This window comes from Paenibacillus sp. J22FR5, assembly GCF_059691975.1.
Genome location: NZ_JCAUAN010000021.1, coordinates 1 through 57,671, shown reverse-complemented (window position 1 = coordinate 57,671; position 57,671 = coordinate 1). Strand labels below are relative to the sequence as shown.

At 46.3% G+C, this 57,671-nt stretch carries 50 protein-coding genes and 2 pseudogenes (1 of these 52 running past the window's edge); 3 read left to right on the top strand and 49 right to left on the bottom strand.

The features are described 5' to 3' along the window. The 18 genes and pseudogenes from AC58P7_RS22950 to AC58P7_RS22865 all read right to left on the bottom strand — a co-directional run. Positions 1-95 (bottom strand): annotated as a pseudogene (locus tag AC58P7_RS22950) (IS6 family transposase) (it extends 628 nt beyond the left edge of the window). A gap of 290 nt (positions 96-385) precedes the next feature. Beyond that, the gene (locus AC58P7_RS22945) at positions 386-1,057 is read right to left on the bottom strand and encodes an ABC transporter ATP-binding protein (RefSeq protein WP_497346998.1); all 672 of its coding nucleotides are present in this window, start codon (positions 1,055-1,057) and stop codon (positions 386-388) included. Between the two features lie 64 nt (positions 1,058-1,121). Further along, positions 1,122-1,655, bottom strand: coding sequence for an RNA polymerase sporulation sigma factor SigK (sigK, locus tag AC58P7_RS22940; RefSeq protein ID WP_497347099.1), 534 nt, complete (start codon positions 1,653-1,655; stop codon positions 1,122-1,124). Positions 1,656-2,050: 395 nt separating this feature from the next. Then, positions 2,051-3,313: a glycoside hydrolase family 1 protein gene (locus AC58P7_RS22935; RefSeq protein WP_497346996.1), complete on the bottom strand. Its 1,263-nt coding sequence runs from the start codon at positions 3,311-3,313 to the stop codon at positions 2,051-2,053. A gap of 58 nt (positions 3,314-3,371) precedes the next feature. Beyond that, the gene (locus AC58P7_RS22930) at positions 3,372-6,200 is read right to left on the bottom strand and encodes an alpha-L-rhamnosidase (protein WP_497346994.1); all 2,829 of its coding nucleotides are present in this window, start codon (positions 6,198-6,200) and stop codon (positions 3,372-3,374) included. 21 nt (positions 6,201-6,221) lie between these two features. Further along, the gene (locus tag AC58P7_RS22925) at positions 6,222-7,478 is read right to left on the bottom strand and encodes a glycoside hydrolase family 1 protein (protein ID WP_497346992.1); all 1,257 of its coding nucleotides are present in this window, start codon (positions 7,476-7,478) and stop codon (positions 6,222-6,224) included. A 24-nt stretch (positions 7,479-7,502) separates the two neighbouring features. Further along, on the bottom strand, positions 7,503-8,387 hold the full coding sequence (locus tag AC58P7_RS22920) for a carbohydrate ABC transporter permease (RefSeq protein WP_497346990.1): 885 nt from the start codon (positions 8,385-8,387) through the stop codon (positions 7,503-7,505). 15 nt (positions 8,388-8,402) lie between these two features. Further along, a complete protein-coding gene (locus AC58P7_RS22915) occupies positions 8,403-9,272 on the bottom strand; it encodes an ABC transporter permease (RefSeq protein WP_497347097.1) in 870 nt (289 codons plus the stop codon). Between the two features lie 293 nt (positions 9,273-9,565). Further along, positions 9,566-11,095, bottom strand: a complete 1,530-nt coding sequence (locus tag AC58P7_RS22910; protein ID WP_497346988.1) for an ABC transporter substrate-binding protein — start codon at positions 11,093-11,095, stop codon at positions 9,566-9,568. A gap of 105 nt (positions 11,096-11,200) precedes the next feature. Next, positions 11,201-12,790 carry a response regulator transcription factor gene (locus AC58P7_RS22905; protein ID WP_497346986.1) on the bottom strand — a complete coding sequence of 530 codons (1,590 nt, stop codon included), beginning with the start codon at positions 12,788-12,790 and terminating at the stop codon, positions 11,201-11,203. Between the two features lie 19 nt (positions 12,791-12,809). Then, complete coding sequence (locus tag AC58P7_RS22900; RefSeq protein WP_497346984.1) at positions 12,810-14,552, bottom strand: sensor histidine kinase; 1,743 nt, start codon at positions 14,550-14,552, stop codon at positions 12,810-12,812. A gap of 172 nt (positions 14,553-14,724) precedes the next feature. Next, positions 14,725-16,305: a glycoside hydrolase family 43 protein gene (locus AC58P7_RS22895; protein WP_497346982.1), complete on the bottom strand. Its 1,581-nt coding sequence runs from the start codon at positions 16,303-16,305 to the stop codon at positions 14,725-14,727. Positions 16,306-16,534: 229 nt separating this feature from the next. Then, a complete protein-coding gene (locus AC58P7_RS22890; protein WP_497346980.1) occupies positions 16,535-16,813 on the bottom strand; it encodes an alpha-L-rhamnosidase C-terminal domain-containing protein in 279 nt (92 codons plus the stop codon). After that, a complete protein-coding gene (locus AC58P7_RS22885) occupies positions 16,813-18,258 on the bottom strand; it encodes a family 78 glycoside hydrolase catalytic domain (RefSeq protein ID WP_497346978.1) in 1,446 nt (481 codons plus the stop codon). The genes AC58P7_RS22890 and AC58P7_RS22885 overlap by 1 nt, the downstream gene beginning before the upstream one ends. A gap of 43 nt (positions 18,259-18,301) precedes the next feature. After that, a complete protein-coding gene (locus AC58P7_RS22880) occupies positions 18,302-19,150 on the bottom strand; it encodes an ABC transporter permease (RefSeq protein ID WP_497346976.1) in 849 nt (282 codons plus the stop codon). 193 nt (positions 19,151-19,343) lie between these two features. Beyond that, complete coding sequence (locus AC58P7_RS22875; RefSeq protein WP_497346974.1) at positions 19,344-19,508, bottom strand: DUF5597 domain-containing protein; 165 nt, start codon at positions 19,506-19,508, stop codon at positions 19,344-19,346. 169 nt (positions 19,509-19,677) lie between these two features. Continuing rightward, positions 19,678-21,180, bottom strand: coding sequence for a glycoside hydrolase family 140 protein (locus AC58P7_RS22870; protein WP_497346972.1), 1,503 nt, complete (start codon positions 21,178-21,180; stop codon positions 19,678-19,680). 154 nt (positions 21,181-21,334) lie between these two features. After that, positions 21,335-21,544 (bottom strand): annotated as a pseudogene (locus tag AC58P7_RS22865) (family 43 glycosylhydrolase); the annotation flags it as partial. A 258-nt stretch (positions 21,545-21,802) separates the two neighbouring features. Here AC58P7_RS22865 and AC58P7_RS22860 point away from each other — a divergent pair. Next, entirely contained in the window at positions 21,803-22,702 is a 900-nt protein-coding gene (locus tag AC58P7_RS22860; protein ID WP_497346970.1) for a LysR family transcriptional regulator, read from the top strand. Positions 22,703-22,739: 37 nt separating this feature from the next. Here AC58P7_RS22860 and AC58P7_RS22855 read toward each other — a convergent pair whose 3' ends face one another. The 11 genes from AC58P7_RS22855 to AC58P7_RS22805 form a co-directional block, all read right to left on the bottom strand. Then, positions 22,740-23,186: a pyridoxamine 5'-phosphate oxidase family protein gene (locus AC58P7_RS22855; RefSeq protein WP_497346968.1), complete on the bottom strand. Its 447-nt coding sequence runs from the start codon at positions 23,184-23,186 to the stop codon at positions 22,740-22,742. A gap of 26 nt (positions 23,187-23,212) precedes the next feature. Further along, positions 23,213-24,400, bottom strand: coding sequence for an acyl-CoA dehydrogenase family protein (locus AC58P7_RS22850; RefSeq protein WP_497346966.1), 1,188 nt, complete (start codon positions 24,398-24,400; stop codon positions 23,213-23,215). 21 nt (positions 24,401-24,421) lie between these two features. Then, positions 24,422-25,381, bottom strand: coding sequence for a VOC family protein (locus tag AC58P7_RS22845; protein WP_497346964.1), 960 nt, complete (start codon positions 25,379-25,381; stop codon positions 24,422-24,424). Further along, positions 25,378-26,319: a fumarylacetoacetate hydrolase family protein gene (locus AC58P7_RS22840; RefSeq protein WP_497346962.1), complete on the bottom strand. Its 942-nt coding sequence runs from the start codon at positions 26,317-26,319 to the stop codon at positions 25,378-25,380. Before AC58P7_RS22840 ends, AC58P7_RS22845 begins: the two co-directional genes overlap by 4 nt. A 148-nt stretch (positions 26,320-26,467) precedes the next feature. After that, positions 26,468-27,457 (bottom strand): ABC transporter substrate-binding protein, encoded by a 990-nt coding sequence (locus tag AC58P7_RS22835; protein WP_497346960.1) that lies wholly within the window; start codon positions 27,455-27,457, stop codon positions 26,468-26,470. Between the two features lie 191 nt (positions 27,458-27,648). After that, complete coding sequence (locus tag AC58P7_RS22830) at positions 27,649-28,611, bottom strand: alpha/beta hydrolase fold domain-containing protein (protein ID WP_497346958.1); 963 nt, start codon at positions 28,609-28,611, stop codon at positions 27,649-27,651. Continuing rightward, positions 28,604-29,647 carry a quercetin 2,3-dioxygenase gene (locus AC58P7_RS22825; protein ID WP_497346956.1) on the bottom strand — a complete coding sequence of 348 codons (1,044 nt, stop codon included), beginning with the start codon at positions 29,645-29,647 and terminating at the stop codon, positions 28,604-28,606. The genes AC58P7_RS22830 and AC58P7_RS22825 overlap by 8 nt, the downstream gene beginning before the upstream one ends. 233 nt (positions 29,648-29,880) lie before the next feature. Next, the gene (locus AC58P7_RS22820) at positions 29,881-31,341 is read right to left on the bottom strand and encodes an aldehyde dehydrogenase family protein (RefSeq protein ID WP_497347095.1); all 1,461 of its coding nucleotides are present in this window, start codon (positions 31,339-31,341) and stop codon (positions 29,881-29,883) included. A 71-nt stretch (positions 31,342-31,412) separates the two neighbouring features. Then, entirely contained in the window at positions 31,413-32,249 is an 837-nt protein-coding gene (locus tag AC58P7_RS22815) for a carbohydrate ABC transporter permease (RefSeq protein ID WP_497346955.1), read from the bottom strand. After that, positions 32,246-33,118 carry a carbohydrate ABC transporter permease gene (locus tag AC58P7_RS22810; RefSeq protein WP_497346953.1) on the bottom strand — a complete coding sequence of 291 codons (873 nt, stop codon included), beginning with the start codon at positions 33,116-33,118 and terminating at the stop codon, positions 32,246-32,248. Before AC58P7_RS22810 ends, AC58P7_RS22815 begins: the two co-directional genes overlap by 4 nt. Before the next feature lie 89 nt (positions 33,119-33,207). Next, positions 33,208-34,470, bottom strand: a complete 1,263-nt coding sequence (locus AC58P7_RS22805) for an ABC transporter substrate-binding protein (protein ID WP_497346951.1) — start codon at positions 34,468-34,470, stop codon at positions 33,208-33,210. Positions 34,471-34,657: 187 nt separating this feature from the next. Between AC58P7_RS22805 and AC58P7_RS22800 the strand changes: the two genes are divergently transcribed. Next, a complete protein-coding gene (locus AC58P7_RS22800; RefSeq protein WP_497346949.1) occupies positions 34,658-35,605 on the top strand; it encodes a LysR family transcriptional regulator in 948 nt (315 codons plus the stop codon). Positions 35,606-35,671: 66 nt separating this feature from the next. Here the strand turns inward: AC58P7_RS22800 and AC58P7_RS22795 are convergent, their stop codons facing one another. The 15 genes from AC58P7_RS22795 to AC58P7_RS22725 form a co-directional block, all read right to left on the bottom strand. Further along, entirely contained in the window at positions 35,672-37,393 is a 1,722-nt protein-coding gene (locus AC58P7_RS22795) for a thiamine pyrophosphate-binding protein (protein WP_497346947.1), read from the bottom strand. Between the two features lie 52 nt (positions 37,394-37,445). Then, the gene (locus AC58P7_RS22790) at positions 37,446-38,117 is read right to left on the bottom strand and encodes an MBL fold metallo-hydrolase (protein ID WP_497346945.1); all 672 of its coding nucleotides are present in this window, start codon (positions 38,115-38,117) and stop codon (positions 37,446-37,448) included. Between the two features lie 227 nt (positions 38,118-38,344). Next, complete coding sequence (gene pckA / locus AC58P7_RS22785; RefSeq protein WP_497346943.1) at positions 38,345-39,892, bottom strand: phosphoenolpyruvate carboxykinase (ATP); 1,548 nt, start codon at positions 39,890-39,892, stop codon at positions 38,345-38,347. 359 nt (positions 39,893-40,251) lie between these two features. After that, the gene (gene pheA, locus AC58P7_RS22780) at positions 40,252-41,073 is read right to left on the bottom strand and encodes a prephenate dehydratase (RefSeq protein ID WP_497346941.1); all 822 of its coding nucleotides are present in this window, start codon (positions 41,071-41,073) and stop codon (positions 40,252-40,254) included. 149 nt (positions 41,074-41,222) lie between these two features. Then, a complete protein-coding gene (locus tag AC58P7_RS22775) occupies positions 41,223-42,548 on the bottom strand; it encodes an MFS transporter (protein WP_497346939.1) in 1,326 nt (441 codons plus the stop codon). Between the two features lie 57 nt (positions 42,549-42,605). Further along, the gene (locus AC58P7_RS22770; RefSeq protein WP_497346937.1) at positions 42,606-42,818 is read right to left on the bottom strand and encodes a hypothetical protein; all 213 of its coding nucleotides are present in this window, start codon (positions 42,816-42,818) and stop codon (positions 42,606-42,608) included. 4 nt (positions 42,819-42,822) lie between these two features. Then, entirely contained in the window at positions 42,823-44,046 is a 1,224-nt protein-coding gene (pobA, locus tag AC58P7_RS22765; protein WP_497346935.1) for a 4-hydroxybenzoate 3-monooxygenase, read from the bottom strand. A gap of 18 nt (positions 44,047-44,064) precedes the next feature. Beyond that, positions 44,065-45,015: an amidohydrolase family protein gene (locus tag AC58P7_RS22760; protein ID WP_497346933.1), complete on the bottom strand. Its 951-nt coding sequence runs from the start codon at positions 45,013-45,015 to the stop codon at positions 44,065-44,067. A 23-nt stretch (positions 45,016-45,038) separates the two neighbouring features. After that, positions 45,039-45,254 (bottom strand): 4-oxalocrotonate tautomerase, encoded by a 216-nt coding sequence (locus AC58P7_RS22755; RefSeq protein ID WP_497347093.1) that lies wholly within the window; start codon positions 45,252-45,254, stop codon positions 45,039-45,041. 19 nt (positions 45,255-45,273) lie between these two features. Next, entirely contained in the window at positions 45,274-46,059 is a 786-nt protein-coding gene (locus AC58P7_RS22750; protein WP_497346932.1) for a 2-keto-4-pentenoate hydratase, read from the bottom strand. Positions 46,060-46,073: 14 nt separating this feature from the next. Beyond that, on the bottom strand, positions 46,074-47,090 hold the full coding sequence (gene dmpG / locus AC58P7_RS22745) for a 4-hydroxy-2-oxovalerate aldolase (protein ID WP_497346930.1): 1,017 nt from the start codon (positions 47,088-47,090) through the stop codon (positions 46,074-46,076). Further along, positions 47,087-47,989: an acetaldehyde dehydrogenase (acetylating) gene (locus tag AC58P7_RS22740; RefSeq protein WP_497346928.1), complete on the bottom strand. Its 903-nt coding sequence runs from the start codon at positions 47,987-47,989 to the stop codon at positions 47,087-47,089. Before AC58P7_RS22740 ends, dmpG begins: the two co-directional genes overlap by 4 nt. A 17-nt stretch (positions 47,990-48,006) precedes the next feature. Beyond that, entirely contained in the window at positions 48,007-48,789 is a 783-nt protein-coding gene (locus tag AC58P7_RS22735) for a 2-keto-4-pentenoate hydratase (protein WP_497346926.1), read from the bottom strand. 25 nt (positions 48,790-48,814) lie between these two features. Beyond that, positions 48,815-50,275: an aldehyde dehydrogenase gene (locus AC58P7_RS22730; RefSeq protein ID WP_497346924.1), complete on the bottom strand. Its 1,461-nt coding sequence runs from the start codon at positions 50,273-50,275 to the stop codon at positions 48,815-48,817. Between the two features lie 29 nt (positions 50,276-50,304). Then, positions 50,305-51,102 carry a DODA-type extradiol aromatic ring-opening family dioxygenase gene (locus tag AC58P7_RS22725; RefSeq protein WP_497346922.1) on the bottom strand — a complete coding sequence of 266 codons (798 nt, stop codon included), beginning with the start codon at positions 51,100-51,102 and terminating at the stop codon, positions 50,305-50,307. Positions 51,103-51,306: 204 nt separating this feature from the next. Between AC58P7_RS22725 and AC58P7_RS22720 the strand changes: the two genes are divergently transcribed. Beyond that, the gene (locus AC58P7_RS22720) at positions 51,307-52,086 is read left to right on the top strand and encodes an IclR family transcriptional regulator (protein WP_497346920.1); all 780 of its coding nucleotides are present in this window, start codon (positions 51,307-51,309) and stop codon (positions 52,084-52,086) included. 109 nt (positions 52,087-52,195) lie between these two features. Here AC58P7_RS22720 and AC58P7_RS22715 read toward each other — a convergent pair whose 3' ends face one another. From AC58P7_RS22715 to AC58P7_RS22695, 5 genes are all read right to left on the bottom strand, one after another. After that, positions 52,196-53,890, bottom strand: coding sequence for a family 78 glycoside hydrolase catalytic domain (locus tag AC58P7_RS22715; RefSeq protein ID WP_497347091.1), 1,695 nt, complete (start codon positions 53,888-53,890; stop codon positions 52,196-52,198). 69 nt (positions 53,891-53,959) lie between these two features. Beyond that, positions 53,960-54,916 (bottom strand): alpha-L-rhamnosidase N-terminal domain-containing protein, encoded by a 957-nt coding sequence (locus AC58P7_RS22710; protein WP_497346918.1) that lies wholly within the window; start codon positions 54,914-54,916, stop codon positions 53,960-53,962. Between the two features lie 12 nt (positions 54,917-54,928). Further along, positions 54,929-55,756 (bottom strand): carbohydrate ABC transporter permease, encoded by an 828-nt coding sequence (locus tag AC58P7_RS22705; RefSeq protein WP_497346916.1) that lies wholly within the window; start codon positions 55,754-55,756, stop codon positions 54,929-54,931. A gap of 1 nt (position 55,757) precedes the next feature. Then, positions 55,758-56,630: a carbohydrate ABC transporter permease gene (locus AC58P7_RS22700; RefSeq protein ID WP_497346914.1), complete on the bottom strand. Its 873-nt coding sequence runs from the start codon at positions 56,628-56,630 to the stop codon at positions 55,758-55,760. A gap of 100 nt (positions 56,631-56,730) precedes the next feature. Beyond that, positions 56,731-57,558 (bottom strand): reverse transcriptase domain-containing protein, encoded by an 828-nt coding sequence (locus tag AC58P7_RS22695; protein ID WP_497346912.1) that lies wholly within the window; start codon positions 57,556-57,558, stop codon positions 56,731-56,733. Positions 57,559-57,671 lie beyond the last annotated feature (113 nt).

The window sequence follows — 57,671 nt, the reverse complement described above, 5'->3', positions numbered from 1 at the left end:
TTCAAATACCATCTCACCGTTAGTAAAATGATTGCAGATTCATATTGCTTCCATATAAATATATCCAATTTCGTTTCCAAAGCAAGTTGCTCCATCCCATGACTTCAACATCAATTACGTTATCATGAATTAGAGCTTTGCACCACAACCAAGCTTCTCGTCTCCTTTACGATGAGGCTTAACATCACCACGGTAGTACATCTCAGCTAAGTGCCATGCGTCAGCAGCATCTGTTTTTAGTTCTGCGTTTAGGTTCCTGTAGATTGATTTTTCTGGATTATGTATTATCCCGAATAAATAGCTTTATCTCGCATCATTTCACATCAAAAAGCCCTACGAATTATCGTAAGGCTAACATTCAGTTTACTATACACTCCATCACAATTTATTGCACTAATTTCCCATCCCGAAACCTTACAATCCGCTTCGCCTGCTCCGCAACCTGTCGGTCATGCGTAATCACAATAATCGTCCTGCCCTGCTCATTCAACCGTCTGAATATATCCATGATCTCCACACCGGTCTTCGAGTCCAGTGCCCCCGTTGGTTCATCCGCCAAAATAATTGGAGGATCACCCGCTAATGTTCGCGCAATCGCAACACGTTGCTGTTGTCCTCCAGACAGTTCCGAAGGAAAGTGCTTCCTTCGATCTAACAAATCCACCGCTTCCAACGCTTGCAAAACAAGCGGTTCTCTCTGCTTCCTCGTCATTCCACGATAGATCAGCGGAAGCTCCACGTTCTCATATGCACTTAATCTCGGCAACAAGTTAAAGCTCTGAAAAACAAATCCGATCTTCCGATTCCGAATCTCGGCCAGCTGTGAATCCTTGAGGGAGTGTATCTGCTTCCCATCTAGGACATACAAGCCTTCGTCCGATACATCTAAACAACCGATGATGTTCATCAACGTGGACTTGCCAGAACCCGATGGTCCCATAATTGCGACAAATTCGCCCTGCGCGATATCCAGCGAAATGTCATCCAACGCCCGAATGGTTTCTCCACCCATATAGTAAAATTTACTAACATTCTCAATTTGGATTAAGGCTGTCATTTTCTTCGCCCCCCACTATTCGATGCCAAATAAATGAAGTCTGCGATTCATCAACTCGTCGACCTTACCGCTTCGCCTTATAAAACTCATGATAGAGCTTCATGAGCGCCCGCTTCTCAATCCGCGACACATACGAACGCGAAATCCCCAGCTCCTTCGCGATCTCCCGCTGCGTCCGCTCTTCGCCACCAAGCTCCAATCCGAATCGGCCAACAACAACTTCCTTCTCTCGATCGTCCAGAATTTCCAGATTTCTGTAAATTTTCGACTTCTCGATCTTCAGCTGCACCGCATCCACCACATCATCCGCCTCGCTGCCGAGAATGTCGATGAGCGTAATTTCGTTTCCCTCTTTGTCCGTTCCAATGGGATCATGCAAGGACACATCTTTCCGCGTTTTCTTTAAGGAGCGCAGATGCATCAGAATCTCATTCTCGATACAACGTGCAGCAAAAGTCGCCAGCTTTGTCCCTTTGTTTGGGGAGAAGGATTCGATAGCTTTGATCAGGCCGATCGTCCCTATCGAAATTAAATCTTCTAGATCTTCTCCTGTATTGTCGAATTTTTTGAGGTTGTGAACACGAAGCAACGTAATTATTTAATAAAAAATGAATTAATTCCGGATCTTTCTTCTCGGAATTACCGATTTATTAAGCAATTAGTAATTTCTTCTGTCTCATGAAGATGTTTCACGTTAAGTTCCATAGTGAACACTTGAGACTTTTGTATAATTATCTGTCATTTACGTTAAACACAGAGTAAAAATTAAGGGGATCGCCGAACTAACTAGCTTCGGCGCCCCTTTTTTACCACTCATTTATTCTTTAATAAATCCTACTTTAATCAATAACCGTTTAATCATCCACTAGTTAGATGGAGTCATTCCATGTCACCTTGACTTGAAGGTTAATTAGATATAGTTCCCCATAGGTTAACGTACTAGTATGCACGGCACACACACTTCTATAATCCATACCTAGTATATTATTATTTTTAAATCAGCGAATTCGTTTGAGCAATACGTCCCAGATATTGTGCGCTTTCTTTCACTTTCCGTTCCTGCGTATTCCTATCTACTGCGATCAGTCCGAATTTCATGGCGTAACCGGAGTTCCATTCGAAGTTGTCAAAGGTCGACCAGTGCAAATACCCTCTCACATCGATCCCTTCTTCGATACAGGAATGTAACCCTTGTAAACCCTTGCGTATAAACTCGACGCGCCTGTCGTCGTCATCCGTCGCCACCCCGTGCTCTGTTACAAAGATAGGGAGCGACAGCGTTCGTGCAACTTTGCGTACAACCTGCCCCAATGCTTCCGGGTAATATTCGTATTTCATCTGTGTCAACTCGGCGCTTTCGGCAGGTCTGACTTGACCCTCAGGTCCGTAGACCTCTCTCGTATAATTCTGAAGGCCGAAGAAATCGTCTTCTTCCACCATGGACACGAATTGACCGAAATAGAGCTGCCATTTCGCTTCGGCGATGCCTTCTCCGCCAGGAATTGACTGCACATCGGACAAGGCCATCGATAGGCCTACCTTGGTATTAGGCGAAAGACGCTTAATCGTTTCCCTTGCCATGCGGTGTGTTTCCTTAAGTAGTCCGATCGTCACCTCGTCCGAAATCATATGGAAAGTCACGTATTGATTAGGCTCCGCTCCGCACAACATGGCAGCTGACTCTCTCCATTTAGGCGCTGTCCAGGCCGCAGCATCAATCCCGACCGGTGGTACGATTCCAATCTTGGAGAAAATTTCGCGCAGCATGGTGGGCAAATTGATTTCATTAAACGTTAACGCATACGGAATCAACGATCCCAATTCCCGGAACACAAACTCGCAATACTGGGAGAACAATTGTGGGATTTCTGGGCTAGCCCATCCACCCAATCTCATTATCCATTGAGGCGATGAGAAGTGATGCATAGCCACCACAGGGATCATATCATACTCGTAACAAGTTTTAAGCACGTCTCGATAATGCGCGATCGCTGAATTGGAGTATTGTCCCGGAGCAGGCTCTACTCTTGCCCATTCGATGGAGAACCGGTAAGCCTTGAGTCCCAAGCTTGCCATTAAAGCGATGTCTTCTCTATAAAGACGATAATGATCGATGGCATCCCCTGATTTATCTGCATACGGAGACCCTTCTGCCTGTTCCTCAGCCCAGAAATCACTGTTTACGTTATTACCCTCAACCTGATAGGCTGCTGTGGCCGATCCAAAAATAAAGTCTTTCGGAAACACGAATTCCATTGACAACACTCCTATTGACATCGATTTTCCTGATGAAAAATATGATTAGCTTTCTTTATTAGACACTTAACTTAATCTGCTGCAGCTGCGGCTCCATTGCTTCGATCGCCTCGGCTGTCAATTTAAGGAAGGGCATGTGAATCAGCTCTGGCATAGACTTTATTCCTAAACCAGGTGAAATATCGGCAAGGTGAGGATACACGTTCGTAACAACTGCACGAGCCTCATCTTGCTTCAGCAAATCATTTAAGGGCATATTAATACTGCATCGCTTAATATAATCTACACTCGGCGTGTACTCGAATTCATAGGCACCGCTTGTAAGTCGTACATGTACCTCCGTCCCCTCCTGCTCTGAGTGTAGGGGCGAATCCTTCAAAGACTTGCCGTTTGCAGCTACATTTTCTATTAACGCATCCGGTAATTCAACCGTTGCCGTCGCATCGAAAGGAATCGTAAAGCGAAACCAAAGTCCTCCGTCTTCCTTCAGCCTCCACTCGCTTTCATACCGTCCCGCGGCCGAGTTCAAGCTCGCTTTGACGAACTCCAAGCGACAATCGGGCTGCGGTGCCAACCGAACATGCTTAAAGCCCGGCTTTTCCTCTATCGGGTTAATTCCCACCATATGCCGGTACATCCACTCCAAAATAGAACCATATGCGTAGTGGTTCAACGAATTCATATGTGAGCCGCTAATCTGCCCGTCCTGCAGGACGGAATTCCACCGTTCCCAGATGGTCGTGGCGCCGAGTTCAACCGCATACAGCCAGCTTGGATAATCCTTGTTTAGAAGCAATGTGTAGGCCAGGTCATGATTGCCAGAATCGGACAGCACTCTGCACAGATACGGGGTGCCGACAAAGCCGGTCTTGAGATGGTTATTGTCCTTCTTCAGCCGATCCCTCAGATCCTTCGATACCCGGATCTTGTCACACTCTGGTGTCAGGTCCATGAAGAGCGCAAGGACGAGCGCAGTCTGGTTACTCAGTGCAAGCCTTCCGGTCGGTGTGAAATACTCCATCCGAATGGCTTCCCTCACTTGATTAGACAGCGCATCGTACTCCTTCGCCAATTCATCGTTACCGAGTGCCCTAGCAGCCTTGGCAACAAGCCCGGAAGAATAACAGTAATAAGCGGAGGCGATAAACGCGGTATCCGTACCGCCAGATGGCATGTTCGGATCTTCTCCGTCCAAAGCCAACCAATCGCCAAAATGGAAGCCCACCGTCCACAGACGTCTGGATCCAGACTCGTCGTCTGCTCTCTTGATATAATCCACCCATGCCTTCATGCTGTCGAACTGCTGCTCAAGGATCGCCTTATCTCCATAGTGCAGGTAAACCGTCCATGGAATAATGGTTGCGGCGTCTCCCCAAGCGCTGGAGCCACCACCTTTCAGATTGAAGGCGGGCACCACCATTGGTACCTGTCCATCAGCTGCTCCCTGTTCTTGCCAAAGATCATAGCCGTATTTACTAAAGAACGCATACGTATCCATATTGAAAGAGGCTGTGCCTGCAAATACTTGGGCGTCCCCTGTCCAGCCCATCCGCTCGTCTCGCTGCGGACAGTCAGTTGGTACGTCAAGGAAGTTCCCTTTCTGTCCCCACATCGCATTCTGAAACAATCGGTTCACTAAGGGATTACTGGTTTCGATATTACCGGTAACCTCCATGTCGGAATAAAGTACGCAGCCTGTGAAATCCTCTGTATTCAGCTCTCCGCACCAGCCAGAAACTTTAACGTAACGGAAGCCATAATACGTAAAGTGCGGTCTCACCATTCTTACGGCTCCGTCCGAAATATAACGGTATTCAGCCAACGCGGTACCCAAGTTGTCCCGGTAGAAATTCCCCTCTTGCAGCAGCTCCCCATATTGCAGCACAATCTCCGTACCTTTAGGTGCGCGATTCATGAATTCAATCCAGCCGACCATATTTTGACCGAGATCCAATACCGTTTCGCCTGTCGGTGTTTCAATCACTTCCACTGGCTTTAATCGCTCTTGGATGACCACTGGCAGACTTAGCCGAGACTTCAACTTGTCATATCCAATATCCGCCACGGTTACCCCATTCCGGGACGTGTCCTCGAACGTTGCATCGAAAACTTCTCCGTCATACAAACTGCTGGCCATAATGGAACTCTGACGGGATTGCCAAGTTTCGTCAGTTCGAATAGAAGTAATTGTTCCATCCAAATGGGTGATCACGATCTCACATAGCGCCGCGTAACGATCGCCATAGAAATTGCTCTCTCCTCCATCAAAGCCAAACCGTCCCTTATACAAACCGTTGCCCAAGGTTAACTCCACCAGATTGGGGCCTTGTTGGATCAAATCCGTAAGATCATAGGTTTGAACCTGAAGCCACTTATCATAGGCATTGAAATTTGGGGTCAAGTACTCATTTCCAGCCTTCCGACCGTTAAGTTGCATCTCATACAAACCCAAACCGCATACATAAGCCCGGGCGCTCTTCACCTCACTGGAAAGGGAGAAAGTCTTGGACAGGATGGGATGAATGTCTCGCTCCAACTCCGGCGTGATCCATGTCGCTTCCCATTTCTCCTCCAACTTCCCTGTTTCAAACCATACCATTTCGCTGGTCGCCGCTTCGCCATTATCCGCCCATACCGTTACGCGCCAATAATAGCGAGTTCTCGGCCTCAGCAGGATGGGCAACTCAAAGGCGAGGCTGTCGATCTGTTCGCTTCGGCCCGTGTCGAATGCGAGCTGTTCGCCGTTTTCATCCAAAAACACTTGTATTTGAGCAGCAGCTTGCTTGGTCGCCGTTGTATCGGTTACCGTATAAGACAATCTCGGTTTCCCTAGATCAAACCCCAACGGATTCTCTATTCTGTTCGTTTTCATCTGTGTAATTTTCATCGTTCAGGTCTCCTTTTTCGATCATAAACCGTTCGCTTGTGCGATTTCACCCATTAATTTGCCGCTCATTTTTACATTCCGTTCCATGGTTGTTCGATCTACGCCGATGATGCCAAAGCGGCTGGAATAACCGAAGATCCATTCAAAGTTATCAAAGGTCGACCAGTACAAGTAACCCTCTACCGAGATGCCGTCCGAAATAGCGGCATGAAGACCTTCCAATCCCCTTCGGATATAGCGGCTCCTCTGCATATCATCCTCCGTGGCGATCCCATGCTCCGTAATGATGATCGGTCGTTTCCAATCGATTGCTGCCTTACGGACGGCGCCTTCCAGTCCCTCCGGATAATATTCCGAACCCATGGAGGTCAGCTCGGCCCCCTCCGGCGGCTTCATCTGCCCATCCGGTCCATAGCGCTCCCGAGTATAATTCTGAATCCCCAAATAATCATCTTCCTGAAGAATCGGGAGAAACTGGCGGAAGTAAGAATGCCAGACCTTCTCCGCCTTCTCCTCTCCTCCCACAACCGCCTGCACATCTGGCAGCGCCAGTGACAATCCGACTTTGGTCGAACGGCTGCACCGCCGTATGGCCTCACGCGCCTTCACATGTGAATCCTTCACATGCTGCAGTGACTCTTCATCGGAGGCCATGTGGAACGTAAAGTAGTGCTTGATATCAGTGCCGCATGTTCGCGCCGCCGATTCCCGCCAGCCGGGAGCTGTCCATGACTTGGCGTCGATACCGATCGGAGGCATGAAATCGAAGTTAATGAACATCTCTCGAAGCATAATGGGAAGGTTAACTTCATTCATAGTAAGGGCGTAAGGGATGAGATCTCCCAACTCCTGAAACACATACTCGCAATAACGTGCGAACAGGTCCGACACCTCCGGATTGGACCAGCCTCCGTCCCGCATTAGCCAGCGGGGCGAGGTGAAGTGATGCATAGTGACCATGGGAGTAATACCGTATTCGTAGCAAGCATTCAGCACATCCCGGTAATGCTCCAGTTCGGATCGGGAGAAGAAGCCCTTCTCCGGTTCTATCCGCGCCCATTCGATACTAAACCGGTACGCCTTCAATCCTAACTTGGCCATCAAGGCAATATCCGTGCGATATTGGCGGTAATGATCCACGCCATCACCCGATTTGTCCGCGTAAGGAGAGCCTTCCGCATATTCTTCCGACCACACATCAGAATTGATATTGTTGCCCTCCACCTGATGCGCCGATGTGGCCGAACCCCACAGGAATCGTTCCGGAAACTTCAACATATATTTCCTCCTTAGCTCTTATAATTAACCTTTCACGGCTCCAACAGCGATTCCCTTAACGAAGTAGCGCTGGAAGAACGGATACGCAACCAGAATCGGAATAATGCCGATAACAGCGATTGCCATACGTACCGTTTCACCAGGAAGATCCAAAATTCTGGCAGATCCGTAAGCAGTGTTGGAATTTTTAAGCGCATCGATGTTTTGCATAATCTGGTTTAACAGGTTCTGAATGCTGTATAACTTCGGATTTGTGATGTAAATTAAGCCGTTGTTCCAGTCGTTCCAGTAGAAAATTCCTACAGTTAAGCCGATTGTCGCCATTATAGGTAAGGAGAGCGGCAGTACGATCTGGAAAAAGGTTCGGTATTCCCCCGCCCCGTCTATCTTCGCAGACTCCAGAACAGGAGACGGAACCGTCATGATGAAGTAGGAACGGGCGAGCAAGACATTGAATCCGTTCATGAGCAGACCGGGTACGATTAATGCCCAAATTGTATTTTTGATCATGAAGACCTGGGTGTAAATCAGGTAGGTCGGCACTAATCCCCCGTTGAAAAGCAAGGTAAAAAAGACGATGAAGGAGAAAACCTTATGACCAGGCATGTCTTTCTTAGACAACGCATACCCGAGCATAGCTGTCATGAACAAGCTTACAGTTGTTCCGATTACCGTGACAAAGACTGTGATGCCGTATGCCCGGCCGATCAAAGCCAGATTGCCTGACAGATAACGATACGCGTCAAGACTAAAGTATCTTGGAAAGAAGGAATAGCCTGCCTTCAGAATGGTGTCCTCAGATGTAAAGGACGCCATGATCAGGAGGAGAAAGGGAATGAGACACAAGATGCAGAAAAGTGTCAGAGCGATATGGGAAATCCACTGCCCTAATTTTTTATCATTATTCACGGGATTCACCTCGTCTTAGAATAGGGCGTTGTCTTTGCTGAATTTACGGACTGCATAGTTGGCCAGAACTACCAAGATAAGTCCGACCACCGATTGATAGAATCCAGCTGCGGATGACATGGCAATATCGTTGCTCTGCAGCAATCCTCTGAATACATAAGTGTCGATGACGTTCGTGGTGTCATAAAGCATTCCCGAATTCATGGGCACCTGGTAGAACAAACCGAAATCGGAATAGAAAATCCTTCCTACCGCCATTAGCGTCATGATGATAATTATGGGTGTGAGTAACGGTAGAGTGATGGTTCGGATCTGCTGCCATTTGTTAGCCCCATCTAAGGTTGCCGCTTCATAATATTCCGGGTCGATTCCTATGATAGTTGCCAAATAAATGATACAGCTGTAGCCTACGGTCTTCCATATGTTCACGAGAGTTAGGATAAGAGGCCAATATTTCGGGTCCTGATAGAAGGAGATCGTATCCAATCCAAGCATCGGTAGCAGCGTCTTGTTAATGTAGCCTTGCGTATCGCCCAAGAAAGCGAACACTAGATAACTTACAATGACCATGGATATCAGAAATGGCAGCAGTACAATACTCTGATATAGTCTGGACATGAACCGGTTCTTAACTTCATTTAACAGAATGGCGAGGCATACAGAGAAGATCATGCCAAGAATGATAAAGACACCGTTATACAGCAGGGTGTTACGTGTAATGATGTAAGCGTCTGACGTTTGGAACAGGAACTTAAAGTTGGTCAGTCCATTCCAGTCACTGCCCAGAATACCTTTGGAGTAGTCGATATTTTTGAAAGCAATCATTAGGCCGAACATGGGCAAATAGTTATTGATCAGCAGATAAATCATGCCTGGCATCATCATGGCCAGAATCGGGAGATAAGGCCTTATGCTTCTGCGTGTTCTACGCGTTCTGCGCGCTGCATGCGGCTCGTCGCCCACAGGCGATGTGAGAGATTTGGTCGTCATAATGGAACTCCTTTCGGGATGTACGTAGTCTGTAGTCTGTAGTCTGATCGCTTGATCTATCCCTATCATAAAATTTAACGGCGTCCCTCACTACCGCGTGTTCGACTTGGTAACAACATATTTTCGACTCGTTCTGGTTGGATGAACGAAAAAAGAACTGACTCCATGGAGTCAGTTCACTTTTTGGATTATTTCGGGTTCGCAGCTACCCATGCGTCGAGTTGCTTCTGCTTCTCGGCAATGATTTTATCCAGTCCGGCTGCTTTTAGCTTCTGGTTGAATTGCGGAAGCGTATTGTCCGGATCTACACTTCCGGTTTCTAGCGCCACTTTATATTGCGTAATTACGTTTTTAACTGCAGAAACCTCCGACTTGAGGGATTCCATGTTCGGGATGAAGCCCAGGGCCTTAGATTTTACCATTCCTGCCCCAAAAGCCTTCTCATCATCCCTGCCTTTCGTACTTTCGCCTTCCAGCAGATAGGTCAGATGCGGATCACCGAACATGAAGCTTTGGCGCACCACGTATCCGTTATCACCAGACACAGGCGCGATGACATTGTCGCTTTTCTTCGTGTAATGCTTGCCTTCAACGCCGTAGTTGATCAAATTAATAATATCTTTATCCGAATAGGTCAGGTTCAGGAACTCCATTGCTTTCTTCGGATTTTTGGAATTGTTCGCCGGAATGGCCCACATTAAGCCCAGCACATTCTGAGTTGTGAACATAGGCTTCTGAAGGGAGACCTTGACCATTGGTGTTCCCGAATTTGTCGTTTCCTTGTCCTCCGCAGTTGGACCATCCCCCGTAATGGAGGAAAATGCCTTTCCCGATCTCAGCATATCGTTCGGTAACGTTTTAGTCGTTGCGGCGTCCTTCGGCAAATAACCAGCATTATACCATTCGCGTATTTTTTTGAGTGCGTCCTTATATGGCGTCGTTTCATAAAGATTGACAACTTTCATCGTGCTGTCACCAGTCATCAGAACCCCCAAACCATCGGTTAGTGAGTCATATTCCAGCGAATCGATCAGCGCTGTCATCGGCATGCCATCTGGATTGTTGGAAGAGGCCAATGGAACGATGTCTGGAGCTTTCTCTTTCACAGTTTGGAAGACTCGATCCAAATCATTGGTCGTTTTGACCTTACTAAGGTCGATTCCTAACTTATCCACCATATCTTTGCGCATTACAACCGCTGTACCACCTTCGGTAAATCCGTTAGCCGGCGTTGCGTAAACCTTTCCGTTAATTTTAGCAGCATTCAGCTTATCACCTAGGGATGCTTTGATTCCGCCTCCGTATTGATCTAAAAGATCATTCATATCCAGAAATTGCTTCTTGGCCACAGAAGCGCTGTAGCTTGCGAAGTCTGTCAACATCAAATCAAGCTTTTCGTTGCTGGCCAGTGTCAAGTTGGCTTGCTGACTCCACTGACCGAACGGGATAGCCATGAGCTTCACGGTCACGTTTATTTTCGGTACGGTGATCTTGTTAATAGCCGCCTCTACTTCTCCGATGTCTTTAGGTACATTACCCAGCATCGGAAAACCCATCACAACTTCATATGCTTTTTCGGAAGCTGCTTGTGTTGCAGGCGAATTGGACGCCGTAGTGCCGGAGTTCTTGTCGTCAGCAGCATTGTTGGAGCCGCAAGCGGATACCATTAGGGTAGTCGCAGCAAGAACAATCCCCGCCAATTTTCTTCGTTTACTCATTTACCATACCCCCATAAACAATTAGTATTGTATCTGATCTCATCATACAGCGCTTACATCCGGTAGACCGCTCGAACTTCGACTAATGGACAACACTTTTTCGACTTACCTATCTTCGTTGTCCTTTCTCATCTTGCGGTATTCATTTGGATTCATGCCCATATGGTTACGGAATATTTTGGCAAAGTGGGATAGATTCGTATATCCGATGTTGGCTGCAACCGTGGTCACGGGTAGCTCCGTTTTCACCAGCAGCTCCGTGGCTAGAAACATCCTTTCTTTAAGCAGAAACTCCGTCATGGATAGACCAGTCTCTTTCTTGAAAATACGGTTAATATAGTCAGGATGGAGGAAGAATTGGCTCGCGATACTTTCCCGATTCAGCTCCTGTTCCAAATTTTTCGAAATGTATGCTTTGACTTTGTTGACTATGGAACCTCCGTCTTCTAGCTCCGCTACATAGCCTAGTGCTTTACCAATCAGATGATGGGTCCATTCCTTCAGATCAGTCACACTATCGATAGCGCGTTCCGACAATTCAATGGAGGTAGCATCCTGGAACAGTTCATGAGCCTGAATGCCCTTATCATGGAGGATGGAATAGACAATCTGTAGAAAATTCTGTACGAACCGATGCAATGCCCGAGCCGACAACCCGGACGTAGACTTTAATCTCTCCAGATATTCATCAACCTCGCGAAGAAGCTTTTTCTGAAGGCCTTCCTGAATCATGAACTGCCAGACTTTCATATCAGGAAGTTGCAGTTCTCTCTGGGCAGAAGCGTTATCCTGCAGAAGTAAGACCTGGTTATCGGATGCAATATTATCCTTCACTAATTCGGACAGACGCTTTTTGATCTCTGGAAGTTCATGTAAAGGAGCAGAAATTCCAATATAACAGGTCATGTCGCAATAGAAGAATTTACGGCATGCCGCGATATACGACTCCATAGCTTTTTTGATGGACGCATTGTCCGCCTTCACCTCCGAAAGAATGGCAATCAATTGCCCCTGCTCTACAGGAACGGTTCCCACATTATTGCCGCAGCCTCCAACCGTCTCTCTGAATGCATTCATTAGTGCGAATTCCATGATTTTCTCGTCACGGTGACTGAGTGGCTTATGCCAACGACGTACTTGGATTAGTACCGGAAGCACTTGCATATCCTCCGGTATGTAGATATTTCTCTCCACTGCCGCAGATTTGATTGCAGAAGAAGTGGAAGGGATGGTTCGCGTAAGAATGTCAGACCAGAATCTTTCAATAAACAGTGGGTGATGCTTTACCCACGATTGACTCTGCTGCTGGAGTTCATGCACCTCCGTTATTTGCTGAACAGCCTTACGTATAGATGCCTCCAATTCTTCAGGTGGAATCGGCTTGAGGAGATAATCTAGGCTCCCCAGCTGAATCGCTTTCTTTGCAAAAGAGAAATCGGCATGGCAGGTCAGGAAGATCGACTCGGTAGTCGGCGAATGCTCCCGAACCCATGACAGCAGTTCGATGCCGTTCTCGTGCGGCATCTCAATGTCGCAGAGCATGACATCAATGACGTGCTCTACATAAATATCCTTCGCTTGATTCGCACTATTTGCGGTGAACACCTTGGTGATACCGATGCTCTTCCAATCGATGGAATTGACAACGCTTCGAATGGCCAGTGGTTCATCGTCCACGATCAAAAGTTGTTTCAATAGGATTACCTCCCTCTAATCAATTGTTCGTATGCAGAGGAATCTTCAGACGTACTAAGGCTCCATGTGGTACTTCGTTCGAGAATACAATGGACGCCGCGTTACCGTACAAAAGACGCAGACGATGCCAGCAATTCCAGATCCCGATATGCTCACCTTGTTCGTCCACGATCCGTTCACCAACGTTAAGGAGTTCAAGCACATCATCTTTGAAACCAATCCCTTCATCCTTAACGGTAATTAACATATAAGAAATGGCTTCGGATTCATCAACACTTACCTCAACCTCAAGGACAGGAGCTGTTTCTGAGACGGCATAAGCATGCTTAAGGGTGTTCGCCACGAAGGATTGAATCAAGAGCGGTGGGACAGGGACCTGCATAAGCTGGTCAGGCGCTTCAATTCGGCAGACCAGTTTCTGTTGATATCTCAGTTCATGAATTCCGATATAGTTACGGACGTGCTCGAGCTCGTCCTTCAGCGGCACAAAGGTTAAATTGCTACGGAACATATAGCGGAAATAACGAACCAGACGAAGGGTCATTTCCTTGATCAATTCATAATCTTTGTCTAAAGCTAGGCTATAAATTAAGTTCAACGTATTCATAAAGAAATGCGGGTTGATCTGCAATTGGAGATGCTGGAGTTCCGCCTTCTGCTTTTTCAACTGCTCTTCGTACACATGGATCTTCAATTCCTCCATCTGTTCCATCATCCGGTTGAAGGTGGAGTGGACGATCATGAATTCAAGCGAGGTCCGATACGGTTCGATCCGTGAATGCACATTGCCGTCTCCAATCCGTTTCATGGCAGACAGAATCCGATTGAGCGGCTTCAGCACAACCTTCCGAAGGAACAGAAAAAACGCGGGCAGCAACAGAATGCTAATTATAGTAATGATAATGACAATACGGTTCAGATACGGAAGATTCTGCAGGACCGTTGTGACTGGAATCATCGCAGCCAGACTGAAATTCCCTTTGGAGGAATGCTGCAAAACCACCAAGTATTTCTCATCCGTTCCAGCCAGTTCGGTCTCCTGCTGCTGCGGGTTCATCTCAATTCCGTGTGACACGAGATAATTCACATCCGATAGTGGTCGATTGCTGTCGTCCAAGAACATGGAGGTCCCTTCGACTCCGAGATGAACGAGAGTTAAAGGTGTCTTCAACGTAACAAGATTTACCCAAGCGCCGACCCAGGCATTCTCGGCACGATAGATTCGAAACAGATAATGGTTCCCTTCAATATCTCTGACAAACCATCCCTTGCTTAATTCTTTTTCGGTCGAGCCAGCAAACAACTCATCCCGAATATACCGGGATACCCTTGTATACTCCTGATCGCTTACCCCCACAATTGCATCGGTTATCTCCTTGCGGGAGAGGGAATAAACAAACATGGAATTGGCTACAGTTTTATACATAAGCAAATCTGTGTTTAATTTATTGCTCAGCCAAATCTGTGTCAGACGATATTCATCATCCGAAGCCGAGTCTCCTAGGATCCGCACGTCATCATTGGAAGTTGCCAAACTAAGCAGGTATTGATCGACGGTGTCCAGTCCCTTGTCAATCTGATTCATATACAAGGAGATCATGTTATGGTTGGAGATGGACACCTGATTTTGCACCAAACGAACAGTATAATAATTATAATAATGAAGGAGTGCGATGAGCGGGCCGGCGAGTAATAGGACACCAAACGCCAGTTTGATTTGTATGGAGTTTCTTCCAGTCCAAGGGTAAATGAGCCATTTCATCACTGGGCATGTCCTCCTTTACTTGAAAAAACCGCCTACAGAGAAGGCGGTTCTTCAATCTAGTCATAAGCAGAAGAACTAAATTCACATTACCGGGGGCTTAAAACCGATCCCTGCAGCATCAAGCTCTAAGACCTGTATATCTTTTTATAATAGGTCCAACTGACCCGTTCTACAATGTAATTTCCTGTAAACGTGGAGACTCCGGATTGTATCGAAACCAGTCAAAGAGGGCAGGAGCGGAGCACTTCTTTCCATTTCCCGTTGCATACAGCCCAAAATAGACACCGGTAAACCCGCCAGCCACTTCAGTCGATAACAAACTGCACTCCCCGCTGCCGTAGGCCATTTCTGCCCTACCAGGTCTTGTAAAGGAGAAAATATATCTGGAAGGATCCGCGTCAATGCTTAGAATGATCTCGTCAGGTCCGTCGTACTCCTCTTCCCGTTCCAGCTTCCATAATAAACCTACACGCCTTCGAAAAATGACTTTACGCTTCCCATCCCGGTAGCTCAGAGCGATCTCGTAATGAAACTTCTCGTTCATATAAACCGTCAATCCAGCCTCTTCTCCCTCTAACGTAGGATTAAAGGAGAGAGAAGTTGAAACCGCGCAACGGAAATGCTGCTGTCGCCGACCGATGAAAGAAACAGAATCCGCATCATCCAAAGTTACCGCCGAGCCCCTCAGCATGAGTTGCCCCGGATTCTCCGTCAGTGACCAGCTAGCTTCCTCAGGGTTTCGCAAGAAGTTCCAACTGAAATCTAATTGATTCGAATTAAATTCGTCCTCGAACAAATAAGAAATAGGTTCAGTAGTGATGGGAAGAGATCCGGCATCCATCATCTCCGATACTCTCCCTCGTTCACCGATAACAGGCCAGCCATCAGTTGACCATGTGACTGGTGCCAGGAACGTTTCTCTGCCTAAGTGATGATGTAATCCTCCAAATTGAACAGGTGCAGGACGTATGCCAAGAAAAACCGCCCACCAGCTCCCGTCTCCCAGTTCTACCAAATCTGCATGTCCAGTAGCTTGAATGGGACTATCGATACTTCGATGAGTTAGGATCGGATTGATCGGATGACTCTCATACGGTCCATAGGGATGATCGCTTCGGGCTATTGTAACCATGTGCCCATATTCCGTCCCACCTTCTGCAATTAACAAGTAGTATTTCCCATGTATCTTGTAAAGATGCGGACCTTCTGGCGCCTTAGCCCCCGTTCCCGCCCAAATGAATCGTCGTTCGGATAATAGACTTCCAGTTTCAAGATTAATCTCCGCCTGATAAATACCTAATGCCTCGTCACCGAGAAAGCCCCCATTTCCCGTAATATACACCCGACCGTCTTCACCGAAGAACAATGATGGGTCGATCCCAGGCCAATCCAGCCATACCGGCTCGGACCACGGCCCCTCGGGCTGCCTAGCACACACATAGAAATTTCGAAAGCTGTTCGTATTGGTTGTAATCATATAAAAGAGACCCTTGTGGAACCGTAACGTCGGGGCAAAGATGCCGAGTGAGCTTTTGCATCTATCCAGGTTCAATTGGCTCTTACGCGTTAAACAATGCCCGATCTGTCGCCAATGAACAAGATCCCGGCTGTGGAAGATAGGTACACCTGGAAAATAATGAAATGAGCTCGTCACCAGGTAAAAATCGGCTCCAACTCGGCAAACGCTCGGGTCTGGATAGAAGCCGGGCAAAATTGGATTTGAATAATTAGATGAAAGTGATTTTAACATTTTCATTCCTCCTTATACTCTCAGCTGCAACAATCTTTTACTAAGTACATATATCCTAAAGCCATTGTAGGGAACAGGATTACCCTCCACCACCTCATCCTCGACCTTACGATAACACTATTTCGACTGTTTTCTTTTCTATATCCTCAATTTATCCCATATATTTTGTAATCTTACTTCCTGCTTACACGATGCACCTGAAAATGAAGACGAAATTCGATTTACTTTCCTAGGATGTCTGATTGCCGCAATAAACGTATCGGAATTGGTAGCTGCCGCTTCCCACGTGGACATTCACTCCATCACTTTCCGACGTTATAAATAGACCTGCCCCGATCTCCAGCGGAACTCCTGTCTCCCAAACAATGTCCCGAGAAGCTCTCGGCAGATGAATAGTAGCTGTTGTGTTAGATGGTATGGTTACATTTAATGTCATTTCTTGTTCATCCCGCTGCCACTCTGAAATAATCGTTCCATGAACAGATTCATAAGTCGCTTTGGCCCACATTAGACCACATTCCGGATGAGGTGAATTCGCAAGCGCTTATATCCGGGTTCCTCCGCCTTGATACCTGCAATATGTTGATACAACCAACTGCCTACGCAGCCGAATGCATAATGATTCTGTGAAACCGGAAGAACGGTCCCGTTCGGCATGATGGTATTCCAAGCTTCCCAGATCGTGGTTGCCCCATTTTCGATTTCGTAAAACCAGGACGGACATTCCGTTTGGTTCAATAGTTTATATGCGATATCTGTTTTACCATGATTACAAAGTACGTCCATTAGGAAAGGAATGGACATGAATCCTGTGTCTAACCGATATCCATTCTCTTCGATGAGTCTGACAAGGTGACCGAGAATAACGTCTCGCTTATTGTCAGGTATCATCTGGTGCTGCAGGGCAAGCACATAAATACCTTGAAGATGAGCTTTAAATGTTCCATCCTCCAACAAATATTCATCCGTAAAAGCCTGCCGAATCTTTTGATTCAGTTCACCATAACGCTTTGCGTCCTCTATATATTCTAATTCTCCAGCTACCATTGCGATAAGACCGGTAGAATATGCATAAAAACAAGTTGCCACCAATTCACTCGTAAGAAAGGCGCTTTTCATCATATCCACTCGTTCGCCATCCAGGCTCATGCTTAAACTAGGTGTGAGCCAGTCCCCAAAATGGAAGCCGGTATTCCATAAATATTTCTGTCTTTCTTTTCGCTCGGCATCATCACTATTCTCCAATTCCTCAGGCATGCTATTCGACGCTTTGTTTGTAACGTAGTCTACCCACTTCACCATGGACGAGTAGCTGTCCTCAAGTAGCCTTTTATCACCGTAAGCTTGATACATGGTCCAAGGCACAATAACCGCCGCATCTCCCCAGCCAGCAGACGAAACATTCAAGCTCTCGTCATGTTCCCGTTCGCTCTTATTCCAAGGCACCGTATTCGGCACTTGACCGTCTTCCCGTTGTTCAATCCGCAGATTTCTAAGCCAGCGAGTAATGAAGGCATTCATATCCATATTTATAACGGAGGTTGGAGCAAAAACCTGGAAATCTCCCGTATATCCCAATCTTTCCCGCTGCGGGCAATCCGTTGGAATCGAGAGCATATTCCCTCTTTGGCTCCACACGATATTCTGCTGCAATCGATTGATTCGCTGATCGGAGCATGCGAAGTGTCCAGTTTGTCTTAAATCCGATGAAAGAACTACAGCTGTAAACTTATCAGCCTTAGCGCTACCAGGATAGCCCGTGATCTTCACATAACGAAAACCATGGAACGTAAATTGGGGCTCGAAGATTTCTTCTTCACGACCGCAAAGCACATAGATATCCTTTTGGTGCTTATGGCGTCCGTTAATGTTGAACAAGAAATTGCCTTCATGATCCAACGTTTCACTGTGCTCCAGGATCACTTCCGTTCCTCTCTGCCCTTGCACACGCATTCTGACTCGTCCAGCGATAACCTGCCCAAAGTCAACTATAGTTTCACCCTTGGGCGGAGGACATGCCGATGTCTCCCAGCTGCAGCAGACCGCGGAACACATACGTATCGATAACGTTCGTCGTATCGCTCACAGCGCCCGAATTCATCGGAATCTGGTAGAACAAGCCGAAATCGGAGTAGAAGATCCGCCCGATCGCCAGCAGGACGAGCATCGTAATGACTGGACTGATCAGCGGTATGGTGATCGTGCGGATTTGCTGCCACTTCGAAGCGCCGTCCAGCGTCGCAGCTTCATAGTATTCCTGATCGATGCCGATGATTGAGGCCAGGTAGACGACGCACAGGAAGCCGATATTTTTCCAAAGCTGGACGATGGTTAGAATGTAGGGCCAGTACTTGTTTTCGGTATACCACGAGATTTCCGAAAGACCGAAGATCTGCAGCACCACCTTGTTCATCAACCCCGTATCGATGCTTAGAGCGGCATAGGCCAGATAGCTGACGATGACCATCGAGATAAGATACGGCAGCAGAACGACACTTTGGTAAAATCGCGCCATGAACTTGTTCTTGATTTCATTCAGCATGATGGCCACCGCTATGGCCGCAAAGGTATTGATCGCAATAAAGAAGGCGTTATATAGAATCGTGTTGCGGGTGATAACAAAAGCGTCTCTCGTCTTGAATAAATATTCGAAGTTTTTGAAGCCGATCCAGTCGCTGCCCAGGATGCCCTTGGCGAAGTCGACGTTCTTGAAGGCGATAACGAGTCCGACCATCGGCAAGTAGTTGTTCACAATCAGATACAGCACCCCCGGGAGAGCTAACAGGGAAAGGGGGATGATTTTCTTCCATTTGTACCGCCGGTAGGCCTGATGGGTCCGGTTCATTGTGCTCACTTCCATTTATTTAGTATTTTCCCCGGGGGCTTGTTTCCTTGTTGTCCGGTTCTTCTTCATCATAGCGTTACACAAAGGCGGCCTCTACCCGAAAAGAGACATGCCGCTATCGATTTTTCGACCTGCACAAGAAGAAAGGCAGCTTGACCGCAAGGGCCAGACTGCCTTTTACCCTTTAATACTCCTACACCTGAATTTTGTATGCGGCGGGCATATCCTTCAGCTGAAGCATCATTTTCTCGTCGCCGTTTAAGACGCGTCCCGGCTTCCATGCTCCGCTTATAAACTCGCCTTCCTCGAATCGAAGCAACTCTACTTTATAGCGTCTTTCCGATTCATTTGCGTTCAATCTTTAGGAAGCCGGGAGGAACGTCGATGTTCTATGCGTGCTTAAAACATGCAAGCAAGGTGTTCAGGCGGCACCCCCCGCTATTTTTCTGTTAGAAAAGGCTAATGCTTTGCGATGGGGGATAAATATGAAAAAATAAAGGCAGTCGCAAGCGGCTTACATCGTCTATCTATTCACCTGCCTTAGGGAAGAAAACCACATTTTTCGCTTCGTATTCATCCGTTTGCTGGTAATGTGTACCAGCTTCATTCCCCTTCCCCGGCATCGCATATCCGCTTTCCGCATTGTCCAGAACGAGCACCCAATCTTGTTCCTTCCCTTCCGTCGGGGTACGGAAAGCGGTCAGCTTCTTGTTGCTGAAGACCGCGAATGGAGCATTGCTGACGTCCCCGGTGGCATCGCAGCATTTGCCGTCGCGCGGATTAAACCACCAGGCGTTGATTTGTTCGCCTTGAAGCAGCGCCAGGTCAATATCCTCAGTGCCGCCACTGGTAAAGTAAATCCAGACGAAGCTGCCATCACTATCGAGGCAAGCCTGCCTGTGATCGTCTACGCATCCGTTACCGCACTGCTGCTGGTGGCTGATCATTTCTTGGCATGGTACCGTCCTTTGAAAAGGACGGGAATCGATTAAATCGCGCAAGATCTTCATCTGCCTTGCCCCCGGCCGTTCCAGCGCTTCTTGCCACGTATAGGGGGTAAACGCATCCTTATGCTTTGCGAAGCGCCATACGCTGGAGTGGCCGTAGGTATGCCCGAAGGAGCCCGCGAAGAGCGACCAATAGGCTCGTCTTCTTACATTCCATGCTCCGCTTGTTTGCAGAGGCAGCGTTAGAGGAAACGCCGTCGGCATCTCTTCGTAATTTGGTTCCCCGTCAAATACAGGCTTTCCAGGTACCCGGTTATAGTCCTTCTCTACTTGCAGGTAACTTCGCATGGCAGGATTATGGCCAGATTGCAGCATAGTAAAGCTGATCCAAGCATCTTCTTCCGTCCAGTAGTCGGTGGTCGAGTACAAAGGTGGATCTCCGTAGCAGCTGGTGTGATACGTAATGAGCAGATCCTTCCATGCCGGATCCGGTTCGTTCCATTTCAAGTCGTTCCCGAGAACGCCCTTGGCAAGCCCCTCCGCCATGCGCCTCCATACCGCACGGTAATCGATCCCGCTATGGACCGGATGACGGTCGCCGCCCAAAGCCCAAACGATGTTGGTCCGGGAGCGGTACCTGGCGCCTAGCCATTCGGCATAGGGATAAGCATTGCCTTCATGGATGATTTTGTCAAATACCTCCCCGCCCCAGCTCTCGCCGACAACTAATTGCCCCCAGGCGGGCAGCAGCAGGACGTACAGTCCCAGCTCCTCCGCCATTTGAATGATCTTATCGAGATATTCGAAAAAGCGTTCATTCGGCGTTAACGGGTTGTCATCGATCAGAGCTTTCTCGCCGCACGGATTTCGCATATGCAGATCACCCTCCGGATCCAAGGCGACAATCTGAATGACCGAGAAGCCTTTCTGTTTACGATCCTCCAAATAATGCATAGCGTCCTTCCAATGTAATTGTGTCGCAATCGTCCAAGCGGTGTCCGCCAGCCAGAAGAACGGCTTCCCGCTTTCCGTTTTCAGCCCTCTTCCATCCGCTGAGATCCTTAATCGCTCCAAAGGTTGCACGTCTGAACCCCTCACTTTTGTTTCGAATTTGGGAAAGACCACTCAAATACGAGTGGCCCGTCGTTTGATCCCTATTTACATTGTAAGGAATGAAGGCGCTTCATTGCCACCAATATTCCGACCTGTGAATATCGTTATTTAGACTTTTGCATCTATCTAGGTTCAATTGGCTCTTACGCGTTAAACAATGCCCGATCTGTCGCCAATGAACAAGATCCCGGCTGTGGAAGATAGGTACACCAGGAAAATAATGAAATGAGCTCGTCACCAGGTAAAAATCGGCTCCAACTCGGCAAACACTTGGGTCTGGATAGAAGCCGGGCAGAATTGGATTTGAATAATTAGATGAAAGTGGTTCGAACATTTTCATTCCTCCTTATACTCGCAGCTGCAATAATCTTTTACTAAGTACATATATCCTAAAGCCATTGTAGGGAACAGGATTAACCTCAACCACCTCATCCTCGACCTTACGACAACATTATTTCGACTGTTTGCTTTCTACAATGCCCTTAGGTACGGGGATTATAAATATAATTGCATTAGCTGTTGTTTTAGGAGAGTCTGGAGATCTTAATTATGTTACAATGATCCCAACTAACTGTTCACACGGGGGCTTCAAATGGATCTGGATATCCGACAATTACGTTACTTTATTATGGTCGCGGAATACCTAAGCTTTACAGAAGCGGCAAACCAGTTATACGTCGCCCAGTCGGCCATCAGTCAACAAATTGCCGATCTGGAAGACAAAATTGGCATTAAATTGTTTACACGCAGTAAGAGGTCCGTCCAACTCACTCCTGGAGGAGCAGTGTTTCTCAAAGAAGCCGTTGAGATTGTGGGAAAAGTGGTCGACGCTGTCGATAGAGCTCGTCAAACGGAAGCTGGGATCATCGGGAGCTTATCCATTGGATTTCTTGCCGTACACGTTAAGAGCTTTTTGCCAGCTGTAATAAAACAATTCCGAGAGCAATATCCAAAGGTGGAGTTGAACCTCAATCACTACCCGACTCAAATGCTCAAAGAAGCCTTAGAGCAGGATTCGTTGGACTTGGGATTCACATCACCATCAGGCCTACAGCGTATCGAAGGACTTCAAATTCAGAGTGTACACAAAGATCCGTACTGTATTGTCATGCATCGAAACCATCCGTTAGCTAACAGAACAAGTCTAAATCTCTCAGAGTTAGCGGAAGAATTATTTATTATTCATAACCGTCATGATTCCCCGGTCGGTGCCTATGATTACATTGTGCAATTATGCCAAAAGAGCGGCTTCATGCCGAAGATCGTCAGCCAGCCTCGGTTTGTCGACGCAGTTCTCGTATTGGTTGAAGCTGAGATTGGCATTGCCATATTGCCGAGCAACTTCAAGCCGTTTTCCAATCCTTTTTTGCATTTTAGCCATATTGATGGGATGGAAGATAAACACTTCGAATTGGCGGTCGCCTGGAAACAGACAAACATTAACCCTACAATCCCTGTTTTCTTAAATGTTTTGCAAGAGTTAAACACTTAAAAAGGGCTGCCAGATGATCGGCAGCCCTTCAAGTTCATTAATCTCTTAATAACTCATACACTTCCGTATCCAATTTCTTGGCAAGTTCCGGATTGTACGTTTTCTCATAAGCAGGCTCAACGGTAACTTTTCCTCCGTAGAAGATGACATCCTCCACCTCATGAACATGTATAGTGACCACACATAGTTTCATGGTTTTCTCAATCACTTCAGATACCTCTGCAGCACCACTCACTGCGTAACAGCTTCCAGCTCCTATGAAGCTAAGAACCACATTGGGGTTGTTACGGATATTACCAATACTAGACGCTTTATGACCCAGCGCAATCTTTACCTTAGTTCCATCTTGCGAAGTAAGCACCCAGGACACAACGCTAATTTGAGGCAAGCCTGAATTCGCGTCGATCGTAACCATCGTTACGATCTTTTCTCCTTGCAGTGATGCGACTAATTCAGAACTCAGTTGATTCGGCATGATCGCCATGCTTTTTCCTCCTCCTCTTCATGTTATTAATACTCTACGCCTACCTGTAAACCGAGCTCCAACTTGCCGAAAATCTCTCCTACCCAATCAAAGTTGAACGCTGTATGCTGCGCCCCCGCATGAATGTCTCGCCAAAACAATTGCAAAAGATTACTCTCGGATGAAGCCGCAGCACCGCTTGTGGTAAAGATACTTTCTATCACTTCGGTGCATAGTTCCACACAGTACGCATAATTACAACGCAAGCGCACACGTTCCTGGTAGTCAAGTACCAAGCCCGATTCAACTACATCGAGGGATTGCTGTAACAGGGCATGCGCAGCCTCCAACTTCGTCGCGATTTTGGCAAGTCGAATCTGCTGGTGGGACTGCTCTGCTACACGCAAGCCGCCTCTGGATTTCCCCTTAGCTATGACGGTATCCCTCCATAATTGATAAGCGCCCATAGTCGAACCAAGAATAACGGATAATAGAGTGGCCGGCATTACTGCGGACAGCTGGATGCGGTACAGAGGCGCAGTATTGACTTGCATCCCAGGTGAAACTCCAAGTAAATTCCAAGGATCAAGTTCCATCATTCGGTGCTGCGGCACAAACACGTCTGTCAACTCAAACAGATTGCTGCCCGTCCCTTTCATTCCAATGACACGCCAAGTATCGTGAACCTTCATATCGCTTTTCGGTATGAGAAAATAATGCACTTTCTTCTTCTCTTGACCGTTTTCAGATTGCAGTACCGGGACAATAATCATTGCCCAATCGCTATGCTCTATTCCAGAGGAAAACCCCCATTTGCCGCTTAAACGGTATCCACCCTCTACCTTGCTTATTTGCATATCCGGGCTTGGATTCAAGGATGAGGCGATACACGCATCGGGATTGTCGCTCCATATGTCAGCCTGAGCTTGGTCGGGCAAAAATGCGGCCATCCAACTATGAAGCAACAATAAAGAATAACACCAGCCTGCGGACGGATCAGCCTTTGCTACTTCGATGGCTGTAGCGGTAAGCGTCTTCCAACTTAATTCATGACCACCGTACCGCTTAGGAACAAGTGTCCTCACAAGGCCCGATTTAATAATTTCACTTACCGTTTCAGGAGGCTGATGTCTTAACTCCTCTGACTGATTTGAACGAGAACGAATATTGGAAAATAAACTTCTAGCCCGTTCTACTGCCTCATCATGAGACAAGCTCTTCACTACATTTTGCATGATATCCAACCTCCTGGTGAATTATTGACTTACGTCTGGCGTGCCGTATGTGTGGAACGTAGCCGGCAGCGGATTTCCCCAAGCAAGGCCCTTTTTTCTCTCTTCCGGAGTCCAAGTAACCGTCTCCCAATCCGGCGATAGAATTAAAAAGCCTCCCGAGCAAACTTCAATGCGATTACCGCCCGGTTCATATACATAAACAAACATCGTTTGACCGGCTACATGCTTACTTGGTGCAGCTTCGATATATACGCCATTATCCAAAAAAATGTCAGCTGCACGCAGCACCAACTCGAAGCTATCGACCTTGAAAGCCGCGTGATGAAAGCGCCCCCTCTGTCCCGTTTTATCCAATGAAATGGCCAGATCATACGATTTATTCGTCACATGCAGCCATGCAGTTGCTTGCTTTCCTTCGTCCGTTACCGCTTGTTCACTTAACCGGAAACCAAGGTATTCCCTCCAAAAGGAACTGTCTGCGTCGACATTTGAACTGAATAAGTTAATGTGGTCAAGCGATGTAACGGAAGCTCCTCTGGCAGCGTATTTTTGCGGCAGATTTTTAAGCGACGGCTTCAAGCTTTGCGGTGCCTTGTACTTTTCAGCTTCGTAATACACTTCCAATGCGTGCCCGTCCGCGTCTGTGAAGCGGAAAGACCGTCCATGCCCATAATCGCCTTCCGTCCATCCGATTCCAAATCCACTTCGCTCAATTTCCGCTGCTCGTCGCTCCAGCGCCGCTTCTGAACAGGAGCGCAATCCAACATGGCCTAATCCTGCCTGTTTAGCTTCCGTCAGCTTTACACTATATAAAGATTCGTCGCCCCAACCGCGTAAAAATACGGATTGCCCTGAACGGTGAACCTCCTGCATGCCTAGCAGTTCCCGGAAGAAGACAAGACTTTCTTCCGGCTTTGGTGTCAATAGCTCGATGTGCGCCAAATGTGCGATGTCTCGAATAGGTTCCTGGCATATACTCATGAGAGGACCCCCTCGACAATTCGAGTCTCAATGCCCCCGATGCCTCCAATTTCTACTCGCACAACATCACCATCTTGAAGGAACAGTCCTTGTGCTTCCCCTACTCCGCCCGGGGTTCCCGTACATACGATATCTCCCGGCTCTAACGTCACAATTGCAGAAAGAAACTCCACTAAATAATTGATATCAAACAACAATTGCTCTGTATTGGAATTCTGTCTTAATTCTCCATTCACGGTTAAAGAAATTGGAAGCTCATGCGGATTGGGAATTTCATCCTTGGTTACTAGATATGGTCCCATCGGCAAGCTTTTATCTAGCGTCTTTCCTTGCAGCCACTGTATAGTGCGTTTCTGCATGTCGCGGGCCGTAATATCGTTTACGACCGTATAGCCGGCAACGTACTCCAAGGCTCTGGCCCTCGTGATATTTTTCCCCTTCTTACCGATCACGAAAGCAAGCTCTGCTTCATAATCCAACTTTTGAGTAAGTTTGGAGTTAAGTGGAAAATTGTCGTTTGGTCCCGCGATTGCAGTTGCGTATTTTGCAAAAATGACGGGGAATTGCGGAAAGTCCCGCTTCATCTCTGTAATGTGATCTTTATAATTCAAACCGACGCAAATAATCTTGTTGGGACGAAGAATTGGCGCGCCAATTCGAACATCACTCTTTCTATAAATGGATTGCGACTCGTCGTTTGCAAGCGCATATTGAAACGCTTCCTTTGCGGTCTGAAAAGCAATATCTCCATTCTCAAGAAATGTGGTTGGATCTTCTGGAAGAAGTGCACATGCAATCTGCTGCGCTCTGTCCTGTCCAACTCCCGTTTCCTTCAATTTCTCTATATAAGCTTGCTGCGGATCAACTATAGAATGGGCGTCCATAACGATACCAAGGCGTAACGGAGCACCACTTGCAGAATAAGTTAATAGTTTCATATGAAAATCTCCTCTCAATTAGGTAAGTTTTATATCTGTATAAGAATTATCATAAGTCACTAGCCAACGTTTCGTGAAATAGACAGTTATAATTTGAGAAATCGTAATTTCTTATTAATACGAACATCCCAACATGCCCATCGACCTCTTATCCAGCGTTGAATGTAGATGGTACAAAAAGCTCCTCTATCGGCAAATTCCGGGATATGATCCCCTGCTCATATGCGTATTGTATTAATGTTTCTAGAGACTTTCTGTTTTTGGCGACACCATAAGGCCAGAAATCCTCGCCCATTAAGCTTTTTGTACGCTCTACTTCCGAAGTAAGCCAAGGAAGAGTAACGCGCAGGGAGCCGATCTGATTTAGTGCTTCATACGTCTTCTCCTTTGCTTGCGTAAAGGCTTGCTGTAAGTTTATGGCGACCCACGGATACTTTTCAAGAATGTCGTCCTTGACAACAACTACATGCATAATCGGGAAGATCTTGGTTGACTCGTAATATTTTTTCTCTTCACAAGCATAATCTTCGAATAGCCTGACGATCTTTCCTGTTGCCTCCGTGAATCCTGCTGGAGCTCGCGGTGAAATGATCGCATCGAGTTCACCGTCCAACAACATACGGTTCAAAGTCTGGCTCGTACCAATTGCTTCTAATTCGATATCCTTTGGCAGTTGAATGTTAACCCGTGCACCCTGCGGCTTTGGAGCATCCACTCCTCCCCAATGCCAGTTAATCTCAGATGGGTGTACACCGTATTCGTGCTGCAGCATACCCCGTACCCAAACCAATGCTGTAACGTGATACTCTGGGACTCCAATCCGTTTGCCCTTCAAATCTTCCGGTCTGCTTATGCCAGAATTAGGATTGACATAGATTGCAGAATGACGGAATGTCCTGGAAGGAAACACCGGAATAGCCGTAAATTTGGGATACCCTCGGTCTTTCGCGATCAGGTAAGATGCTGCGGAAAGTTCGGACACATCAAACTCTTCAAACCGCATCATTCTAAAGAAAATATCTTCCGGGGGCAGCTTCAAGTAGTTCAAATCAATCCCTTCCGGTTTGATCGTTCCATCAGCTAATGCCTGCATCCGGTCATAATCGCCGCATGCGAATGTCAATGAAAGCTCGGACACGTGTATCTCTCCTTCATAAATCGTTAATATAGTTCAAGCATAATAAACAATAGATTGAATGAGAAATACATAGATACGTTGTCAGAAATCAACTTTACTTATAAATGGATTTTTACTCATCCCAAAAACAAAAAGGCACACCCACATTAGCCAAGGAGCTAAAGCAAGATATGCCAACCGAAACTGCATCTCTACAAGATGAGATGGCTTCGAAAAAATTGTTCGATCAATTTAAAAACACCAAGATTCTCACTTACCGTTTGTTCTGCCATAACCTTTGAGCAACTACTCAAGGTAACCTTGGGTAGATACTCCCGTTCGTCCAAATCGTTCTGATTAAAAAATGCATGTCCAAAACCATCGATTATGCCTAATGTAGTCTCGTTTCCATGAGCCTTTAGCGATTTGTATAGCAGTTCGCTCTGGTGTGCCGGAACAGCCGTATCGTCTGTTCCGTGCAGGATTAGAAATGGCGGGACTTTCTCATGGACATAAGTAATCGGATTTGCTTCTCGTACCCTCTCTGGACAAGTAAGGATCGGCGCCCCGAGCAGCAACGATTCCGGTGAATCGGGGTCCGAACTTCGCTTGGGAATCTTCTTCAAGCGAGTGGATTCTACATCCTTCGAGATGTTTTCTGAAAATAAGCGATGAGCATCCATTTGCAGGAAATCAATGGGGCCATATCCGTCCACAACCGCTTGAACGTCGCTGGAATACTCACCATTTTCGATCGCATCCGACTCACCTTCCAGAACACTCGAGCCTGTCGTCCCGGCTAGTGCAGCCAGATGTCCGCCAGCAGATGATCCCCAAAGTCCGATACGAGCAGGGTCCAAATCATATGTGATTGCGTTAGCACGAACCCAGCGAATAGCCGCTTTTACATCGTGAATTTGTGCTGGGAAATAAGCTTCCCCGCTCAACCTGTAATCAATGCTAACCATGGCATATCCATACTCAGCAAAGAACCTACATAAATCTGGACCCAGCTTCCGGTCCCCAATTCGCCATCCCCCTCCGTGCAACCACACGATGATGGGCAGAGGTCGATCGACCCCCTGAGGGGTATAAAGATCAAGCAAGAGCGGCTTCCCACCAGGAGAAGCGTACACGAGATCCGCAATGCATGTCACAGAATACCTATTATCCATGGCTCGTACCGGTTGGCGCGGGCGGCCGGCCGAACACCTGCAAATCTATCTCTCCAAGCCGCTGAATGACACGATCGAAACGATAAGATGCAGGCTCGATCGGGAATATCGGATACTCATATGGATCTCCAAGAATACGGAAAAATTCCTCGAATTTCCCGGGAGTCAATACCCCTAGAAACTTGGTATAATGAGCGTCCATTCGGAAGTAATGCTTCGTCAAAGCCGGAACAAATACAAAGTCTCCAGGCTTTAAATGCAGTTCATTGCCATCTACCCATAAAGTCATTTCACCTTGAAGACAGAAAAACGTTTCGTCCGTCTCTTTGTGCAGATGCTCTCCGATCGGGTGCCCTTTAGGTCCCTCAGACACAAGTGTGATGTATTGACCGCTGGTGACGGCATCTGTAGACAGCAGGGAATGCACAGTGTCTCCACTTAGTAGATGTTCGCCTTCTCCTGCTTCCAAAACGTATGGGGCAATATTAGTGGGGATCCTATTATTCTGGACCAGTTGCGACTGTAACTCCTTATCCGCTTGCGGAACAAGCTTAATATCCAAGATAACGGAAGCCTTCTCAATTTGCTCAGACAAATTCACCGGATCGCCTAGCGGCGGACGCTCAGCTCTATGAAAAGGGGAACCTAGCATCGAATAGAGAGACGCAACTTCCCCATTCAAAGTAAACGACCAAAAACGGGTCCGATGGCTCATCATTCGATATGCATGTGCAGTACCCGCAGGTATATGCGCGTAATCCCCAGGAGTAAGCAAATAAACGTCTCCATCCATTTCCATTTCCAATCGACCGTCCAGCACATAAATACCTTCGCTTGCCCGTTCATGCAGATGCCTTGGAAAGCGGTCACCCTTTCCCCCCTGCAACATAACGACTTCCATTAATTGACCCGTACTCCTCGCATTCGCAACCACGGTTGCCAGCTGGGTTCCGAACATATACTTTTCTCCCTCACCGCTGAGTATTCGGTAAGGCCGCTTTTCTTGAGGCAATGTGCCATCTAATAAAATAGTCAAAGGACTCAACTCCTCATCAAACTTTGTTTTTTATTTGTTAACGCTTACAAATAGAATAATACAAAAGGTATGAGGTTTGAAATAGTTACTTTTGATTTCAGAAATCACAATTTCTGATTTCCAGTGTGAGGATTCATCTTAACAACAGTTTACATAGTTTTCCGATCTAAAACAATCGAATCTCCTGGCGGAAACATGCTCATATTAATCGTCGAAAGTTCCTCTATATTGATTTAGAAAGGAAAGTGACGATATTTCGTTTGCAACGAAACCCACTTCATGACCGTAAATTCATCGACTATCCAAGGATTTCCGAACCTACCAGTGCCGCTCGCCTTATTGCCTCCGAAAGGAATATTAGGACTGTCATTTACCGTCTGATCGTTAATATGCGTCATTCCGCTTTCGATTTGCAGTGCATATTCTTCTCCCTTTATCAAATCGCTTGTAAATATCGAAGAGCTTAAACCATATTCCGTTTCGTTGGCAAAGCGGATAGCCTCTTCATCACTATCCGCTTTGATAATTGTCGCAATCGGTGCAAAAAGTTCCGTCTGCGCAAGCTTGCTGGAATTGTCGACATCGACAAATACATAAGGCGTTATAATGTTTCCTACTTGTTTTCCTTCCAGCGCCATTCGCGCCCCTGAGCGTTTCGCCTCATCAATTACGTTAACCGCTTTCTCTAACTGCTTTTCGTTCACAAGAGGTCCAATAACCGTTCCCGGATCGCTTGGATCACCATAAGGCAACACTTTCACTCTTTCCACAAAAGCTTGAACAAATGCATCGTATTTATCTTTGTGAACGATCAGGCGATTTATGATCATACAAATTTGCCCTTGATGAATGAATTTCCCGAATATGGCGGCATCTACCGCCCGCTCCACATCGGCGTCCGACAGAACAACAAACGGACTATTGCCGCCGAGTTCAAGAATGAATCGTTTCAAATTTTTTCCAGCGATCGAACCGATGTATTTTCCTACTGCTGTTGAACCGGTGAAGCTGATTAAATTTGAATTCGAATTCGTCAGCATTTCATCCCCGATTTCCGGGATATCCGTAAAGATTACGTTCAATACGCCCTTAGGCAGGCCTGCGTATTCGAAAGCTTTCGCGATGATCCCGCCCCCTGTCAATCCAACCTGAATATCGGGCTTATGGACCACACTATTGCCCAAGGCGATTGCGGGTGCAATCGTTCTCAACGACAGATTCATCGGAAAGTTAAAGGGAGATATCGACGACACGACACCAATAGGGAGGCGATGAATATGGTTGACTTTCCCCTCAATTGTGGAAGGCACTTCCCTGATCGTGTCGATTTCATCGACATAAAGAAGTGCTTCCTCCAGAAGTTCTAGGGAAAGATGTACTTCAATATTGGCCTTTAACAGGGTGCCACCCGTCTCACGGACAATGACATCTACAATTGCCGGCTGGTTCGCTTTGAGAAACTCGGCTGCCTTTTTGAGCACCAATTTCCTCTGTTCGGCGGAGGATTTCCCCCATCCTTTTTGGGCTATTTTGGCAAGCTCAAATGCCTCTTGAACCTGTTTCTCCGTTGCCAACCGAACCGTCGTCACAACTGAATTGTCGTATGGATTCAGGATATCCACGGTCCTTCCGCTCAACCCCTCCGTCCAGACACCGTTAATGAAGCTATTGTTTGCATCTTTAAACATCGTCATTGTAGTCATATAAAAACTCCTCACACAATTATTTTTTAAGGGCTTACTTTAGTAGACCTGCTTGGCAAAATTTAGCTTTTTAACGAGCCTTCCGTTAAGCCCCCTATTAAATATTTTTGAATGAAAGCATAAAAGATCAGCATCGGAAAAATAGAAAGTGAGTAGGCCGCATATTGCACAGGCACACCGATGTCCGTTCTCGCCTTGAGATTATACTGAAATAAGGGCAGTGTCCAATTGGAGGAGGACTTATTCAGCAAGATGTAAGGCAGCGTGAAATCATTCCATATGTGCAGAGCGTTAATGATCAGAATTGTTATCGTAATCGGCTTCATTATAGGATAAATCACTTTAAAGAAGATTTTCCATGTATTGCATCCATCAACGGAGGCCGCTTCCTCCATCTCCATCGGAATGGTTTTTAAATAGCTGACGCAAAGAAATACCCCTTGAATAAATGCGGCTGTCACATAAATGATGATTAGTCCGATAGGATTGGTAAGTTGGAGCTTGCTCATAAGCTTCAAGGTAGGAAGCATGAGAATCAGCACCGGTACGAAAATGCCTGCGGTATACATCAAAAACAAGCCTTTAAAATACCAATTGTTGAAGCTTCGCGAAATCGCATACCCGCTCATTGGGACAAGTATAATGATACATAACGTTGCAATAGCAGCAATTACCAATGAATTCAATAAAGTTTCCCCGATGTTGGGCATCGCGAATAAGGCACGGAAATTTTCTAAATAGAAGGAAGACGGCAAAGCAAAAAAGCGATCCGCCGTCTCAAATGGCGTCTTAAATACCGTGACGAAGGTCAAGTACATCGGAAAGGCAATTAGTAAAACACCCGTCAGCAGAAGTAAATGAACGCCTATTTTCATAGACACAGGGTATTTTCCGATCATTGCTGATCCACTCCCTTCCGGTTAAAATATTTGAACTGCAAAACGGAAATGAAGCAAATTACGGCTAAAAGGACAACCGATTGGGCGGCGCCGTAACCAAATTTTAAATTGGAAAATCCTTGCTTATAAATCAACAGGCCAATGGATTCCGTTGCGAAACCTGGCCCTCCTCCCGTCATGGCTAATATATAGTCAAAGGTCGTCAGACCCGCCTTGATTTTGAGCACTAGCACGATGCCCAGCACAGGGACGAGGTAAGGAAACGTAATGCTGAAAAATCGTTGTGTCCGATTTGCACCATCGATCGTTGCAGCTTCGTACAGGCTTTTCGGAACGCTTTGCAAGCCGCCCAAAAACAAAACGATCGGGATCGCCACTCCCTGCCAAACGTTAACGGTTAATATGCCATACATCGCAAGATTCGAATTTCCCAGAATATTACTGGATAGTGCATGAATCTCAAGCCATTTCCCCACTTCAGGTACGGCTTCGAAAAAGATGGAATTCCAGATCAACCCTACCACAACAGCGCCAAGTACCGCAGGAAAGAAGAAAACAGAACGGTAGAAGGTTTTAAACGGTATCAGTGACGAATTTAGTACTAGCGCTATGCAAAGAGAAATCAAAGTAACCATGGATGTCAACAATAATGTATACAATAACGTAAAGCTAATGTCGCTCTTCACACGAGAGTCCTTGGCCATATCGATGAAATTTTGAAGCCCGACGAAGCTATATTTTGGTGAAAGTCCATCCCAATCCGTGACGCTATAGAAGATGCCCATGGATAGTGGAATCAGAAAGAACACTGCAAACAAAAGGAGACCAGGCAATGTGAATAGGACCAAGGTCAACCTACGGGAATTCATCCGCTTCACCACCGTCGTTAATTGAACTTGAGAGAGGGCCGCTATGGCCCTCTCAGAGTTGTAATTCCTAGGATCGTCATTTGTCCTCATCATTGCTTCCCATAGAAAAGATTGTCAATGTCAGCTATGAATTGATTGGCGTCCTTCTTTTCAACATATTTTTGGACATTGCTGCCAAAATCGTTGGCTTGACTTGTGCTCCAAATGAAGTCAGGCCAAGCGAAAACCTTGCCTTTGGCAATCAGATCTAAGAGCAGGCTTAGTTCCTTAGCGGTAGGTGATACCCCTTTGATGGCCGACGGTCCTTTCTCCACCTTCTCAAATACTTGCGCGGTCTCGGTCTGCGCCCAAAATTCGAGAAACTTTTTCGCTTCCGCTTTATGCTTCGCATTCTTTGGAATCGATAACTGGAAGCCAATGCCTAATGGCGCTTTGATCGCTTCCACAGTGTCGCCCGGCAATGGGAAAACTGCAAATTCCATGTTCGGGTTAATTTGGCTAACCTGCTGCACTAGCACCGAAACGTAGGGCATCATAGCAACTTTTCCAGTCGCAAATTGGTTCACAGCATCACTTGTCGAGAAGGTTAAGCTTGGCTCTCCATATTTGCGAAGCTCAGTAAATAGCTCAGCGGCCTTTCGAATATCTTTGTTATCCTTTAACGAGGCCTTCTTGTCCATCGCATCTTTAAACACCTGCTGTGGATTTGCTGCAAAGGCCCCTATGTAAGACTCAAAGTTTTTATAGTCACGGGGCACTAAATCTTTATCTGGGAAAACGAACGGCGTTTTGCCTGTTGCTTGTATTTTTTTAGCGATTGAAATGAGCTCATCATGGGTTTTAGGCACTTCTAGACCGAGCTCCTTGAAAAGTGCTTTATTATAGTAAATGCCCCAAGTATTCAACACAACCGGCAGTCCGTAATCCTTGCCGTTCACTCTTGTAATTTTCAATGCATCTGGAATGACATTGTTGATAAAGCCTTCACCAGATAAATCCTCGAGCATCCCGTTTTGAATGTAACGGTAGAAGGAAGGATTCATATTATTATTAAAAAGATCGGGCACTTCGTTAGACGCCATTCTCATATCAAGCACGTTAAAGGCGTCGGGTACGATGTTTTGCTTGATCTTTATGTTCGAATTTTTTTGTTCGAACGCTTGGATGACCTCGTTAATGGATTTTTCCGCTTGGCCTGCGAATTGAAAAAACTCCAGTGTCACCGGTTCGGCACCATTCTCCTTCGCATTATCCACAGTAGCTGACGGCTCTGCGCTGCATCCCGTTACTATCATGCCAAGCATAAGCAAAGCTGCGACCAGATGTGTTTTACGTTTCCCGTTCATCGTCATAAATGGTTGACCTCCTTCTATCATCTGCTTTTTAGCAAATCATCGTTTTTATGGAAGCGTTATCATTTCCTAGTTTAACAAGGGATTTAAGACATTAGAAATCTCGTTTTCCTATTTCTGTAATCACTATTTCTTATTAAAGCTTTTCTTCAAAATGGTATAATTACGTATAAAAGGAGGGATCAGGATGGATCTTCGTCAATTGCGATACTTCATCTCGGTAGCAGAGCACCTCAACTTTACGGAAGCCGCCAATCAGCTGTACGTGGCCCAATCTGCAGTTAGCCAGCAAATTGCTGAGTTAGAGAGCAAAATTGGTGTAAGGCTGTTTCATAGAAATAAGCGCAGTGTCCAGTTGACTGCAGCAGGGACTGCCTTTCTGAAGGAAGCAGTAAAGATTGTGGATGCCTCCGTTGAAGCGATCGAAACCGCCCGGAAGGCTGAGGCCGGAACTATTGGCGGGCTTAAAGTCGGTTTTTTGGGAGCGCTAGTTAAACAATTCTTCCCTGCACTCCTTCGGCAGTTTCATCACAGCTACCCCGACGTTGATTTGCGGCTCAGTCAATATAACCACGGACAATTAAATGAGGCGATTGAATCTGACGAGATCGATCTGGGTTTTACGAATTCGTTTGGACTCCACAATATGAGCTGGCTGCAAAAGCGTAAGGTATTCACAGAAACCTCCGTAATCGTCATGCACTTCGAGCATCCGTTAGCAACCCGCCAAGCCGTCTGTCTTGGTGAATTGTCCAAAGAGCCGTTTGTTGTTCCAAGCAGAAAAAATTCTCCTCAAAGCTTCGATCGTTTGCTCCATCTTTGTTCTTGCAGCGGCTTCTCCCCGATTGTTGCCAGTCAAACAGGCAGTGTTGAAACGGTGCTGATGCTCGTGGAGGCAGGAATCGGTGTTGCTATTGTTCCGAAAAGTTTGGCAACAAACGCGAATCATTCCCTTCGCTTTATTCCAATGGAAGGAGTACAGACTCACTTCGACCTCATCGTAGCTTGGAAAAACACGAATATGAATCCTGTTATTCCCTTGTTTCTTGAAGAACTGGAGTCGGTAAGATCGAAGCTGTTCGTTCAAGCCCCCCCGACCGCGTCGATCCACTCTGGCGTACAAAGGGGAAACTAATAAGCCATTCGAAGCTCCTTACTCTAGAAAATGATTTTGCCTTACGTAAGACTGTCTATCCGTTCATTAGTGCATTATGATGTCCAAGCCTGCCGTGCTCATCGCCCCTACATACGGCTTGGCGGGATGTGAATCGAACCACACCAATGCCTCAATGACAGCAGGCAAGCCGGATTGAAGCGCCCTCTCCAGCGCAGGTACAATGTCCTCGGGCCGTGTGATCCTTTCCCCATAGCAGCCGAAAGAACGTGCGATTTCAGCATAATTCGTGTCTGACAGTTCGACACCGTATTCATACTTAAACATGCTTTGTTGGCTGCTTTTTTGTATTCCCCACGATTCGTTGTTATGAATAATATGGACAACGGTTATCCCATAACGACGAGCCGTATCGAGCTCCTGCAACGTAAAGCCGAACGAGCCGTCTCCAGTGATACTGAAAACCGGTCGGTCCGGATGCAGCAGCTTAATGGCATGAGCATAAGGTGTACCGAAGCCAAGCTGGGCCATGCCTGGATCATGGAACCGAGTCCGAGGCTCGCGGACAGGCGTCAGATCATTGCTCCAGAAGGTCGTATGACCGCCGTCGAAAACAACCAACGCATCCTCCGCCAGCCATCCGCCTATCGTCTCGGCCAATAATGCAGGGTGCATGGCCTTATCATTCTCATTCACATTTGCTGTCAATTCGCTTCGGTATAAGGAGTAGGTGCTCAGAAGAGACATGAGCCAAGGGCGTTCGGATATGGTGGCGTACTTACGCGCATCCAAGGCTTCCAACAGATCTTCAAGAATGGTCTTCGCATCGCCTAGCAGCCCTATTTCCACCCGATTGAGCTTACCAATAGCCGAAGGGTCGATATCGATGTGGATTAGCTTCTGCTGAAGCTCTCCGTCTACAATAGGTCCTTGTTTATCCCAAACCCATGATGAGAACCTGCACCCTACGGCTAAGACGACATCCGCCTCCTTCATCGCACGAATGACAGCATGGCCGCCAATTACGCCGCCTTGACCAATATAATGCGGCTCCAGGCTGGAAACGGCCCCGATACCCATTTGCGTGGCGGTTGACGGCGCTCCCAGCAGTTTTGCAAGCTTACGAAATTCCGGAACCGCTTCCGAGACAATAACACCGCCTCCGGCTATCAGTAGAGGACGCTCGGCCTTAGTGAGCAAATCCACCGCTTGCTCCACCTGACATGCCGAGGTTCGGGATCGTCCGACGACCCTATAATGCTTGGGCTCTACATCAAAGATGGATTCATCGATATCCACCGTGGAAACTAGCGCATCCGCAGAGAAGTCCAAATGCACGGGCCCGGGTTTTCCCAGCAGCGCCTCACGGAATGCCCATCGCACCAACTCCGGAATCCGCAGTGGGTCACTTACCAACGCATTCCATTTGGTTATAGGTTTGAACAAATTGACAGCATCCATATCCATAAACATGCCGTTAAATGGGTAAATTCCTTTATTCGGATTGTTAGATGTCATGGCTATCATTGGGATATTGTTGTTGAATGCGCTTGCAACACCGGTAACCAAGTTTCCCCCTCCGGGACCCATATCGCCAAGGCATACACCAAGGCGGCCTGTAGAATGAAAGGTAGCCGCCGCCATATGCGCCGCGGATGCTTCGTGCCGGACTCCGATATATTCAACCGAAGGATCCAGTGAGATAGCCCTAATAAAGGTCATAAACCGGCCTCCAACAATCCCGTACACATATGGGATTTGCTCAGCCTTCAGGGATCGAAGCAGAATTTCTCCTCCGGTCATTTTCATTGATATAATTCTCCTTACACTATGTATTTTTCATTTGATTGGGTCCGATAGCTTACTCCATTCTTGAGGCTATGCTTAGAAGTGAAGCACGCACATCCTCCGTACACTCCCCTCCGTGATAGCACAAAACTTTATCGAATTCGTAGCCTAAACATTTCCCCAAAGAAAAATAAGCCTCTTTCATGTTAAGTGTGAATTGCGGGTTCGGACCGAGAAGTCGTCCAGACGCAGCTGTAGTTGCATCTGCAGCGATCAGCGCTTTATATCGATGGCTGTATAAGCTAATGTGATCTGGCGTATGGCCAGGCGTCGATATAACCGTGATCCCTCCGCAATATGGCAGGTATTCACCGTCATCAATCGTTCGGTTCACTTGAACTGGCTTTGAGAGGATTTTTGCTTTAATCAATCGAATTTCGCCTTGGATATAGGGCTTAGTTTTCTCATGTGCCAATACTTCGATCTTGTGTTTTGCTTCACTTAACAGCTCTGGAAGGCATCCGATATGATCCCAATCTTGATGTGTAATAATAATTCTGGATAATTTCTCGAACCGAACACCGAGCTTTTCCATTTCCTTACGAATCGAAGCTGTTTGTTCAGGCAAGCACGTGTCCATTAGTATGGCTTCATTCTCATCCCAGATTAACGTTGGGTTAAACGTTTTCGATTCTCCGTTAGCACTCACAGTAATGTTGAGCAGAGCCAATCCTTCAATTGTCATTTTAGATACCACAACTTGTTTTTGAGTTATGGCAACCCCCTTCTTGTTTTCTTATTTTTATCATAAATCAAATAAAATTCATTTTGAAATACGTAAAACATATTGCAGTAATCTAATTTACTTATGAGCAAAATACTCTTTTTACAATCCAAATATATAGTAACCGCTTAGATCCCGCATTTAGATCTCATAAGAAAAAACCTGCCAGAGGCAGGCCTTCGGAGTTACTAATACGAATTTTGACTTAGACTTTCATTAAACTTTTCAAAATTGCGAGTAAACCGTTCAGCCAACTCCCAAGCGGCCTTCTCATAAGCCTCTTGATCCTGCCAAGTATGACGGGGAACAAGAACATTGCTTGGAACCCCCTCCACGAAATCGGGACAGAGCACACCAAAGATCGGATCGGCCGTAAACGTCGCTTGCTCGATACTTCCATTCAAAGCAGCGGTTACCATCGCACGGGTGAAAGTTAAATTCATCCTTTTCCCTATACCATAGGGACCCCCGGACCATCCTGTGTTAACCAAATACACGTTAACTTGGTGCTCCTCAATTTTATTACCCAATAGCTTTGCGTACACCGTTGGATGAAGCGGAAGGAAAGGCGCCCCAAAGCAAGTGGAAAATGTCGCCTCCGGTTCCGTTACCCCTCTTTCAGTTCCTGCCAGCTTCGAAGTATACCCTGACAAGAAATGATACATCGCCTGTTCTTTCGTCAGCTTCGAAATGGGAGGCAGCACGCCGAAAGCATCAGCTGTTAAGAAGATGATGACGTTCGGATGACCCGCTTTCCCTGGGATGACAGCATCAGGTATTAAATCGATCGGATAAGCGGCCCGCGTATTTTCTGTCGTCCGGGTATCGTTATAATCCGATCTGCCTGTCTCTGGATCCAAAACGACATTTTCTAAAACCGAACCATAACGGATAGCCTGCCAGATTTGCGGTTCCTTTTCTTCGGATAGATTGGCACACTTGGCATAACATCCGCCCTCAAAGTTATAGACGCCTTGATCGGTCCAGCCATGCTCATCGTCCCCAATCAACCTGCGGTTTGGGTCAGCGGAAAGCGTCGTTTTCCCCGTTCCGGATAACCCAAAGAATAAGGCTACATCGTCTTTCTCTCCAACATTGGCTGAGCAATGCATGGGAAGAACGTCACGGAAAGGGAGCAAATAATTCAGAACGCTAAAAATCGATTTTTTCATCTCTCCTGCATACTCGGTTCCACCAATGAGAACCAATTTCCTTTCAAATGAAAGGCAGATAAACGTTTCAGAGCGCGTACCGTCCACTTCCGGATCAGCTTTTAAGCCCGGCAGTGCGATCATGGTGAACTCCGAATTATGTGTTTGCAATTCTTCCTGTGTCGGACGAACAAAAAGCTGCTGAACAAATAAATTATGCCACGCATATTCATTCACGATGCGAATGGGTAACCGATACTCCGAATCCGTCCCGGCATAGCCGTCGAATACAAACAAATTCTTATCCGACATATAGTTTTGCGCTTTTTGGTAGAGCCGCTCGAACTGAAGCTGTGAGATTGGTGAATTCACAGCCCCCCAATCTATGTGATCCATGACGGAAGGTTCTTGGACAATGAACTTATCTTTTGGGGAACGTCCGGTATATTTCCCTGTGTTCACTTGTAATGCTCCTGAGGAAGCTAGAACCCCTTCCTTCCGTTCTAATGCAATTTCTACCAGTTGGGATACGGGTAAATTATTAGATATCATACCTATTTTCAACTGCTGCAACTTGGCTTCCATCCTCATCAATTCCCTTCGTTGTCCTTCGTATAGTTTATTTCGAAAATCAATTTGGATCTCATCCCAAATTTCGCTGATCTTGGAAGTCCCCTACTGTCATATAGTATGTATTATTTATTTATTAGTATATAATAAATAACCATTTACGTGTGATAGATAATATTAATAATGTACTATATAATTATTTATGTTCCATACAAATCAGTTCCAACACCTATTACAAGGTGTGGAGATCTATAGCGTTTAGCTGATGGGTCTGTGCCCTATTGTGAAAATAAAATAAAGGAGCAACGAATTTTAAATTCAATCTGCCCCTTTTCTATCAATTACTAGTATTAAATGTTCCCGATATTAACAAACTAGAGTTTAATGCTATTGTAGCTTCCCAGCAAACGAACATCATGACCAAGCGTGCTAAGAATGGCCATAGTCTTGGACAAGGCAGGATGTTGACTACCAAGTTCTAGTTCCAAAAAAAATTGATAAGATCCCAGTTTTCGCTTAGTCGGTCTGGATTCAATCCAAGTAAGGTTAATGCCTAGTGCAGACAAGACATTCAAGATACTGGATAATACTCCTGCTTGGTCTTTTTCCGGGTTTATCAATAATAACGATTTTTGTGTACGGGCTATGGGATCGCTGTCTTTTGTTACTACGAAAAAACGTGTCTGATTCTCTTGAAAATCCTCAATATTTCTAACTGCAATATCTAACCCAAACAATGTAGCAGCCCATTCGGATCCTACTGCTGCAACATCGCGTCGAGTTGTTTTCTTAATTGCCTCTGCAGCCAATGCAGTACTTGAATAATCTATAGTCGGAATCTTCAATTCACGAACAAACTCCCTGCATTGGGCTAGGGCTGGAGGAATTGACCATATTTCTTTTACGTCCTTAACTTGTACTCCTTCTTTGACTAATAAATGCATGAAAACAGGAAATATAACCTCAGCTTGAATCATCAACTTGTGCTTAATAATCCCGTCCAAAGTAATATTAATTGATCCCTCAATTGAATTTTCAATCGGAACAAACCCTTGATCGACTAGATTATCCGCAACAGCCTCAATGACTTCGATCAGTGTTTCGCACATGTAAAAGTCCACCTGTGAATTTTTATAATAACGATGAGCCGCTTCGTCCGAAAATGTACCTTGCGGTCCTAGACAGGAAATTTTCATAGTAAGTATCCCTCTCGAGAATTTATTTGGTAAACCAACATAATTAAGTAAAGCCGGTAATCAGATCATTCGATCAGATTCTCGGCTTTTTAAATTCTTAAGCTCCTTACCTCTGTGTATTCGATTGTGCGATCCGTTTCCACTCGAAGTTATCGAAGGTCGTCTAAAATCTCGTCTTCTGCTTTTTTTGATCTTTCGGAAGACATCTCAGGAATAGGTGCGACTGCTGCGGCACTGAGCAACCCCGAAACGGCAAATAATCCATAGAAGAACACGAAGCCTCCAGTTGCAATTAGCGAAGGTGCTATGATTGCTGTCAATGAATTGGGTAGAGCAGTCGCGATGTTCATAAGTCCATAATCTTTGGCCGCATCTTCCTTTCTCGGTAATATTCTGGCAATTAGTGCAGTGTCTACGGCCAAATACATCCCGTAACCGAAGCCCAATAACGCATTGCCAATGAGAGCGATTATGAAAGTCGGTGAAATCGCCATCGTAGCGAGGCCAATCCCCATCATGATCGCAGCCCCGGCTACGAAAGGCTTTTGCTTTTTAAGTTTATCTGACAATAAGCCGCCAAGAACGCTGGAGAGAGCTAGACATATCGTTTGGGTGGCTTGTAAAATAGTCGCCATCCCTGTAACCTCCGATTGGGAGTAATGAAATCTATCCATAAGGAACAGTGTGTTATAGATGATAGTAAAGAATCCAAGGCTTGCAAAAAATCTTGTTATCATTCCCCATGTAAAGCTAGGAAAACGTCTTGGGCTAGGATATATACGCGATAACGTTTCCCTGAAAGTCAGCCTCTCTTTACTCACACCAGATGCTGCTTCCAAAGGAACTTCCTTTATCAGTAAACAAGCGATGAGGCCTGTAACGGAGCCAATAATCGCTAATGTGTTCCATTTCATCTCTAACGATGCACCGGTCATGATGGTCATGACAATCATGCCGATCGTAATCGCCACTGGGTTAAATATACCGATTATTCCGGAGAAGGTTCCTTGTTTGGATGGATGGACTTGTTCTGGAATTAACGCCATATAAGAAGACAAGGCAAAGACGAAAAACAAGTTGGCTAGCGACCAGAATACGACGACCAATCCTACCGTATGCGAGAAATTAATACCAACCAACGCCGCACTTCCAAGCAAGCTGCCTATTAATATCCAGATTCTCCTACGTCCTAATTTTGCTTTTGTCCGGTCCCCAATTGCCCCGCCTAACACTCCCATAATCATGCCTACAATAGAACCAATTCCAGACACCAAAGCAAATGAAGCAGTCACATCATTTGGGGCAACCTCCATCATCTTAAAAGTTAATAAGAGCAAAGAAGGAATGGCGACTGCAATGTAATATCCAAGCATTCCGATACTTAATGCAGTTGCAAGTCTTCCAAATGACGTTTTAGTCGAAGGCGAATCGTTTCGACTTGATTGTTTCCCTTTCACTGCTGGAGACACTTCCATAGAATTCAACTCCTATTCATTCAAGAAATTTCCATTTGACGTCTCCTGATCCATAAACTATATGCTGCTTCCCGACAATTCTTCTTCAAGAGCTCTAATCATTGCTTCCAGTTCGGCAAAACTTTCTACGATCTCTTGAATACGCTCGCTCTGTTCACCAACATTGGCAAGTACTTCTTCTGCGCCTGCATCAGATTGTTCGGTCACTCTCGAAACAGAAGTAACTTCAACTACAATCTTCTTGGATGAATGCTGCAGTTTTTGGATCATAGTGTCAACAGCAGAAACTTGATTCTCTACTTCCTCGGAATTCTTCGTATTCCATTGGCAAGCCCACATAATTCTCGGCCAGACTGACAGAGGCTGCCTTGGATGATGTAATATAATCAAGCTCTGCAAGTTGAATTTTTCGCTCAAACGGAGAATGATCGTCGTAGCGGTGCAGCATGCTTGTCATAGCATAAGAGAACCGTTCCGCTTTCCAGATGCGTCGGAGGACGATTTCGGAATACCCGTCAAGCATTTCGGTTTTGCCAGACGTATAATAACGCTTTAAGCCTTCTGCGAGCACACGGATGTCGGCGGTAGCGAGATTGAGCCCTTTCGCTCCGGTTGGAGGAACGATATGTGCGGCATCACCGGCAAGGAAGAGCCTTCCATATTGCATCGGATCACATACGAAACTTCTCATCGGCACGATACCTTTCTGGAAAATCCCCCCTTCAATCAACTTAAAGCCATCGCGAGTTTCTAAACGCTTATGCAGCTCGGACCAAATCCGATCGTCGGACCATTCCTTGATATTATCCTTGGGGTTCACCTGAAGGTATAAACGTTGGATTTCCGGAGAACGAGTGCTTAACAAGGCAAAGCCTCGTTCATGGTTGGCATACACAAGTTCCGCAGCCGATGATGGCGCTTTCACTAAAATGCCGAGCCATCCGTGCGGGTACACTTTCTGATACTCTGTGCGAACGGACTGTGGAATTGTAGGCCGACTCGGCCCATGGAAGCCATCACAGCCCGCGATAAAATCGCACGAAATTTCTTGCAGCTCACCATCCTTGTCGGGACGGAATTTAATTTTTGGGGAGTCAGTATCAACATCATGAAGACTAACATCACCCACGTTAAAAATAATCGTTCCCCCCGCCTGCAGACGAGCAGCGACGAGGTCTTTGATGATTTCATGCTGCGCATATACCGTGATATGCTTGCCGCCTGTCAGCTCGTGCACGTTAATACGGTGTCCTCTCCCATTGAAGCGAAGCTCGAATCCTTCATGAAAATGGCCCTCACGCATCATACGATCGCCAACACCCATTGCTTTCATCAGTTCGACAGTACCATGCTCCAAAACACCTGCTCGAATCGTACCTTCGATTTCTTCCCGCGTTCGGCTTTCCAGGATCACCGAATCGATCCCCTGCAAATAAAGCAGATGCGAGAGCATCAAGCCGGCGGGGCCAGCTCCGATGATACCAACTTGTGTTTTCATATGACCAGCCTCCCTTCCCTATTCATATTTTCCCGTATCCATCAAAGAGTGGAATCCTTTCGTTCCTTCGATTCCCGGCGGCCATTCGCATAAATCAAATGGGAAATCCGTACCCGGCACGACTTTGTCTTCTCCAGCGACCTCAATGAGATAGGCAAGAGCTTCTGGGTTCCAAAGAACGGTATCGAACCAGAACCGGCGAATAAGCTCGCGTGGGGGAGACTTTATGGCGGAAGACACTGCTTTCCATTTGTCATATCCAGTCTGCACTCTACCCAATTGATAAGGCAGAAAACCGCCGCCGTGAGCTAGCAGTACTTTCACCTTTGGATATCGTTCAAGGATACCGCTAAGAAGCAAGTCGGTCGCGCATATTGTCGTCTCCCATGGTACTCCTATCAGGTTGGTCATCATCGACTTGCGTAAACGGGGTTCCTCACAAAGCAGCGGGTGAACGAAAATAATTGCGCTCCGCTCATTTGCCACTTCCCAGAACGGAGTCAAATCCTCTTCACTGAGTCCACGACCTGCCCATGAAGTAGCAACAATCGCGCCTTTCGCTCCCCTATTCATCGCCCTTTTCAATTCTATGGATGCACAAACCGGGTCGTTCATCGGCAAAGTAGCCAATGCCGACAATCGGCTTGGATGCCTGCGTGCCCAGTCTACGAGTCCATCGTTGTAAACAGCCGCCATTTCCTTTGTTAACTCGGATGGAAAATCATATAGAAACAGCTGTGGGATCGGAGAGACAAGCGAATGACGAATGCCTGCTCTCTCTTGCTCTATTAAATAAAGCTCCTGATTGATGAAGGCTTCTTTCAACTCGAATTCCCATTTACCGTTTACGCTTAAAAATTCTGCTTTACCCGGGTCTTTCTTTGTCCACTTCGCATTGACTGAAGTTTGATGATCCCGCAGCCAATTCAGAACCTCGGGTGGAATCACGTGTGTATGAACATCGTACATGGGTTCGTTACCTCCGTACTCGATTATCGATTGGGAATATCGGAAGCCGGAACGCCGCCAATCCCCCAATGTGTTTTGGGCACTTCAGCTACGAGAACTCGGATCCGGTCTTTCGGCGTGTTCAACTCCTCCGATACGGTATCCGTTACACGTTCGATCAAAGATTTGATCTTCTCCGGCGGTCTGCCTTCCATCACTTGAATATGAATAATGGGCATACGTCTATTCCTCCTTAGTATTAAGTATTGGCTTTGTTATTTACGGCTTGACTGTGAAATCGACAGAGCCCAATCCATCGAATCGGGCACTTACGACATCACCTGCGTGAAGCTTGACGGCACCTGTAATGCCTCCCGTAAGAATGACTTGTCCAGCTTTCAACTTCAGCCCTTTTCTGGACAGCATGTTCGCGAGCATCGCCACCGATTGAGCCGGATGTCCAACGACAGCCGCACCAGCGCCCAGTTCTTTGATTTGCCCGTTAATACTGAGCGTTACGCCAAGCAGATCCAACTCCATAAAATCGGGACGCTTTATCTGGGAACCGAAGAATACGCCAGCGGAGGAGGCATTGTCTGCGATGACATCCGGAAGCGTAAACTGGAAATTCTCATATCGGCTGTCGATGATTTCGAGCGCGGGAATGACGTATTCCGTTGCAGCAAGCACCTGCGCGCCAGTAATCCCAGGACCCTCGATGTCTTTCCCAAGCACAAAAGCGATTTCCGCTTCTACTTTCGGGTGAATATAGTTTTGAAGGGAAATGTCCTGACCGCTCTCCACCATATTATCGAAGATGTAACCGTAGATCGGCTCGCTCACATTCATCTGTTTCATCTTGGCCTGACTGGTTAGTCCCATCTTAGGACCTACAATGCGAAGTCCTTCCTCCAGCTTCAATTGTACGATTTGTTCTTGAATCGCATAAGCATCCGCAATCGACAAATCAGGATTATCAATAATAATCTTAGGCACTACCTTTTTCTCCGCTTCCGCGTTTAACAAGTGACGGGCCATTTTTTTTATTAATGTACTCACGTTCAATTCCTCCAATTTGCTTATTTGATGTGTAGCTTTGCCAGTTCGGCGGCGACATCCACGATCATGTCTTCCTGGCCGCCTACAACTTTACGGTTGCCCAGCTCGATGAGAATATCCCTCGAATCAATTCCGAAGCTTTTGGCTGCCCGCCTTGCGTGAAGCAAAAAGCTGGAATAAACCCCAGCATATCCAAGCACCAGATTGTCGCGCGTAATTTCCTGCGGCACCTGAAGAAGCGGTGCGATAACCTCTTCGGCGACATCCATGATCTTGTAAAGATCGATGCCTGTGTTGATGCCCATATGTTCAAGTACGGCGATCAGCACTTCCGTCTGGGTATTACCCGCTCCTGCCCCGAGGCACCGGATACTGCCGTCAATGCGCCCCGCACCTTCTTCGATCGCTGCCAAGGTGTTTGCCATCGCCAGCGAGAGGTTGTTATGACCATGAAATCCGATGTTGACGGAGAGATGTTCCCGCAGTGCGCGAACCCGTTCCTTCACCTGAAGCGGCAGCAAGGCTCCGGCGGAATCGAACATATACACCGTATCCGCGCCATAGCTTTCCATGAGCTTAGCCTGCTCTACCAGCTTTGCAGTCGGAACCATGTGCGACATCATTAAGAAGCCAACGGTTTCGAGTCCGAGCTCCTTCGCCTTATACAAATGTTGCGCCGATACATCGGCTTCCGTCACATGCGTGCCGATTCTTGCCATGCGGACGCCCAGTCCGGCAGCTTCCTTCATTTCTTTAACCGTTCCGATGCCCGGTAGCACGAGAACAGCGATTTTGGATTCGCCGCTAACGGAAACTGCCGCTTCAATAAGCTTCATCTCATTCGTATGCGAAAGGCCGTACTGTAAGGAGGAGCCTCCGAGGCCATCTCCATGAGATACTTCGATATATGGAACTCCCGCTTCGCCCAATGCCTTGGTAACCTTCGTCACTTGTTCGATCGTATATTGATGTGCGATGGCGTGGCTTCCGTCGCGAAGAGCGACCTCTGTAATCTGGATATCGCGTTCTTTTATCATGCCGATTCTCCTCCCTCACTCAAAGATTGAGCCATCCGGTTCCTTGCAATTTCTTCTGCTACCTTCACGGCCGATGCGGTCATGATGTCAAGATTGCCGGAATAGGACGGTAAATAGTCGCCAGCGCCTTCAACCTCGAGAAAAACGGTCACTTTATTGCCATCATAGATCGGCTCTGTCCGCAACCGGTAACCTGGTACGTAAGATTGAATGTAGGCAACCGTATCAAGGATGGATCGGGTAATCGCATCATTATCCATGCGTTCTTTATCCACCAAAGCATATACCGTATCCCGCATTAAAATCGGCGGTTCGGCCGGATTCAGAATAATGATCGCTTTGCCCTTTTTCGCGCCTCCGATATTTTCAATCCCTTGAGCAGTCGTTTCCGTAAATTCGTCGATATTAGCTCGAGTCCCCGGTCCAGCGCTTTTACTGGAGATGGTCGCAACGATTTCCGCATATTCAACTGGAGTGATACGACCTATCGCATGCACAATCGGAATTGTTGCCTGACCGCCGCAAGTCACGAGGTTGACGTTGTCCTTCAAAATATGCTCCTGCAGGTTGACTGCTGGTACGACTAACGCTCCAACGGCAGCAGGAGTGAGATCCATCGCGATTTTGCCGGCATTTCGTAATGCCTTCGCATGACGAATATGAGCCTTTGCTGAGGTCGCGTCGAAGATAATATCCGCCAAATCGGGTTGTTCCAAAAAACCTTGGATGCCGGAATCAATGGTTACGTACCCGAGCTTGGCAGCGCGTGCCAATCCCTCCGATGAGGGATCAACCCCAATCATCGTTGTCATCTCAAGCACCTTTGAGCGACTTAGCTTATACATCAAGTCCGTGCCAATATTCCCTGAACCGAGCACGGCGACTTTTATTTTTGACATCGAAATCATCCTTTCGTTTAAGCTTGGAAGCAAACGGAAACTTCGCCTAAATGAGCGATTCGCGTCCGGAAATGATCGCCTGGCTCCGCATTCACAGCAGCGGATAAGGCGCCTGATAAAATAACTTCACCTGCTTTTAGCGTGATGCCGAATTCGAACAGCTTGTTGGCCAGCCATGCGACACATGCGGCAGGATTGCCGAGTGCGGCAGCGCCAACGCCTGTGTTCATGATTTCGCCGTTCTTGTAAAGAACCATACCCGCAAGCGCCATATCGATGTTTTGTGGTTTGACCGGCTTGCCGCCCAATACATATAAGCCCGAGGACGCATTATCTGCCACCGTATCTTGGAGCTTAATTTTCCAGTCGGCAATCCGGCTGTCAACGATTTCAAGCGCCGGCAGTACATAGTCTGTAGCAAGCAGCACTTCGGAGGGTGTAACCCGAGGGCCAATCAGATCCTGCTTCAACACAAAAGCAATTTCCGCCTCTACCTTCGGTTGCAATACCCGTGAAAACGGAATGGCTCCACCATTTTCCACCACCATATCGTCCAGTAGATGACCGTAATCAGGTTGATCCACTTTGAGTAGCTGCTGCATGGCCAGAGAGGTCAAACCGATCTTTTTCCCGACAATGCGGCTTCCCGTCGTCACCTTCTTGGCGATCGTGGCCAATTGAATGTCATACGCCTCTTGAACCGTTATCTCGGGATCTAGTGCCGTAATCGGCTCTACGCCTTTACCACCTATCTTCGCTTGCTCCAAATGCTCTGCATATTTAACTGCTGTATTCTTCATGGGCTCTAACTCGCCTCCTCGATCATCAAAGTTTGATGCATATGTTGGTTAGTTCGGAATAGAACTCAAAGCTGTGCAATCCGCCTTCCCGGCCGATACCGCTTTGCTTCATACCGCCAAAAGGCGTCCGCAAGTCGCGAAGGAACCAAGTGTTTACCCATACGATCCCCGCTTCTATCTGTCCAGCTACACGATGTGCTCTTCGCAAGTCGTTCGTCCATACAGAAGCGCTTAAGCCGTAATGCGTATCGTTGACTTGATCGAGCACTTCCTCTTCCGTATCAAAAGGGATAACCGTAACTACCGGTCCGAAAATCTCTTCCTTCACAACACGGCAGTCGCGGGTAAGCCCTGTAATGATCGTTGGTTCCAGGTAATAGCCTTTATTAAGGCCCTCCGGTCGCTTCCCGCCGGTGACAATCGTACCGCCTTCCTGTACAGCCAGCTTGATATAGCTTGTTACACGATCGTAATGCTCTTCACTGATTAATGCGCCAACCTTCGTCTTGGGGTCGAACGGATCGCCTACGACCAACTCTCTTGTTTTAGCCTCGAACTTCTCCATAAACGCGTTGTAAGCGGAGCGTTCCACATAAATTCTCGAACCGCATAAGCAAACCTCACCTTGGTTAATGAAGCTCGACTTCATTGTCGTTTCGATCACTTCATCCAAATTGGAATCTGCGAAAATGATATTTGGATTTTTCCCGCCAAGCTCGTAGGATAGACGCTTCAGCGTTTTTGCTGCGGAAGCCATGATGGTCTTGCCCGTCGTCGTTTCGCCGGTGAAGCTGATCGCGTTAACATCCGGATGCTCAACTAGTGCGGCCCCTGAGGAATTCGGCCCGAAGCCATGCACGACGTTCACAACACCGTCCGGAATTCCCGCGTCACGGCAAATTTCTGCCAGCACGGTTGCTGTCATCGGAGTTAACTCTGCCGGTTTCAACACGACCGTATTGCCTGCGGCCAGTGCAGGGGCGAGCTTCCAGGTCAGCAGAAGCATCGGTAGGTTCCATGGGTTGATCAAGCCGACGATGCCAACCGGACGTCGAATGGCATAGTTGAGCGCTACATCATCCATTTGTGTCGATTCATTCGTAATCGTACGGATGTAATCAGAGAAGAAGTGGAAGTTGTAAGCGGAACGAGGAATATCGATGCTGCCTGACAGCCAGATCGGCTTGCCTGTATCGAGAGATTCCAATGTGGCCAATTCATCCTTACGCTCCAGAATTAAATCGCCTACTTTGCGCAAAACAGCAATTCGTTCATTGGCGGTCATTTTGTTCCACGGGCCGTTTAGTGCTTTACGTGCGGCTGCAACAGCAAGATCCACTTCCCGTGCTCCGCCTTCGGCAACTGTACCTAAGATCTCCTCTGTGGCCGGGTTGATATTATGAAAGGTTTTTCCGTCTAGAGAAGGAACGAATTCCCCATTAATGAAATGCAAACAATCCTTCGATTTGACTTTAGTTAATGTCATGTTGATTTCCCCTTTATTCCCCATATTGGTTATGATACAAACGATACAATTGCATTTCCGCTACCGGAAGATTGCCCATATCCCCAGAACTCGGCCTGCTCTTTGTCCAGTACACCTAGCAATGCTGCTAAATGCCGTCCTCCAGATTCCACTCCTGCAATACGTGCATATTGTGTCAGCATTTCCCTTGCTGCGGTGTAATCGTTATTTAACAAATAAGCTAAGAACTGTTTGTCCATCGCCTGTTCCGAAAGTGTCGGCATGTTATGGCGGCCTCTGACTAAATTATGAGACATAGCCCCGCTGCTGATGAAGACAACCCGCTTCCCGCTTTCCCTAAGCACCTTGCCAATCTGTTTGCCCCATTGAAACGATTCATCCAGGCTTGACGCCCAGCAAACGGAGAGGCTCACAATCGGAATATTCTGTTTGGGTACCAGATAACGAAGCGGCACGACGGTGCCGTAATCCCAAATGTAAGTTGGGTCGTTAAATTCTGTAATTGGAATTCCTGCTTGATTGCCCGCTGCTACCAGTTCTTTGGCTAGCAACTCGTCGCCCGTATAATCGTACGGTATATCCGAAATTAAATCCGGACATTCCACCGCAGTGAGTACGCCTGTGTGTCTGGGAGTGGCATCCACATAGTGATGGAATGTACCTGGAAAATGGCAAGACAATAAAACGATTGTATCGGGTTGCTGTTGTTCGATTCGCTCTCGCATCAAGTGAAGCCCCTCAACGAGCTTCTTCTGAAAATCAGGCGCTTGTTCCTCATGACAAATGCTCGGTACATGTGCAGCCAATAGAGCCATACTTAGTGTCATTGACATCCTCCTATTACCTTAATAAGAAAGCCCTTACATGAATCTTAAATGCATTTAATTCTTTATACAACACCACTGTTCTTCTATACGCAACAAATAAAAATATATTTTAGGGGATGTCCCTCTTGCATACATCATGGTAGACTTTTATCATAACGATGTACTTTTATGAAGAACAAACATACTAGTAAGGATGGTACAACCATGATAGACACGCCGGACAATGATTATTTGCTTTCCTCTGTTAAAAATGCGCTACGTATCCTTAACAGTTTCTCACAGGAAACTCCCGAAAAACGTGTCAGCGACTTGGCCGTCGAGCTTGGCGTTGGCAAAAGCACCATAAGCCGTCTGCTCAGCACACTTGCCAGCGAAGGATATGTCATCAAAGATCCGGATAACCAAAAATACCGGTTGGGGCTCCGCATTTTGACGCTAAACAGCATTGTGACCTCCCAACTGGAAATCAACCGCGAAGCACGGCCTATTTTAAAAGAATTAGTAAAAGATACGGGGGAAGCGGCTCATATCGCTGTATTAGAGGATGACGACGTTGTTTACATTGAGCAGATAGAGTGCTTGCACCCTGTCCGGATCTTGTCCTATGTCGGCCGCCGAAACCCGATCCACTGTACAAGCTCGGGCAAAGTGTTACTGGCCTTTCAAGAAACATCAAAAATTGAACGCTCGCTTGCAATGGATTTGATGCAATACTCCGAGAGAACAATCATCGATCCCAGTATTTTAAAAAAACAGCTTGCAGAAATCCGCGAGACGGAATTTTGCTACAGCGAATGTGAGTATCTAGAGGATGTTGTCTCCCTTGCGGCACCAATTCGAAACTATACCAAAAAAGTAATCGCCTCCATTTCGTTGGTCGGTCCCAAGCATCGCATTAAGCACCAGCAGTTATCGGCCCTAAAAAGCAAAGTCATGAAAGCGGCAAAAGAAATATCCAATAATTTGGGTTACTCTGGGCATTAATTCCGAGCCCATAAACAAAAAAATCATGAAGTAACCAATTAGGTCCTCATGATTTTTTGCTGTCTGCGAACTCATTCACCGGTAAACATGGAGCCAAACTGGCAACAGATTAAACTTCATACACAAACTCATGTCGACCACTGCCGACTTGCATATCCCCTTTAGGTAAACAAACAGTAGCTGATGTATTAGCAGGAATTTCTATTGTTAATCTAATCCTATCACCTTGCCTCTCCCATGCAGATCGGATCGTTCCGTATACGGACTCATACGAAGCTTTTGCATAAGAGAATCCACACTGAACATGAGGCGAAATACGAATATTCTTATAACCCACTTCCGTTTTATCAATACCGGCAATAGAACGGTATAACCAATCCCCTACACAACCCAATGCGTAGTGATTAAATGAAGCACTTGTCACCTTTCCGTTGGGCAAAATGGCTTGCCACGCTTCCCAAATGGTAGTCGCACCATTCTTTACTTCATACAGCCAGGAGGGACACTCCGTCTGAACCAACAATTGATATGAGATATCTAAACGGCCGTTCTCACATAGAACATCCAGCAAATAAGGTACTGAAACAAAGCCAGTATCGAGCCTGTACCCGTTTTCTTCGATCAGTGAGATAAGCTGCCCCAAAACTAAATTGCGGATTGAATTAGGAACCATATTCATACGAAGGGCCAGCACGTAAATACCTTGAAAATGTGTAGTAAGCCTACCATCTACATTCAAATATTCATCACTAAACGATTGTCGTACCTTCTGATTCAAATCGATATAACGCACGGTATCATCAGATTTCCCTAGAATTCTAGCAATATCGGCAAGAAGTTGTGTAGCATACGCATAGAAGCATGTGGAGACGAGTTCTCTTGTGAGATACGCACTTCTGCGCATATCCACCTTCTCTTCGTTTTTACTCATACTTAAGCTGGGTATCAACCAATCACCAAAATGGAATCCACCTGTATTCCAGAGATATTCTTGTCTTTGTAGCTTAACAGGATCGTCTACGCTGTCCATACACACTGTCGAAGATTCAGTCGCCGCCTTTCGAACATATTCTACCCAATTCACCATAGCCTCGTAATTGTCTTGAAGGATCTTTAAATCTCCATACTGTTGATATAGTACCCAGGGAACGATGAGAATTGCATCTCCCCAAGCCGCTGAAGAAAGACCACCTAATCGGTCGAAGAATTTCTGGAAACCGCTCGAAAATGGAACTACATTCGGTATTTGACCGTCATCCAGTTGTTCGATCCTTACGGTACGCAGCCAACTGGCCAAAAATGCATACATATCCATATTAAAACACGCGGTTGGTGCAAATACTTGAATGTCTCCGAGCCAGCCGGCCTTTTCACGTTGTGGACAGTCGGTAGGAATTGAAACCATGTTTGATTTTTGACTCCAAAAAATGTTCGACTGCAATTGATTAATTCGAATGTCGGAGCATTCGAAGTTGCCGCTATGTCTTAGGTCGGACGAAATCACAATGCCGCTGAAGTTTTCTAATATTATTTCTCCCGGATAGCCTGTCAACTTGACATAACGGAATCCATGATAGGTGAATTTCGGCTCGAACTCTTCCTCCTCATCCCCCCGCAGAATAAAAATATCCTTTTGATCCTTATTTTGTCCGTGAATATTATTAAAAAAATTCCCTTTTTCATCCAGCACTTCACAGTGTTCTAATGTAATCTCCGTTCCAGCTGCTCCAACTACGCGCATCCGCATTCTCCCGGCGATATTTTGCCCTAGATCGATTAATCTCTCCCCTTTAGGGGTTAGGATTAATCGAACAGGTTTAACTACTTCTATCGCTCGGATAGGCTCCGCGTATTGTGCTACAAGATTATGATATCAATAAGGAACTATCCTTGCAGGCTGCCAATCCGCAGCATCGAAGTTCAGGTTACTCCAGCCATCTTTTCGAAGGCGAGCATCCACCTTCTCTCCGATAAAAAGATCTGAATATTGAATCTCGCCGAATGAGCAAGCAAAGTTTTCGTCGCTTCGGACAAAAAGAATGGCGCCGCTAGCTGTCTCAATTTCCATTTGCAACAACAGCGCTAAAGTATCGCCGTAGCTGCAGCAATCACCAGTAAGTCCGATGCGTCCTACATACCAACCATCGCCAAGCATCGCTCCAACTACATTTATTCCTTGACTCAATAGATCTGTCACATCGTAGGTTTGATATTGTAAACAACGATCATAGGAGGTAAATTCGGGTGCAAGTTCTTGTGCTCCGACCCTCTTCCCGTTTAACTCCAAGGCATAGACTCCATGTGCTGAAGCATAAATTCGGGCACGTTTAATTTGCTCATTTACTTCGAACGTTCTCCGGAGTAACGGACTTGGATGCAATTGCTTCTCCGTAGCCCTTTCTTGTATAGGTTCAATCCATTTAGCGCTCCAATCGGACTCTAGAAGTAGTCCCATTTCCCACCAAGCACTCTCGCTCCATTCGGATTCGATACCTTGCTCATCCCAGACTTTCACTCGCCAGTAGTAACGAATTCTTGACTGCAGCAAAGAACCACCGTAGTCAACAAATACGGATCTATCCGAATCAACCTTGCCACTATCCCAAACTTCACCTAGATTCTCTTCTGGATCGTTAGTTTCAACTATTATTCGATAGGCCGTTTGCTTTACGTCATTTCGATCAGCTTTCAGCTTCCAACTAAACCGCGGATGGTGACTATCAATTTCCAATGGATTTATACGGGAATCCAACTGCAGATCAAAGATCTTCAATTGAAAGTCCATGATGAAGTCAATCAACGCTCTTTGCCCCTTTCTATATTTGTTCATTTATTTCCAATATTATCCTTTTACCGCTCCGCTAGCCATTCCTTGAATAAATTGTTTTTGTAAAACAAGGAACAGAATAATAAGAGGTAGAGATCCAATGAGTACAGCTGCGAAAACTAGATTCCACTGATTTACAAATTCACCAGTGAAAGAAAAAATGGAGAGCGGAATAGTTCTGGCGCTTTTACTTTGTAGAAACAGCAGGGGTACGAAAAAATCATTCCAAATGAACAGCGTGTTCGTTATCAATAAGGTCGATGTAATGGGCTTGAGCAACGGAAATAAGACCAACCAGAAGGTACGATAAGGGCCGCAACCATCGATTAAAGAGGATTCCTCGATTTCTTTTGGAATGGTTCTGAAAAATGAAGTATATAAAAAAATAGAAAATGAAAGCCCGAGTGCTACATAAATAAAAATAGGACCAGGGTATTTCCCAATTAAATTCAGCTTGTTTAATAATTTGTATAACGGAATCATTGCCATTTGAAATGGAACCATCATACCGCAAAGAAAATACAGATACATCAGAGCCGCCAATCTCGATCTCCTTCGAGATAATGGATATGCAGCAGCTGAACTTAAGAAAATTATGAGTACTACAGATGAGCCTGTAATAACAATACTGTTAATAAATGAGCTCCACATACCGCCTTTATTCCAAGCGGAAATAAAGTTCGACCACTGAAAAGCAGTTGGAAAACTCAATGGGCCTTGTTGCAAATCCATAGGGGTTTTTAAAGCAACTAGCACGACTATCAAAATAGGAACCAATACAATAATTGCCCATAAAGTAAGTATGATAGAAATAACCAAGCTATTCCGATTCTGGAGAGCCATATTAATATTCGACCTCCCTTTTTCTAAGCACGGTGATTTGCACTAATGAAAAAATCAAAATGATCACAAACATAACGACAGCAATCGCACTGGCATAACCCATTCGGTCAAAACTGAATGCCTGACGATAAAGTAAAATTGAAAGGTTCTCCGTAGACGTACCGGGTCCACCATTCGTCATGACAAAGATCGTATCAAATATTTTGATTCCAACGATCATATTCACAACAATGTTAACAGTGAAAGAGGGAGCAATAAGCGGAAATGTGATATTTTTAAACATGCTCAGTTTACCGGCACCATCAATAAAAGCCGCTTCATAGATATCATTAGGTATTGATTGAAGCCCAGCCACATAAATAATCATGGTAAAGGCAACAAAATGCCAAATACTTACGAATATTACACTAAAAATGGCAAGATGGCTGTTGCCAAGCCAGTCTTGAGATATCCCATTCAGATGGACCATCGCTAAAATCGTATTGATCACGCCATCAGTCGGACTGTACATATAGGCCCAGATATATCCGATCGCCAGAGAACTCAACATGACCGGGACTAAGAACCACACGCGCAATATACGATGAATCCTTCTTGTTCCTTGGAGTCCTAATGCTAGGGTTAAACCCAAAACATTCTTCCCTACAGTAATCAAGATTGCAATGAGAAACGTGTTAAAAATAGCATTCCAAACATCCGGATCTGTAAACAACTTTTTATAATTGCTTAACCCAATAAAGTTAGATTCTGGATTTAAACCATTCCAATTCGTCAAACTGTAATAAAAACTGCTTATGACTGGGAAGACCAGAAACAGAGTGAAGATAATAAAAGCCGGGAGAACAAACGTTCCATCAACCCAATATTTTTTCATCGATGCTACCTCCTTAATCGGGTAGGAGGCTACCCATTAGTTGAGTAGCCGACCTCCCACACCACCGTACATACCGTTCGGTATACGGCGGTTCCTTAGTTTACACAGTGACTTGTCGATAATAATCTGAAAAGAATAAGAAACCGAGTCTTTTAATCGTGGTATTTCCGAGGGACTTGTTGAGGATTGGGCTTTTGGAGATTCTCCAATAGCTCTTTCTTGTATTTGCGTATTCCCATGCCTTCTGTTCGTTGACTCCGAGTGATTTTAGGTTTTCGAACTTTGTTCTCACTCGTTTCCATTGTTTCCAGTAGATCATGCGAATTCGCCTTCTCATCCATTTGTCCGTTTCTTGGAGGAGTTTCTTCATGTTGGCTATTTTGAAATAGTTGAGCCATCCCATAATGTAGCGTCTAAGTTTCTCTGCACGATCAATATTACCTACTCCATTGCTTCTTGATGTGAGTTCCTTTATTTTGGTTCTCATCTTTACTACGGATTTCGGATGAATTCTGATCTGTGTTTCTCCCTTACGTTGGTAAAACGAGAATCCAAGAAATTTGACTCGCAATATCTCGTCCACTACCGTCTTCTCCCGATTCACTCTAAGAAATAATTTCTTCTCGATGAATGGAAGTATGTTTTCCAGAGTCCGTTCAGCACTCCTTCGGCTTTTACAGAAAATGAGAAGATCATCCGCGTAACGCACAAACTTATGACCGCGGTTCTCCAATTCTTTGTCTAACTCGTTCAGCATGATGTTGCTAAGTATTGGACTCAGGTTTCCGCCCTGTGGCACGCCGACTTCGGTTTCTTCAAAGCGGTGATTCACGATTACGCCCACTTTCAGGTACTTGTGAATGAGTGATATGACGCGTCCATCTTTAATGGTTCTCGATAGTACCTCGACGAGTTTGCTTTGGTTCACGGTGTGGTTGGTAGAAGACGGCCTTAGGTTTTCACCTTTGTACCGTCAGCCCCAATCAGAACCCGACGTGCGGATTTCCCGCATCGGGCTCCCCAGAGTCGTTCACAGGTTAG

Excerpts from the sequence above, each read along its gene's own strand:
- AC58P7_RS22945 (WP_497346998.1), bottom strand. The coding sequence starts at position 1,057 with ATGACAGCCTTAATCCAAATTGAGAATGTTAGTAAATTTTACTATATG.
- AC58P7_RS22935 (WP_497346996.1), bottom strand. The coding sequence starts at position 3,313 with ATGGAATTCGTGTTTCCGAAAGACTTTATTTTTGGATCGGCCACAGCA.
- AC58P7_RS22930 (WP_497346994.1), bottom strand. The coding sequence starts at position 6,200 with ATGAAAATTACACAGATGAAAACGAACAGAATAGAGAATCCGTTGGGG.
- AC58P7_RS22925 (WP_497346992.1), bottom strand. The coding sequence starts at position 7,478 with ATGTTGAAGTTTCCGGAACGATTCCTGTGGGGTTCGGCCACATCGGCG.
- AC58P7_RS22915 (WP_497347097.1), bottom strand. The coding sequence starts at position 9,272 with ATGATGATGCCAGGCATGATTTATCTGCTGATCAATAACTATTTGCCC.
- AC58P7_RS22910 (WP_497346988.1), bottom strand. The coding sequence starts at position 11,095 with ATGAGTAAACGAAGAAAATTGGCGGGGATTGTTCTTGCTGCGACTACC.
- AC58P7_RS22900 (WP_497346984.1), bottom strand. The coding sequence starts at position 14,552 with ATGAAATGGCTCATTTACCCTTGGACTGGAAGAAACTCCATACAAATC.
- AC58P7_RS22895 (WP_497346982.1), bottom strand. The coding sequence starts at position 16,305 with ATGTTAAAATCACTTTCATCTAATTATTCAAATCCAATTTTGCCCGGC.
- AC58P7_RS22890 (WP_497346980.1), bottom strand. The coding sequence starts at position 16,813 with ATGTGGGCCAAAGCGACTTATGAATCTGTTCATGGAACGATTATTTCA.
- AC58P7_RS22885 (WP_497346978.1), bottom strand. The coding sequence starts at position 18,258 with ATGCGTGTGCAAGGGCAGAGAGGAACGGAAGTGATCCTGGAGCACAGT.
- AC58P7_RS22880 (WP_497346976.1), bottom strand. The coding sequence starts at position 19,150 with ATGAACCGGACCCATCAGGCCTACCGGCGGTACAAATGGAAGAAAATC.
- AC58P7_RS22860 (WP_497346970.1), top strand. The coding sequence starts at position 21,803 with ATGGATCTGGATATCCGACAATTACGTTACTTTATTATGGTCGCGGAA.
- AC58P7_RS22855 (WP_497346968.1), bottom strand. The coding sequence starts at position 23,186 with ATGGCGATCATGCCGAATCAACTGAGTTCTGAATTAGTCGCATCACTG.
- AC58P7_RS22850 (WP_497346966.1), bottom strand. The coding sequence starts at position 24,400 with ATGCAAAATGTAGTGAAGAGCTTGTCTCATGATGAGGCAGTAGAACGG.
- AC58P7_RS22845 (WP_497346964.1), bottom strand. The coding sequence starts at position 25,381 with ATGAGTATATGCCAGGAACCTATTCGAGACATCGCACATTTGGCGCAC.
- AC58P7_RS22840 (WP_497346962.1), bottom strand. The coding sequence starts at position 26,319 with ATGAAACTATTAACTTATTCTGCAAGTGGTGCTCCGTTACGCCTTGGT.
- AC58P7_RS22830 (WP_497346958.1), bottom strand. The coding sequence starts at position 28,611 with ATGGATAATAGGTATTCTGTGACATGCATTGCGGATCTCGTGTACGCT.
- AC58P7_RS22820 (WP_497347095.1), bottom strand. The coding sequence starts at position 31,341 with ATGACGATGTTTAAAGATGCAAACAATAGCTTCATTAACGGTGTCTGG.
- AC58P7_RS22815 (WP_497346955.1), bottom strand. The coding sequence starts at position 32,249 with ATGATCGGAAAATACCCTGTGTCTATGAAAATAGGCGTTCATTTACTT.
- AC58P7_RS22810 (WP_497346953.1), bottom strand. The coding sequence starts at position 33,118 with ATGAATTCCCGTAGGTTGACCTTGGTCCTATTCACATTGCCTGGTCTC.
- AC58P7_RS22805 (WP_497346951.1), bottom strand. The coding sequence starts at position 34,470 with ATGACGATGAACGGGAAACGTAAAACACATCTGGTCGCAGCTTTGCTT.
- AC58P7_RS22800 (WP_497346949.1), top strand. The coding sequence starts at position 34,658 with ATGGATCTTCGTCAATTGCGATACTTCATCTCGGTAGCAGAGCACCTC.
- AC58P7_RS22795 (WP_497346947.1), bottom strand. The coding sequence starts at position 37,393 with ATGAAAATGACCGGAGGAGAAATTCTGCTTCGATCCCTGAAGGCTGAG.
- AC58P7_RS22790 (WP_497346945.1), bottom strand. The coding sequence starts at position 38,117 with ATGACAATTGAAGGATTGGCTCTGCTCAACATTACTGTGAGTGCTAAC.
- pckA (WP_497346943.1), bottom strand. The coding sequence starts at position 39,892 with ATGGAAGCCAAGTTGCAGCAGTTGAAAATAGGTATGATATCTAATAAT.
- pheA (WP_497346941.1), bottom strand. The coding sequence starts at position 41,073 with ATGAAAATTTCCTGTCTAGGACCGCAAGGTACATTTTCGGACGAAGCG.
- AC58P7_RS22775 (WP_497346939.1), bottom strand. The coding sequence starts at position 42,548 with ATGGAAGTGTCTCCAGCAGTGAAAGGGAAACAATCAAGTCGAAACGAT.
- AC58P7_RS22770 (WP_497346937.1), bottom strand. The coding sequence starts at position 42,818 with ATGATCCAAAAACTGCAGCATTCATCCAAGAAGATTGTAGTTGAAGTT.
- pobA (WP_497346935.1), bottom strand. The coding sequence starts at position 44,046 with ATGAAAACACAAGTTGGTATCATCGGAGCTGGCCCCGCCGGCTTGATG.
- AC58P7_RS22760 (WP_497346933.1), bottom strand. The coding sequence starts at position 45,015 with ATGTACGATGTTCATACACACGTGATTCCACCCGAGGTTCTGAATTGG.
- dmpG (WP_497346930.1), bottom strand. The coding sequence starts at position 47,090 with ATGATAAAAGAACGCGATATCCAGATTACAGAGGTCGCTCTTCGCGAC.
- AC58P7_RS22740 (WP_497346928.1), bottom strand. The coding sequence starts at position 47,989 with ATGTCAAAAATAAAAGTCGCCGTGCTCGGTTCAGGGAATATTGGCACG.
- AC58P7_RS22735 (WP_497346926.1), bottom strand. The coding sequence starts at position 48,789 with ATGAAGAATACAGCAGTTAAATATGCAGAGCATTTGGAGCAAGCGAAG.
- AC58P7_RS22730 (WP_497346924.1), bottom strand. The coding sequence starts at position 50,275 with ATGACATTAACTAAAGTCAAATCGAAGGATTGTTTGCATTTCATTAAT.
- AC58P7_RS22725 (WP_497346922.1), bottom strand. The coding sequence starts at position 51,102 with ATGACACTAAGTATGGCTCTATTGGCTGCACATGTACCGAGCATTTGT.
- AC58P7_RS22720 (WP_497346920.1), top strand. The coding sequence starts at position 51,307 with ATGATAGACACGCCGGACAATGATTATTTGCTTTCCTCTGTTAAAAAT.
- AC58P7_RS22710 (WP_497346918.1), bottom strand. The coding sequence starts at position 54,916 with ATGAACAAATATAGAAAGGGGCAAAGAGCGTTGATTGACTTCATCATG.
- AC58P7_RS22705 (WP_497346916.1), bottom strand. The coding sequence starts at position 55,756 with ATGGCTCTCCAGAATCGGAATAGCTTGGTTATTTCTATCATACTTACT.
- AC58P7_RS22700 (WP_497346914.1), bottom strand. The coding sequence starts at position 56,630 with ATGAAAAAATATTGGGTTGATGGAACGTTTGTTCTCCCGGCTTTTATT.